This is a genomic window from Psychrobacter sp. CAM01 (genome assembly GCF_032842965.1).
In the GTDB taxonomy this organism is placed as follows: Bacteria; Pseudomonadota; Gammaproteobacteria; order Pseudomonadales; family Moraxellaceae; genus Psychrobacter; species Psychrobacter celer.
Genome location: NZ_JAWJBL010000011.1, coordinates 1 through 47,457 on the forward strand (window position 1 = coordinate 1; position 47,457 = coordinate 47,457).

Annotated in this window: 42 protein-coding genes and 1 pseudogene; 27 read left to right on the plus strand and 16 right to left on the minus strand. The window is 49.0% G+C overall.

Features of this window, described 5'->3' with window-relative positions:
- A pseudogene (locus R0I52_RS07910) lies at nucleotides 1-124 on the plus strand (IS5/IS1182 family transposase); the annotation flags it as partial.
- Nucleotides 125-128: 4 nt separating this feature from the next.
- On the opposite strand, the gene R0I52_RS07915 reads toward R0I52_RS07910, so the two are convergent.
- Genes R0I52_RS07915 through R0I52_RS07925 form a run of 3 tightly spaced genes read right to left on the minus strand, consistent with a single transcriptional unit; the run spans nucleotide 129 to nucleotide 2,350 of the window.
- Entirely contained in the window at nucleotides 129-395 is a 267-nt protein-coding gene (locus tag R0I52_RS07915; RefSeq protein WP_317053885.1) for a PIN domain-containing protein, read from the minus strand.
- 34 nt (nucleotides 396-429) lie between these two features.
- Nucleotides 430-1,248 (minus strand): DUF72 domain-containing protein, encoded by an 819-nt coding sequence (locus R0I52_RS07920; protein ID WP_317053886.1) that lies wholly within the window; start codon nucleotides 1,246-1,248, stop codon nucleotides 430-432.
- 40 nt (nucleotides 1,249-1,288) lie between these two features.
- The gene (locus R0I52_RS07925; RefSeq protein WP_410524049.1) at nucleotides 1,289-2,350 is read right to left on the minus strand and encodes a polyprenyl synthetase family protein; all 1,062 of its coding nucleotides are present in this window, start codon (nucleotides 2,348-2,350) and stop codon (nucleotides 1,289-1,291) included.
- A 749-nt stretch (nucleotides 2,351-3,099) separates the two neighbouring features.
- On the opposite strand from R0I52_RS07925, the gene fadB reads away from it, so the two are divergent.
- The 5 genes from fadB (at nucleotide 3,100) to R0I52_RS07950 (ending at nucleotide 8,466) form a co-directional block, all read left to right on the plus strand.
- Entirely contained in the window at nucleotides 3,100-5,259 is a 2,160-nt protein-coding gene (fadB, locus tag R0I52_RS07930; protein WP_317053888.1) for a fatty acid oxidation complex subunit alpha FadB, read from the plus strand.
- Between the two features lie 218 nt (nucleotides 5,260-5,477).
- Complete coding sequence (gene fadA / locus R0I52_RS07935; RefSeq protein WP_192993331.1) at nucleotides 5,478-6,650, plus strand: acetyl-CoA C-acyltransferase FadA; 1,173 nt, start codon at nucleotides 5,478-5,480, stop codon at nucleotides 6,648-6,650.
- Nucleotides 6,651-6,927: 277 nt separating this feature from the next.
- Nucleotides 6,928-7,503: an isochorismatase family protein gene (locus R0I52_RS07940; RefSeq protein WP_317053889.1), complete on the plus strand. Its 576-nt coding sequence runs from the start codon at nucleotides 6,928-6,930 to the stop codon at nucleotides 7,501-7,503.
- Nucleotides 7,504-7,654: 151 nt separating this feature from the next.
- Nucleotides 7,655-8,308, plus strand: coding sequence for an HD domain-containing protein (locus R0I52_RS07945; protein ID WP_317053890.1), 654 nt, complete (start codon nucleotides 7,655-7,657; stop codon nucleotides 8,306-8,308).
- Nucleotides 8,305-8,466, plus strand: coding sequence for a hypothetical protein (locus R0I52_RS07950; RefSeq protein WP_317053891.1), 162 nt, complete (start codon nucleotides 8,305-8,307; stop codon nucleotides 8,464-8,466). Before R0I52_RS07945 ends, R0I52_RS07950 begins: the two co-directional genes overlap by 4 nt.
- A gap of 91 nt (nucleotides 8,467-8,557) precedes the next feature.
- Here the strand turns inward: R0I52_RS07950 and asd are convergent, their stop codons facing one another.
- Nucleotides 8,558-9,394, minus strand: coding sequence for an archaetidylserine decarboxylase (asd, locus tag R0I52_RS07955; RefSeq protein ID WP_317053892.1), 837 nt, complete (start codon nucleotides 9,392-9,394; stop codon nucleotides 8,558-8,560).
- A 110-nt stretch (nucleotides 9,395-9,504) separates the two neighbouring features.
- Between asd and dtd the strand changes: the two genes are divergently transcribed.
- From dtd to phoR, 3 genes are all read left to right on the plus strand, one after another.
- Complete coding sequence (gene dtd, locus R0I52_RS07960) at nucleotides 9,505-9,960, plus strand: D-aminoacyl-tRNA deacylase (protein ID WP_317053893.1); 456 nt, start codon at nucleotides 9,505-9,507, stop codon at nucleotides 9,958-9,960.
- Between the two features lie 187 nt (nucleotides 9,961-10,147).
- Nucleotides 10,148-10,852 (plus strand): phosphate regulon transcriptional regulator PhoB, encoded by a 705-nt coding sequence (phoB, locus tag R0I52_RS07965; protein WP_317053894.1) that lies wholly within the window; start codon nucleotides 10,148-10,150, stop codon nucleotides 10,850-10,852.
- A 166-nt stretch (nucleotides 10,853-11,018) separates the two neighbouring features.
- Entirely contained in the window at nucleotides 11,019-12,098 is a 1,080-nt protein-coding gene (phoR, locus tag R0I52_RS07970; protein ID WP_317053895.1) for a phosphate regulon sensor histidine kinase PhoR, read from the plus strand.
- A 104-nt stretch (nucleotides 12,099-12,202) separates the two neighbouring features.
- Here the strand turns inward: phoR and R0I52_RS07975 are convergent, their stop codons facing one another.
- A complete protein-coding gene (locus R0I52_RS07975; RefSeq protein WP_317053896.1) occupies nucleotides 12,203-12,823 on the minus strand; it encodes a M23 family metallopeptidase in 621 nt (206 codons plus the stop codon).
- Between the two features lie 201 nt (nucleotides 12,824-13,024).
- Here R0I52_RS07975 and R0I52_RS07980 point away from each other — a divergent pair, with 201 nt between their 5' ends.
- On the plus strand, nucleotides 13,025-13,732 hold the full coding sequence (locus R0I52_RS07980) for a putative quorum-sensing-regulated virulence factor (RefSeq protein ID WP_317053897.1): 708 nt from the start codon (nucleotides 13,025-13,027) through the stop codon (nucleotides 13,730-13,732).
- Between the two features lie 55 nt (nucleotides 13,733-13,787).
- On the opposite strand, the gene R0I52_RS07985 is transcribed toward R0I52_RS07980, so the two are convergent.
- Entirely contained in the window at nucleotides 13,788-14,699 is a 912-nt protein-coding gene (locus tag R0I52_RS07985; RefSeq protein WP_317053898.1) for an alpha/beta fold hydrolase, read from the minus strand.
- Nucleotides 14,700-15,015: 316 nt separating this feature from the next.
- Here R0I52_RS07985 and R0I52_RS07990 point away from each other — a divergent pair, with 316 nt between their 5' ends.
- The gene (locus R0I52_RS07990; protein ID WP_100749016.1) at nucleotides 15,016-15,699 is read left to right on the plus strand and encodes a TIGR00730 family Rossman fold protein; all 684 of its coding nucleotides are present in this window, start codon (nucleotides 15,016-15,018) and stop codon (nucleotides 15,697-15,699) included.
- Nucleotides 15,700-15,894: 195 nt separating this feature from the next.
- Here the strand turns inward: R0I52_RS07990 and R0I52_RS07995 are convergent, their stop codons facing one another.
- A complete protein-coding gene (locus R0I52_RS07995; protein WP_410524050.1) occupies nucleotides 15,895-17,418 on the minus strand; it encodes an FAD-dependent oxidoreductase in 1,524 nt (507 codons plus the stop codon).
- An 841-nt stretch (nucleotides 17,419-18,259) separates the two neighbouring features.
- Nucleotides 18,260-19,348, minus strand: a complete 1,089-nt coding sequence (locus R0I52_RS08000) for a GNAT family N-acetyltransferase (RefSeq protein ID WP_317053900.1) — start codon at nucleotides 19,346-19,348, stop codon at nucleotides 18,260-18,262.
- A 430-nt stretch (nucleotides 19,349-19,778) separates the two neighbouring features.
- Between R0I52_RS08000 and R0I52_RS08005 the strand changes: the two genes are divergently transcribed.
- On the plus strand, nucleotides 19,779-20,057 hold the full coding sequence (locus R0I52_RS08005; RefSeq protein WP_075102544.1) for a type B 50S ribosomal protein L31: 279 nt from the start codon (nucleotides 19,779-19,781) through the stop codon (nucleotides 20,055-20,057).
- Nucleotides 20,058-20,147: 90 nt separating this feature from the next.
- Here R0I52_RS08005 and R0I52_RS08010 read toward each other — a convergent pair whose 3' ends face one another.
- The 4 genes from R0I52_RS08010 to R0I52_RS08025 form a co-directional block, all read right to left on the minus strand.
- Nucleotides 20,148-20,963 (minus strand): SGNH/GDSL hydrolase family protein, encoded by an 816-nt coding sequence (locus R0I52_RS08010; protein ID WP_317053901.1) that lies wholly within the window; start codon nucleotides 20,961-20,963, stop codon nucleotides 20,148-20,150.
- Nucleotides 20,957-22,351, minus strand: coding sequence for a nicotinate phosphoribosyltransferase (locus tag R0I52_RS08015; protein ID WP_317053902.1), 1,395 nt, complete (start codon nucleotides 22,349-22,351; stop codon nucleotides 20,957-20,959). Before R0I52_RS08015 ends, R0I52_RS08010 begins: the two co-directional genes overlap by 7 nt.
- 152 nt (nucleotides 22,352-22,503) lie before the next feature.
- Nucleotides 22,504-23,550 (minus strand): bifunctional nicotinamide-nucleotide adenylyltransferase/Nudix hydroxylase, encoded by a 1,047-nt coding sequence (locus tag R0I52_RS08020; RefSeq protein ID WP_075102547.1) that lies wholly within the window; start codon nucleotides 23,548-23,550, stop codon nucleotides 22,504-22,506.
- 217 nt (nucleotides 23,551-23,767) lie between these two features.
- Nucleotides 23,768-24,745, minus strand: a complete 978-nt coding sequence (locus R0I52_RS08025) for an alpha/beta fold hydrolase (RefSeq protein WP_317053903.1) — start codon at nucleotides 24,743-24,745, stop codon at nucleotides 23,768-23,770.
- 556 nt (nucleotides 24,746-25,301) lie between these two features.
- Here R0I52_RS08025 and nfuA point away from each other — a divergent pair.
- Both nfuA and R0I52_RS08035 read left to right on the plus strand, forming a co-directional pair.
- Nucleotides 25,302-25,985, plus strand: coding sequence for a Fe-S biogenesis protein NfuA (gene nfuA / locus R0I52_RS08030; protein ID WP_317053904.1), 684 nt, complete (start codon nucleotides 25,302-25,304; stop codon nucleotides 25,983-25,985).
- A 278-nt stretch (nucleotides 25,986-26,263) separates the two neighbouring features.
- Nucleotides 26,264-27,574 (plus strand): O-acetylhomoserine aminocarboxypropyltransferase/cysteine synthase family protein, encoded by a 1,311-nt coding sequence (locus tag R0I52_RS08035; protein WP_317053905.1) that lies wholly within the window; start codon nucleotides 26,264-26,266, stop codon nucleotides 27,572-27,574.
- Nucleotides 27,575-27,695: 121 nt separating this feature from the next.
- Here the strand turns inward: R0I52_RS08035 and R0I52_RS08040 are convergent, their stop codons facing one another.
- Entirely contained in the window at nucleotides 27,696-28,715 is a 1,020-nt protein-coding gene (locus R0I52_RS08040; RefSeq protein WP_317053906.1) for an adenosine kinase, read from the minus strand.
- A 58-nt stretch (nucleotides 28,716-28,773) separates the two neighbouring features.
- Nucleotides 28,774-29,673 carry a 16S rRNA (cytidine(1402)-2'-O)-methyltransferase gene (gene rsmI / locus R0I52_RS08045; RefSeq protein ID WP_317053907.1) on the minus strand — a complete coding sequence of 300 codons (900 nt, stop codon included), beginning with the start codon at nucleotides 29,671-29,673 and terminating at the stop codon, nucleotides 28,774-28,776.
- 171 nt (nucleotides 29,674-29,844) lie between these two features.
- Between rsmI and R0I52_RS08050 the strand changes: the two genes are divergently transcribed.
- The 8 genes from R0I52_RS08050 to hisC all read left to right on the plus strand — a co-directional run bounded on the left by R0I52_RS08050 (nucleotide 29,845) and on the right by hisC (nucleotide 38,365).
- Nucleotides 29,845-30,330, plus strand: coding sequence for a YraN family protein (locus R0I52_RS08050; RefSeq protein ID WP_317053908.1), 486 nt, complete (start codon nucleotides 29,845-29,847; stop codon nucleotides 30,328-30,330).
- A 221-nt stretch (nucleotides 30,331-30,551) separates the two neighbouring features.
- Nucleotides 30,552-31,412 (plus strand): BON domain-containing protein, encoded by an 861-nt coding sequence (locus R0I52_RS08055; RefSeq protein WP_317053909.1) that lies wholly within the window; start codon nucleotides 30,552-30,554, stop codon nucleotides 31,410-31,412.
- 373 nt (nucleotides 31,413-31,785) lie between these two features.
- Nucleotides 31,786-32,799, plus strand: coding sequence for an alpha/beta hydrolase (locus R0I52_RS08060; protein WP_317053910.1), 1,014 nt, complete (start codon nucleotides 31,786-31,788; stop codon nucleotides 32,797-32,799).
- A 157-nt stretch (nucleotides 32,800-32,956) separates the two neighbouring features.
- Nucleotides 32,957-33,208 (plus strand): BolA family protein, encoded by a 252-nt coding sequence (locus R0I52_RS08065; protein ID WP_100749029.1) that lies wholly within the window; start codon nucleotides 32,957-32,959, stop codon nucleotides 33,206-33,208.
- 153 nt (nucleotides 33,209-33,361) lie between these two features.
- Nucleotides 33,362-34,639 (plus strand): UDP-N-acetylglucosamine 1-carboxyvinyltransferase, encoded by a 1,278-nt coding sequence (gene murA, locus R0I52_RS08070; RefSeq protein WP_317053911.1) that lies wholly within the window; start codon nucleotides 33,362-33,364, stop codon nucleotides 34,637-34,639.
- A 199-nt stretch (nucleotides 34,640-34,838) separates the two neighbouring features.
- Nucleotides 34,839-35,531 carry an ATP phosphoribosyltransferase gene (gene hisG / locus R0I52_RS08075; RefSeq protein WP_075102594.1) on the plus strand — a complete coding sequence of 231 codons (693 nt, stop codon included), beginning with the start codon at nucleotides 34,839-34,841 and terminating at the stop codon, nucleotides 35,529-35,531.
- A gap of 284 nt (nucleotides 35,532-35,815) precedes the next feature.
- The gene (hisD, locus tag R0I52_RS08080; RefSeq protein ID WP_317053912.1) at nucleotides 35,816-37,111 is read left to right on the plus strand and encodes a histidinol dehydrogenase; all 1,296 of its coding nucleotides are present in this window, start codon (nucleotides 35,816-35,818) and stop codon (nucleotides 37,109-37,111) included.
- 111 nt (nucleotides 37,112-37,222) lie between these two features.
- The gene (gene hisC, locus R0I52_RS08085; RefSeq protein WP_317053913.1) at nucleotides 37,223-38,365 is read left to right on the plus strand and encodes a histidinol-phosphate transaminase; all 1,143 of its coding nucleotides are present in this window, start codon (nucleotides 37,223-37,225) and stop codon (nucleotides 38,363-38,365) included.
- 74 nt (nucleotides 38,366-38,439) lie between these two features.
- Here hisC and R0I52_RS08090 read toward each other — a convergent pair whose 3' ends face one another.
- Nucleotides 38,440-40,083 carry an anthranilate synthase component I family protein gene (locus R0I52_RS08090; protein WP_317053914.1) on the minus strand — a complete coding sequence of 548 codons (1,644 nt, stop codon included), beginning with the start codon at nucleotides 40,081-40,083 and terminating at the stop codon, nucleotides 38,440-38,442.
- Between the two features lie 3 nt (nucleotides 40,084-40,086).
- Nucleotides 40,087-41,322 carry a beta-ketoacyl synthase N-terminal-like domain-containing protein gene (locus tag R0I52_RS08095; RefSeq protein WP_317053915.1) on the minus strand — a complete coding sequence of 412 codons (1,236 nt, stop codon included), beginning with the start codon at nucleotides 41,320-41,322 and terminating at the stop codon, nucleotides 40,087-40,089.
- A gap of 632 nt (nucleotides 41,323-41,954) precedes the next feature.
- Between R0I52_RS08095 and R0I52_RS08100 the strand changes: the two genes are divergently transcribed.
- From R0I52_RS08100 to R0I52_RS08120, 5 genes are all read left to right on the plus strand, one after another.
- Entirely contained in the window at nucleotides 41,955-43,070 is a 1,116-nt protein-coding gene (locus R0I52_RS08100; RefSeq protein ID WP_317053916.1) for an EcsC family protein, read from the plus strand.
- 470 nt (nucleotides 43,071-43,540) lie between these two features.
- The gene (gene rpsL, locus R0I52_RS08105) at nucleotides 43,541-43,915 is read left to right on the plus strand and encodes a 30S ribosomal protein S12 (RefSeq protein ID WP_201573638.1); all 375 of its coding nucleotides are present in this window, start codon (nucleotides 43,541-43,543) and stop codon (nucleotides 43,913-43,915) included.
- A gap of 195 nt (nucleotides 43,916-44,110) precedes the next feature.
- Nucleotides 44,111-44,584, plus strand: coding sequence for a 30S ribosomal protein S7 (gene rpsG, locus R0I52_RS08110; protein ID WP_075102601.1), 474 nt, complete (start codon nucleotides 44,111-44,113; stop codon nucleotides 44,582-44,584).
- A 390-nt stretch (nucleotides 44,585-44,974) separates the two neighbouring features.
- Nucleotides 44,975-47,101, plus strand: coding sequence for an elongation factor G (fusA, locus tag R0I52_RS08115; RefSeq protein WP_317053917.1), 2,127 nt, complete (start codon nucleotides 44,975-44,977; stop codon nucleotides 47,099-47,101).
- A gap of 236 nt (nucleotides 47,102-47,337) precedes the next feature.
- A partial coding sequence (locus R0I52_RS08120) for a GTP-binding protein (protein ID WP_317053877.1) occupies nucleotides 47,338-47,457 on the plus strand: 120 nt, incomplete at its 3' end.

The window sequence follows — 47,457 nt, forward strand, 5'->3', positions numbered from 1 at the left end:
AGTAGAAAATGCTTTCGCTAAGCTAAAACAGTATAGGGCGGTTGCCACCAGATTTGATAAACTCAAGCAGAGTTATGAGAATACGGTCGCGCTCGCTTGTGCTTATATCTGGCTCAAATTATGAATGTTCAACACGCCCTACTATCATCAAAAAATAGATGGTCTTCAGCATCGTTAAGAGCTTTCTCCAAAGATGCACGAGAACTTTTAACTTTCTTTTCTAAGTGACTTTTAATTTCACCTTTTATGACATCAGGCAAAAGGTAATCTATATCACTATCTTTAAACTGTTTTAATTTCCCTAGTAGACCTTTTTCCAATCTCAAACCATATCTATCAAAAATAGACGTATCTACTAGGATTGCATCGTACTCCTTATCTTCATCAGAACTCATTTTTTGACCTCAAATTTGTTTAATATATTCAATGTTAAAGAACCTCAAACCCAAGCTTACCCAATGCCTCACGCAACATCGCAATATTATAATACGCATGCGCATTGACGGTGTTTTGAAAAAAGATATAGAGCGTGTCAAAGTGCTGACGCTGATTGGCAATCGCTTGCGCCCAGTCCTGCATCTCCGCCTCAGAGTAGCGATAATCATGACGGTCGCTGGCGCTCATCGCATCCCACCAGTTCAGATTATTGCCATGCATGCGCAGGTAGCCGGTGCGCTCGGTGAATATCAATCGTGACGGTGGCAGCCCGCTGACTTTGGGATAATCGACGCTACCCCAGATCAGACCTTGTTTGATAAAGCTATCGACCACTTGCGGGGTGTGCCAGCCATTATGACGAAACTCAACCGCTAACGGATAGTCTTTAAACCAACTGACCAGATTGGCCAGATACAGCCGATGCTCGCGAGTACGATCAAAGCCGTGCGGGAATTGCAGCAGTAATGGCGCGAGCGCATCGGCTTCGATGAGTGGGGATAGGGCGTTTAAAAACGCTTGTGCGTGCTCGCTTGTGCCTTTACGTGCATGGGTAAAGTCTTGATGCAGCTTTACCGCAAACTTCAATTTACTGTCGGCTTGTACGTAGGCTTTATCGATCATCCCAGCAAAGGCTTTTTGGCCGATAGGTGCGTAAAAGGTGCTATTGATCTCGACCGCGCCGTATTGACGAGCATATTCGCGCAAAAAGTCTGTCTTTTTGGTGCCGACTGGGTACAGCGTACCAAGCAAGTCGGTATCGCTATAGCCGCCGGTGCCAAGATAGATACGCGGTGTTGGGGTACCATCCATGTTGACCACCTCTTATCGTTTTCAATGTTTATTGCTCGGCTTATTTTTTACGTGACCATAGCCATTCGATGAGTGCCAATAAGGCGTTGGTGTCCTTATTGCCGCTCAACTCACGCAAGATAGCGGCGCGTCCGTCATTAAATAGCGACTGCGCATAGCTGGTCGCCTGCTCAACCCCCATCAGTTTGACATAAGTGGATTTATCCAGTTTTTCATCGCTACCAGCAGGTTTACCAAGGGTGTCGGTGCTGGTGGTGACATCCAAGATATCGTCTTGGACTTGAAAAGCCAGACCAATATGCTGGGCGCATTCTTGTAGCGCCATGCGCGCTTGTGCGGTCGCGCCAGCACAAATCCCGCCCATCAGCATCGCCGCTTCGATGAGCGCGCCGGTTTTATCACGGTGGACGGCCTCTAATTGGCTTTGGGTAATGTCGGGGTTGGCTTCGGCATTGAGATCCAGCGTTTGCCCTGAGACCATACGGCGAGCGCGCGGCGCAAATACCGCGAGCAACTGACTGGCAATCGCGGCATCAAATGGCGCAAAAGTCGGCAGCTCTGCGGTCAGTACCTCAAAGGCGAGGGTCTGGAGCACGTCCCCTGCCAGTAGGGCAGTTGCCTCGGTAAAGACAATATGTGCGGTTGGCTGCCCACGGCGCAGCGCGTCATCGTCCATACAGGGCAAGTCATCATGCACCAATGAATAGGTATGCAATAGCTCGACGGCCAATGCCGCTCGGCGCGCCATATCATAATCGGAGTCGTTTTCTAACAGGCTTTCTAATAGAGGGTTTGCCGTGCGGCCTTGCGTCATGCTCTCAGAGATATCTGGGCTGATAGGCTGCGCCTCATTTTGCCAGCGATTATCATTCACGCTGGCAAAGGCGCTGGCGACCAGTAGCGGACGCACCAGCTTACCTTGCCCCGTCATCACATATTGGCAGGCATCCAGCAGCGGGCTTGGCAGCTTGGCATACGCAAATAATACCTCGATATCTTTGGCGATCTGCGTGCGCACAATCTGATGAAACTGCTTGGTTTTATTATTGATATGGTAATCAGCATTATCATGCGCGCCGTCATTTATACGCAAAAAAGACATAAAGCCAGAAGTAGGAGAGACAGTCATAATCCAACCATTTATAAGAGAGACAAGAAAAATAGCGATAGTGTAGCATGATAGCTGGCCCTGCTTATGAAGCGCGTATCATCCGCGCCGCGTTTTTGGCAGTTTTTTATCAAAAAACACGCTAAAAAACACAAAAGGTAATGCCGTCTGTACTGCAGTACGCTTTGCAACCAGCCCTCGTTACGTATTGCCCGTGTTATTTAGTGATTGAATGTGTTGTGATGAGGCGGCTGTCCACTGAGTATACAACTGGTCACTTAAAGCACGTTAGTCACTAGGTAAAGGCGAGTCTCGACTTAAGAGTGACTTGTGAGTATGGTATTAGCTTGTGACAGTGAGGGGCATAATCCCCTACACTAATTGCCGTGGAAATGGGCTGATAAAGGCAGTCGCCGGCGTGAGTGAGCCGGACTGCCCAAACCGTCATCGCTGCGTCTACATGCGATGGCGCTCCCCAATCAGCACCGACAGCCGTAGTAGATACCTGTAATATATAAACAAAGCGCCAAACGATGTTGTACAAGCGACGTAAAAATAAGTACATTACTATGAGCGCTGGATAATAAAGATATCTTCACTGTGCGCCCGCTAGTGGTTTGTCGTCATGACGATGTTTGTCTTGATGGCGGCGGCGCACAGTGCTATTACCCATTTTACTAACAGTAACTGGCTATTGATTGTAACCCAAAACGTAGCTTTCGTTATATAGCAAGGAGTTTCAAATGGTATACCAAGGAAATCGCATCACGGTGACAATGCTAGAAGATGGCATCGCCAACATGCAATACAACGCCGAAAATGAGAGCGTGAACAAGTTTGATGCCGAGACCAACAAGCAGTTTGGTGAAGCGGTGAGCGCACTAGAAAAAGCCGACGATGTCAAAGGCCTTATCGTCACCTCAAGCAAAGGCGTATTTATCGCGGGCGCTGATATCACAGAGTTTGTTGGCTCATTTAAAAACCCAGAAAACGAGATCAAAGACTGGGTGGTGAGTATCAATGAGACCTTTAACCGTTTTGAAGATTTGCCATTCCCTAAAGTAGCGGCTATCAATGGCGCAGCGCTAGGCGGTGGTTGTGAGATGACCTTGGTGTGTGAATATCGCGTCATGAGCGACAAAGCCATCATCGGGCTGCCAGAGACTCAGTTAGGTATCTTCCCAGGCTTCGGCGGTACAGTGCGTAGTACGCGTGTCATCGGTATCGACAATGCGCTTGAGCTAATCGCTACTGGTAAACCAAAAAAACCACTAGAAGCGCTAAATCTTGGTCTGGTAGATGCGACCGTCCCTGCTGATGATCTGCAAGACGCCGCCATTGACCTAGTGAAAAAATGTATCTCAGGTGAGCTTGACTGGCAAGCCAAGCGTGAAGAGAAGCTAAATCCTGTAAAGCTAAACCAGCTTGAGCAAGCAATGGCGTTTAACAGTGCCAAAGGCATGATCTTCTCTAAAGCCAATCCGAAGCAGTACCCAGCGCCTGCGATCGCGATCGAAGCGATCGAAAAGCATGTCAATCTGCCACGTGACAAAGCGATCGAAGTCGAAGCGGCAGGTTTTGCCAAAGCGGCAAAAACCCCGCAAGCTGAGAGCTTGGTCGGTCTGTTCTTAAACGATCAGTTGGTCAAAAAACTGGCCAAAAAGCACAGCAAAAAAGCACATGAAATCTCTGAAGCGGCCGTACTTGGCGCAGGTATCATGGGCGGCGGTATCGCGTATCAGGCAGCCAGCAAAGGCTTGCTAATCATCATGAAAGATATCAAGTCTGAGCAATTGGATTTGGGGATGGGCGAGGCCAGCAAGCTACTTGGCAAAATGGTTGAGCGCGGTAAGATGACCCCAGCCAAAATGGGCGAAACGCTCAGCCGTATCCGTCCGACTCTGAACTATGGCGATTTTGCTGAGACTGATATCGTTATCGAAGCGGTGGTCGAAAATCCAAACGTCAAACGTGCGGTACTCAAAGAAGTCGAAGGTCTAGTAAAAGACGATGCGATTTTGGCATCTAATACCTCAACGATTTCGATCACGTATCTGGCCGAAGCCCTCGAGCGCCCAGAAAACTTCGTCGGTATGCACTTCTTTAACCCAGTACACCGTATGCCACTCGTTGAAGTTATCCGCGGTGAGAAGTCATCAGAAGAAGCGATTGCGACTACTGTGGCATTGGCCTCCAAGATGGGCAAGGTGCCAGTGGTGGTCAACGACTGCCCAGGTTTCTTGGTAAACCGTGTCCTCTTCCCATACTTTGGTGCGTTTGACTTGCTGCTCAAAGAAGGCGCTGATTTTGTCCATGTCGATAAAGTCATGGAAAAATTCGGCTGGCCGATGGGTCCTGCTTACCTAATCGACGTCGTCGGTCTAGACACGGGTGTACATGGCGCAGAAGTGATGGCAGAAGGATTCCCTGACCGCATGAAGCCTGATTATAAAGGGGCGATCGAGCATCTATATGAAAACGAGCGCTTAGGTCAGAAAAACGGCGTTGGTTTCTATAAGTACGAAACCGACAAGCGCGGTAAGCCAAAGAAAGTCGCTGATGACGCCACTTACGAGCTACTCAAAACCACGACAGATAGCGACAAAAAAGAGTTTGATGATCAAACCATCATCGACCGCACCATGCTGGCTTTCTGTAATGAGACCGTACGCTGCCTAGAAGACAACATCGTTAGCACGCCAAGTGAGGCGGATATGGCGATGATTATGGGCGTTGGTTTCCCGCCGTTCCGCGGTGGCCCTTGCCGTTATATCGACCAAATGGGTCTCGATAACTACTTGGCACTATGCGAAAAATACGCACACCTTGGCAAAGCCTATGAAGCGCCGCAAAAGATTCGCGATATGGCAGCCGCTGGCGAGACTTTTTACGCCACAGCGTAACGAGCATACCGTATTAGGATAAGTGGGGTGCGTTTGCTGACATCGTTATCGGTGATAAAAAAATAGCAGACGCACCGTTTTGGTCGGTTTCATCAGGTCTGGCCTGCCGCGACAGCATTCAGATAGTTATTGTACTGATGTACGGATCGCGTGATAGATGGCTATAGAGCCCGATTAAATCGACAACACTGACAATAAAAATTGAAAAGGAAGATAGTATGACAACTTTAAGTCCAAAAGATGTGGTCATCGTAGATGGCGTACGCTCGGCGATGGGAAGATCTAAAAACGGTATGTTCCGCCATGTTCGTGCTGATAATCTCTCAGCAGAATTGGTGCGTGCTTTGGTAGAGCGCAACGATTTTGACACCAACGATGTCGAAGACATCATCTGGGGCTGTGTCAACCAAACCCTAGAGCAAGGTCTAAACATCGGTCGTAACATCGGCCTGCTGGCTGGTATTCCAAAGACTGCTGGCGGCCAAACGGTCAACCGTTTATGCGGCTCTTCTATGCAGGCACTACACACCGCTGCCGCGCAAATCATGACCGGTCAAGGTGATGTCTTTATCATCGGCGGTGTCGAGCACATGGGTCATGTTGGTATGATGCATGGCGTGGATCTCAACCCAGCAGCCTCTAAGCACTATGCTAAAGCCTCAAACATGATGGGCTTGACCGCTGAAATGCTGGGCCGTATGAACAACATCACCCGCGAAGAGCAAGACGCCTTTGGTCTTGAGTCACATCGCCGTGCGTGGGCTGCGACGACTGAGGGCCGCTTTGACAATGAAATCATCGGCATCGAAGGCCATGATGCAGATGGCCGTCTGCAGCTATGTACCGTCGATGAAGTGATTCGCCCAGATGCGACGATGGAGCAAATGCAAAAACTGCGCCCAGCCTTTGACCCTAAAGGCGGTACAGTGACTGCCGCGACGTCATCTGCACTCTCTGACGGTGCGTCAGCGATGCTGGTCATGAGCGCGCAAAAAGCCAAAGACTTAGGCCTAAAGCCTCGCGCTCGTATTCGTAGCATGGCTGTCGCTGGCTGTGATGCCGCTATCATGGGTTATGGTCCGGTACCTGCGACCAACAAAGCCTTAAAGCGCGCTGGCATGAGCATCGATGACATGCAGACCATCGAGCTAAACGAAGCCTTTGCCGCCCAAGGTTTATCTGTACTCAAGGCATTGAACCTGACGGACAAGCAAGACATCGTCAACATCAATGGTGGCGCGATTGCTCTGGGTCATCCACTAGGTTGTTCTGGTGCTCGTATCACGGTCACCTTGCTAAACGCTATGGAGCAGTCTGACACCGAGCTTGGTCTTGCAACCATGTGTATCGGCCTTGGCCAAGGTATCGCGACTGTGATTGAGCGTGTATAAGCCTTTTAACAAGCAATATTAGTCTGGTTTATTTAACAAAAACTCCAATCTCTATGATTGGAGTTTTTTATGACTGTATGCTAAAAATTGTATGACAAACACGTGTTCATAACGTGTGCATAAGTTGTTAATAAAAATTATCTCCATTGACGCCTCTACAAATCTATGACTAAATAACAGTGAAGCGAACAAGCGCATTAAATGAATAAAACCTATAAGTCAGCACTATAATATAGCTATCATTGTTTATCATTGTCAGTCGTACAAGGAGTGTACTATGTCTACCATGATTACCGACCGCACGTATCGTATCGCCCGCGAAAACACCCAAGCGATGCTGATCGATGTCCAAGAGCGCCTTACCCCGCATATCTATGATCACGAAAATATCGTCAAAAAAACCGTGACACTGATTAAGGGATTGCAGGCACTTGATATCCCTATCATGCTCAACGAGCAGTATAAAAAAGGCCTTGGCGATACCCTGCCTGAGATTCGTGAGGTGCTTGCAGATCACAATACCAAAAGCTTTGAAAAAGTGACCTTTAGCGCGTGTGATAACGATGAGTCATGGCACCATTTGGCGCAGCAAAACCGCAGTATTGTGTTGCTGTTTGGGGCAGAGGCGCATGTATGTGTCATGCAAACGGCGCTTGATTTATTAGACAACGGTATGCAGCCGGTCATCATCGGGGACGCTGTTGGTTCGAGATTTCCGTATGACAAAAAACAAGCCATTCGCCGTATTCGCCGCGCAGGTGGAGTGATTAGCACGGTTGAGTCTATCTTGTTTGAGTTGTGCCGCAGTAGTCAAGACCCGGCGTTTAAAACCATCAGCAAATTGATCAAATAACCTTTTGTTCAAATTGCTTTGTTTGTGCTGTCGCAAGTGTGTGAGTCAGATAGAAAAATAGCGCTTGAGGCTATCAGCGCTATTTTTACGTTTAGGGTCTGGTTTTGTACTAAAATGAGCGCTACATTTACTGATTGCTTAAGAGAGAGACATGCCATCCAACCATTCAATTCACCCGACACCTTCAAATGACAACCCCTTAACGGACACGGCGCCTTTTGATAATATCAATATGGATGATGTGACGCATTTTTTATTAGAGTTAGATGCGCTAAAGCGTGTCAATCGGCGCAGCTATGTCACCCAGACCACTCGCCGCGAAAACTCAGCTGAGCACTCTTGGCATTTGGCGATGGCGTGTTGGTCGATTGCTGACTTGTTTGCGCTAGACGTCAATCACGAGCAGCTGCTCAAGATGGCGCTGGTTCATGATTTGGGTGAGATTGATGCTGGTGATACTTTTTTATACGACAATACGCGTCATACGGCGCATATCGAGGAGCGTCAGGGCATGGCGCGCTTGCAAGCGGAGCGTGGTAACGGCATTGCTAACTTAGCAGCGGTCTGGGAAGCGCAGGAGACAGGTGACAGCAAAGAAGCGCAGCTGCTACGGGTGGTGGATCGCTTATTGCCGTTTTTGCTCAACCTCAATACCAACGGACAGACGTGGATTGAGCTGGGGGTGACGCGCTCGCAGGTGGCTGGCGCGCATGCTTTTATCAAAGACAGCTTTCCGCCTATCCATGATTGGCTGTCACAGCGTATCGATTATGCGACCAAGCAAGGCTGGCTAATCGATGCATGACCAATAAAATCGCTAGCTTGGTACGGCTAACGCTGGCCGCGGCACCTATCGGCAGCGGCGCAAAACTGGCACAGGATGCCAAAAAACAAATAGGCGTGCTGCGACCCTTCGATGCTGCCCAAAATCATCCCAGTAGCACTGTGCTTATTTTAGAGTAATCAACTATGGCCATATAAATAGCCATTAAAAAACCCAGCCAAGCGTGATTATCCGCGCTTGACTGGGTTTTGTCTTAAAAAAACAGACAGATTATCTAGCGTTAACCATGCCCAGTAACTGTCCCATTTTTACCACACTATTGGCTTGCAGGCTGTCTTGCCAGTCGGCTTTGGCGCCTTTTGGCAACACTACTATTGCTGTTGAACCTAAATAAAAACGTCCAAGTTCATCGCCTTTTTCAAGCTCCATGTCGTGTTCGGCTTCTTGAATATCGTCGGTACGGCTGATTTTGCCAGTGGCGACTGTCTCGATACCAGCGACGATCATCGCGCCGACCATCACGACCGCAGCTTTGCCGTAGGCGGTATCAAACAGACACACCAAACGCTCATTTCGCGCAAACAAATCAGGTATGTTGGCAGCCGTGGTGTTGTTGACAGAAAACAGCGTGCCTGGCACATAGCGGGTTTTGATCAAGGTACCAGTAAACGGCATATGAACGCGGTGATAATTGCTGGGTGCCAGATAGACTGTGGCAAAACTGCCATCGGCAAAATAATGCCCGTCTTCGCTATCGGCCAGCAGTTGGCCGATATCATAGTAGCGCCCTTTGGCTTGCAAAAGCTTATGATCGTCAATCTGACCGAGCTGCGAGATGACGCCGTCAGCTGGGCTGACAATCCCCTGCGGCGTGGCGTCGATAGGGCGCGCGTCTGCTTTTAACTCGCGAGTAAAAAAGTCATTAAAGCTCTCATAAGCACCTAAGTTTTGGCGCTCATACTCATCCAAGCTGATATGATAGGCTTTTGCAAAGCTACGAATAAAGGTGCGCTTGACATAGGGGTGGCGACTGGCAGCCAAACGGCCAGCGACTTTACTGAGCTTTTGTTGCGGGACAAGCTGCTGCAAGGTGGTGAATACATTCATAATATGGCGACCAAAATAAAGGTGAGAGAGTAATAAATAGGCAAATAAATGATGATATTTTATCATGGACGGCCTAAGTTTGTATGAGCATAATTGGTAAGGGAGCATAAATGAAAGCATTGATACAGCGGGTACATAGTGCGAGCGTCAGCGTCGATGGGGATTGTGTCGGGCGTATCGAGCGTGGCGTACTGGCATATATCGGCTTGGGGCCTGAAGACGACCTACAAACGGCCAAGCGGATGATTGATAAAATTCTTGGCTATCGTATTTTTGAAAACGACGATGACCCTGCCAAATATGGCAAACTGGACAAAAATGTCCAGCAAGCCGGTGGTGGGCTGCTGCTAGTATCACAGTTCACCCTGATGGCGAAGACGGACAAAGGCCGGCGTCCTGATTTTGGCGGTGCCATGCCACCAGAGGCGGCGCGCGTGCTGTTTGCTCAGCTAGTCGACTATGCCAACAGTCAGCACCCTCAGGTAGCGACGGGTCAGTTTGGCGCAAACATGCAGGTTATGAGTATCAATGATGGGCCACTGAATTTTATATTAGACGTGAGCTAAAGCGTCAAATGTGAAGCATAACGGTGAGTACCGTCTGTTTGAGGGAAGTGGCTTGGCTTATAGCAGCCGCTTAAATGACAAATGTCATCAAACTGTCACAATTACCGCGTTTAATAGGCAAGCAGTGGCGAGCGATTATCGCCCTTTTTTATACGTCTGTTTTGTCCCTTATCACTGAGAATACCCTATGTATAATGAGCAAATTTTGATTGTTGAAGACGAACCTGCCATCCGCGAGATGGTCGTCATGACGCTAGAGATGGCCGGTTTTGATAGCTTGCAGGCAACGGACGTATCAGAGGCGCACCAACAAGTGGTCGACCATCGGCCAGCGCTGATTTTGCTAGATTGGATGCTGCCTGGGGACAAAAGCGGCATTGATTTTTGTCGTATACTCAAAAGTGATGAGCTACTCGCTGAGATACCCGTCATCATGCTGACAGCCAAAAGCGAAGAGGACAGCAAGGTGCACGGTCTGGATGCGGGCGCAGATGATTATATGACCAAGCCTTTTTCGACGCGCGAGCTGATCTCAAGGATCAAAGCCGTATTGCGCCGCAGCAATGCTTTGAGCGCCGACAAGACCATTGAGATAGGTAAGTTAAGCCTCGACCCCAAAAGTCAGCGAGTTATGGCGTCTGGGCAAATTATCGATGTCGGACCGACCGAATATCGATTGTTGGCGTTTTTTATGAGCCATCCTGAGCGTGCCTATACGCGCACCCAGCTGCTTGATCAAGTGTGGGGCGGCAATGTCTATATCGAAGACAGAACCATCGATGTGCATATCAAACGCCTACGCAAACTGCTGCGCCCTCATGACTGCGATAAGCTGATACAAACGGTGCGCGGTACTGGTTATCGCTTCTCAAGCTTTGTTGAGGCCAAATGATCGCGCTCATACTGCCAAAATAGCCGCCGCCATTCTGTTGCAGTCCAGCTATAACCATCATAATTATCAGTAAGTGTCACTTAGCAGATAAGGATAATCCTCATTATGATAACGAGAGAACAAGTAGGGCAAAAAAATAGGTCACGAAAAATGGATGAGTAACATAATGTCAAAGCAATGTACCGAACAAGATATCTCAGAGCCGATAGCGCTACAAAACACCACCGATCAATTAAAAAAAATAAGAAGTGCGCTGCGGGCGCTGCGCGATGCGGTGATTTTACTCAATGATAATGATGGTCTGGAGTGGTGGAATCAGGCCGCTGAAGATTTACTATTATTGCAGGCCGCAGATAAAGGCCGATGTATTTTTGACTTTATTGGCGCATCTGAGTTTCGTCAGTACTATCAAGCGCCGACGCTGGCTGACGAAGGTGTACATATAAAGTCATGGCGCGCGCCTGAGCGCTATTTAAAGTGTGAGCTGACCCCATTTGCCGACGAAAAGCTATTGATCATCTACGATGTGACGCGTCTGCATCATCTAGAGGAGATGCGCCGCGATTTTGTGGCCAACGTCTCGCATGAGCTGCGTACGCCGCTGACCGTGATGATGGGGTATTTAGAAAACTTTTCGGATCAGCCAGACATGCCGCCGCACTGGAAGCGCGGTTTTGAGCTGATGACCCAGCAGACAGCGCGCATGAATAGAATCGTCAATGATTTATTGCTGCTATCGCGTATCGAGATCGAAGAGACTCAGGAGCTGCATTATATCGATATGACCAAGCTGCTGACCCATATCTATGATGATGCACAGGCCTACAATCAAGAGTACGGTCATAGCATCCATCTACAGATAGACACCTATGATGGACTGTACGGCTCAGAGATGTATCTAACCAGCGCCTTATCCAATCTGGTGATCAATGCGATTAAATACACGCCAAAAGGTGGCGATATCACCGTCAGCTGGACCAAAACAGCAGAGGGTTGCCGTTTCGCTGTCGAGGACAATGGCATCGGTATTGCGCCGCAGCACATCGCCCGCCTGACAGAGCGTTTTTATCGTATCGACAAGGGTCGTAGCCGTGCCACAGGCGGCACAGGCTTAGGGCTGGCTATCGTCAAACATGTCTTATACCAGCATGAAGCCAACCTGCAAATCGAGTCGGTAGAAGGCGGCGGCTCGACATTTAGTGCGGTGTTTCCGCCAAATTACGTGCGCTCTGCTGCCATTAGCTGAGGTTTGATGGCTGTTAATATTTTAGGGCTATTAATATAATATTTGATGGCTATTAGCCAATGTCAGATGGATGCGCAAGCAATCGTTGAGCTTATCATGACAGGCTACCGAGCAGGCTCGGATTTTTGTAAAAGCGGGTAGGGATTGACCGCATTGCCTTGGATATAAACCCCATAATGCACGTGCGGCGGTGTGCCCTTGGCGTTGCCGCTGTCGCCGACATAGCCGATGACATCACCCGCATCGACCCAGTCATTGGGGGCGATATCGGCATAATCCTCTAAGTGTGCATAGTAGTGCCCAGCGCCACCAGGACCGACGATGACCACCACACGCCCGCCTAGGGTGTTTTCGCCGACCTTACTGACGATGCCTGCTGTCGTCGCTTGTATCGGTGTGCCCCGCGCGGCAAATATATCGATCCCTTCGTGTGTGCGGCCTTGACTGCGCGCGGCGCCCCACGTATCGCTTAGGTTTTGCTGAGGCAGTGGCGAGGGCAGGCTGTTTTCTGTTGGCAAATCTTGCTGCAATAAGCTGAGCTGTTGCCATTTGGCGACGACAAAGGATTGGGTTTGTTGGCTGATGCTGGGCCATAATCTGTCTAATACAAACAATAACATCAACAATACTGCTGCTTTGATCAGCAGCTTGAGCAGGCGGCGAAAAAACCTAGGCCGCGGTGGTTGGTTGGGCCTTGGTGGTGGCTTGTTGCCATCGGCGATCATAGCGATCCTTTGTCAGTATGGTCATAGATATTATAAGAGACCTGCGCTAGCAGGTTTGTATCGCAATGTTATATCTGCTTGTTATCTTTGGATTTTAGCCCCATAAACAACAAGGCAGTCTATGGGGTATCGTGCGTTTTTTGCGCTGGATAAAACAGACTGTTATCGATTATGGATACCCAACGTGCTACAGCGAGCTTTATGACTGATTGCCTTAATATGCCAAGTCTGACTGATACTGCTTTGGTTATCGATACCGAAACCGATCAAGGCCGTGACCCAAGACCGATTCAGGTTGCTACCATCAACGTAGCGACGGGGTTTGAGTGGATGAAGTACTTTAATAGTGGCCGCGCCATCTCACCGGTGGTCATCAAAGTACATGGTATCACCGACGATGATGTGGCGGGCCTTGAGCGTTTTGATCTACAAGCGTTTGATTTGCCCACCTACCTTATCGGCCATAATGTGCGCTTTGATTGGCGCGTGATAGGCCGTCCGACTACCAAGCTGATCTGTACGGTGCGGCTCGCCCGTGTGGCCTTTCCAGAATGGCGCTACTACGGTCAGTCTAAATGTATCGAGCAGCTGCTGGGCAAGTCTGCAGCGAGTGAGCTGACCTGCGCCGCCCATGACGCGCTGGGTGACGCCCGTATGTGTTACTTGCTGTATCAAGCCTGCTGCACGCGTCTACAAATCGCGCCGACAGACTTTGCTGCGGCTCATGCCATCGCCAATCGAGCCAATCCTGCCAGTAGGATGCCATTTGGCAAATATAAAGGCCGACTTATCACCGAAGTGCCCATTGGCTATATCAAGTGGATGCTAGGTAATATCCATAATTTGCAGCCGTCGCTGTACTCTGCTCTACGCCAACGCGTCAAAGCAGAAGACGTGCAAAAAGATTGACGCATGTCTTAAAAAAACATGTCTTAAAAAGCCATGTCTTAAGATAAGAGATGCCCTAACACTGCTGCTCCAACCAGTCCACCGCCATTTGCCATAGTGCTGGGGCTTTTGCCTGGGTGCGGCGACTAAAGTAGCGCATATGACCGATATGACTTAAACCAAAATCTTGCGGGGTATAAAAACGCTTTTTGACAGGCATCTTGGTAAACACACGTATCATGTCGTCTATATTGTCGCTGTTGGCGATATCATCGTCGCTAAACCCTAGCCACAAAGCAGGCATGCTAAGCTCATCGTAAAAATGAGTATTTACGCTGTGACCAAAGGCGGTTTTGATATAGCCTGCGCCATTGCACCACTTGCGCCACTGCCGAGCAACGCCGCGCGGTAATGGCTCGCCCATACCGATTTTATCCGCTGGTGTATAGCCTAATACCAAGTTACTAAGCGGAATAAAAGCATCCATAAAACCCATGGCCTTGAGCTTATAGGGCATGTCCATGTTTTTGATTTGCCCTGACGAGCAGGCGACATTGAATACAGACTGTACGGTCTGATAGTTTGGCATCAAGCCAATCAGCTGACCGCCGGCACTGTGGCCGATGATGTGATATGTGGTATCGGCAAACTCATCTTGCAGGGCATCGAGCACGGCTGGCAGGTCATGACGCCCCCAGCTGATCAACGAGGCGTCACATTTGGGCAGCTCGGTGCTTAACGACTCGCCGATACCTTCGTTGTCAAAGGTCACTACACCAAAACCGCAGGTAGCCAAGTAAGTGGCAAAGTGGTGATAAAACTGACGTTTAATACCAGTGGCAGGCGCTATCATGACCGCCGCTTTTATCGTATCTTGCGGGCGATATACTGTCGCGGCTAGCGGCTGATTGCGTTCAGTCATGATACTCAGGGCATCGGTTTTTATGACATGGCTGTCTGTTGGCAGGGAGTTTTGCGGTTCTTCCATGAGTTGGCCTTAGGGTCTGATCTATAGGGTGGGGGCTGGCGTTTTGTGGTTGTGGCGGCTACAAGGTTTGGGAAGCTCGGCTGGCTTTAACGGCGTGATGTCAGTCCGTTATGAGACTTTGATGCGCGGCTTTGATGATATCAAGCTCATGTAACAGCACCGCTTATGTTAAGATAAATGAGGGTAGGTGAGGCGGGCAATGATGACTTGTAAGTTCTATACGCTATGACTGGAGCGGCGCTTTGTCACTTTTTTATCGTCATCAGTCAACTGAGCACTCACCTAAAAACAATAATATAAAAATTAAGGAAGCACTATGCAAATGAAAATCAATAACGACACTTATGAAGTAATCACCAGTCAAGATATCACCAATATCGAAAAAGCCGTCGATAAATCCTCACTGACCATGCCGCTGGTTGCGGTGTATTGCGGCTCGCGCCTAGGTAATCATGAGGTGTATGAGCAAGCCGCTCGCGAGCTGGGTCTTGCGCTGGCAAAAAATGGCATGGGTCTGGTCTATGGCGGTGCTAGCATCGGGCTGATGGGGGCGGTGGCAGATGAGGTCGTCAACGGCGGCGCTCAAGCGGTCGGTGTGATTCCAACCTTTATGCTCAAACACGAAATCGCTCACAATCAGTTGACGCGCCTACATTTGACCGACACCATGCACACGCGAAAAACCGTCATGGCAGAGTATGCCGATGCTTTTATCACCTTACCAGGTGGGCTTGGTACGCTCGAGGAGATTATGGAGATTGCCACGTGGCGTCAGCTTTATCAGCACGAAAAACCCATGATTATTCTGAATATCAATGGGTTTTATGACCGAATGATAGAGCACTTGGCCTATACCGCTGAGCAAGGATTTATGAAGCAAGAAGATTTGGCGCGTCTGGTGGTGTGTAATACCATCGGTGAAGCGATTGAGATGCTAAAGACTGTGGTCACCATCGACGATGCTGTCGATACCGAAAAAATGGCGGGCAGCGAAAGCTAAAATGTGCAAAGTCTCACAGACTGCCAAACTCAGAGATTAAAGCTCTCAGAGAGCAAGACGCTCAGAGGCCAAAAAGCGCAGACCATCTAATAGCGGTGGTCTGCGCTTTTTCTTATTGAATTATTGAGTAGGGGTTTTGCCTCGTCTGCGCTGTGAGCGGGATAGAAGCAAAAATAAGCCAAGATAAGCGATGCCTCATGAGCTAGACAGTATGGCCTCACGGATACCATGGTTTACTCCCGCCATGGCCACTGGAAAACCGCGCTGCTCAGCCAGCTCGCGAGCCACACTATCGATGGTCAAGTTATCGTTGTGCGTCAGATATGGCCATTTATGAGCATAGCGGTGACGGTTTGCGGGCGTATCTGTTGTCACCAAACCCAGCTCAGCCAGCTCATTGACGATTTGATCCGCTGCAATCAGGGTCGAGGAGGCTTTGACGTTTTCTGCACGGGCATAGCGAATATCGGCGTACAAGCTGACGTCAGCGACGCGCAAAGTATCGTCTTCTCCAGGAATTTGCTGCCCACCATACAGGGCATTGCCAACGCTACGAGCACTATGAAAGGTGGGTACAAACTGCGCCACATACTCGATGGCTTGTTGGCTACGCGCTTGTAGCGGCGCTTTGTCCCAGCCATCCTCGATGTAGTGTACGTACTGCTGCGGTAGCTTGGGCTGGGCGCTGTCAGTATTCGACGCCACCAACCCATCATCAAACAAAGTAATGGCATGACTCATGCCATGAATCTGAAAATAACCATCAGGATAAGGCGTCAGCTGCGCCATCCCCTCAGGGGTGCCGCGATTGCCATAGACGATGATCTCGGGTATCTGACCGCCAGCTTCGCCCCAGTGGGTGATATAGGAGGACTTAAATTCGACCATACGGGTGACGGCGACACCGACCATATCATCGATGATGCCCGTACGAAATCCGCACGCATTGATCAGGTAGTCGACCTCGATAGCGTCTTCTTGCACCGCCTCTGTCGAGCTGCTTGCTGATTGGTAGTCGATGCGCCATTTGGTCACATGGTGATCGGCGTTTGTACAGTTTTCACAATCGACAGGCATGACCTGTGTCACCGTCGTATCGGTAAACACATGAGCGTGCTCATACTCTGCCAATGCCAGCTGTGCTGACGCGGCGAGGCGAAAGATATTCCAGCCGTACTCTTGGACGACGATAAGCGGGAACTTGACTTTGTTTAAATCCAGATACTTGGCAACTGGTATCATCCACTCATCGACGGTGCGAGGAATGGCGACTTGCTCACGCTCGGCCAGCGCCAGCAACTGCTCATGGCTGTAGAGCTGATAGTAGTCCTCAGGCTCGCCCAAGACTTTATTGTTTGGGTCCTGCGCGATCAGCTCGCGATAGGCGTCTGTCAAAATATCAAGGCGTGGTAACAAATCCTCAGGCAAGCCCTCATCGCGTGTCGGGACGGCAAACACGGTGGGGCGCACATCGATGGTATAAGGGTATAAGCGCAAAATATCGATACACTGCTTGAGTAAGGCGACGCAGTCTTCGTCAGGGATTTCGCGATACAAGTTGCCGCCGGCATGCAAGTGGCACATTGGTGGGCCGTCGATGAGAGATTGTTTTTTTTCAAACACATACGTCTCAAGCCCCAATGCAGCCAGGCGAATGGCAATCGTCGCGCCTGCCGTGCCGCCGCCTAAGATACCCACACGCTTTGCCGGTCGCGGCATGTCCACCGTCTTCGCCGATGCTGCATCAGTGGCTGTATTGGCTGGTATGCCGCTATGGCTAGAATTGGTGTTGTGATAAACGGATTGCGTCATTGTCGTTGTCATATCCTTGATAGCCTGAGCCGCGCTTAGGCTTCACTTATTGATTATAGGGTCGGTCGCTTTTGATATGCGTGCGCCTATCGCTAACTTCAACATCTTATCGTCATTGTTAGGGTGTGTCCTCATTTTAAAAATGGTGATCAAAATGAGATAAATCGCCGTCAAACAAGGAAAATAGCGCAGATAATATTGAGGTATTAGTCAGCTATTTGACACCGTTTGGCCAGATTTAGCCATTTTTAGCCCATTTAGATGGCTATCGATTGAATTGAGGACGCGCCCTACTCAATGCTAATCATTTATATAAAGCTGTTGTAATATAGGGGGCATTTTACGAAAGTTGAGGCGAGCATAAGATGACAAATACGTAAGTACATGCATGAGTTTTGTCAGTAGCGCCGATAGCATGACAACCCATATTGTGTATCAAGCGATGAAAAGGTAGGCAGTCTGGTAATCTTAGAATAAACATTGGCTAAAAACGATCAGGGGTGACAGCTGCCACCGTGTTTTTAGCCTGCGCTATATAATCAACAAACCTTAAACCAGAGATAGCGCTACTGGTATTCATTTTTTTATTTGACAGCAATGTGTCTTATCTTTATCCACATTTTTAAAATAAAGATACGCCCTAGTCAAGAACAGCCATGGTTTTGGCTGCTTTTCGTATTGGCTTATGACGGTTAGAGGGATGGTGGTTAAGATGATGGTCGTATAAAAGACGAATGTGAAGGGCGCTCTATATATCTGCGAGCGCTTCAGCTGGTGCGGTTTTTGCCGCAGGCACGGTGGTGGTAGGTTTTCTATATAAGGGGAAAAAGTCTGAATGTGACTCGTCTGGGGTCAGCCTACGCTCGGCCACCAGCTTGGCATACTTGTCTGGGTTGATGATGAGCCTATAGGTCTTAAACAGCAACTCTTGTGAGCTAAAGCCTTTTTTGTACTCGTATAAAGAATCCAGCGCCCCGCCCACACCGCCGCCTAGGTGGAGAATGTGATAGTTGTTTTCTCTACCCCAACTGCGGGCGGTATGGGTAATTAGCTTGGAGGGCTGCAGATGAGAGTAGGCACCGCACGTGCCGCCGAGGTGAAACTGCATGATGCCAGACTCTCGGCAGAGGGTATAAATAGCCGATGCAATCGGCGTATCGTCTTGATAGGCGGTGATGAGTAGTATCCGGTCTTGTAGGTTTTCTAGCAGATTAAAAAAGTAATCGTCATCAAAAAAGTAGTATTGATCGGCCTGCACATGCGCCATGGTTTCTTTATAAATGGTAGAAAACACCAGCGCACTGGCTTTGGTCAACCGCTCAATTTTGGTCACGACATTATGCTTGATGGCTTTTTTGATGCCTCGGCGATGACGGTTTTGCGTCTCGCTCCAGTGTGCAGCCTCAGACTGACTCAGATCAGACATCAGCGTAAGGCCATGAGTCAAAGCCTTACCAACCGTCGGTATCCAGTCTTTATTGATAATAGGGTGCAGGCGCATAAATAACGACACGCAGCCTTTAGCAAAAAGCCGCTCTTTTACTGCCTGCAGCATATAGTCTGCCTCCGTATCACTAAGCGACTTGTCCATCAGTGGGCCACCATAGCCGTAACTGGTGGTTGCATCCCAGTATGCCGAGTCTATTTCACGGATGATAATGGGCAAAAAAAGCTGTTTGTTTTTATAGGTGGCCATCAGTCCCATCGGCGTACCTTTATCGACTATCGCCGACGCCGCCACCCAGCCCGATAAATGATATATATCAAAATGACAGTGTTTTATCTTTTTGTCCCACTGTTGATCGATATTAAGAAAATCTATCTGTACGGTATCCATCCTTCTGCTCCTTCAGAGGTTTGTCTTTATATTTATAAATCCGTATATACGAATATACCAACAAACCAAGGGGTAAACAAGAAGAGAAAGGCTTTTATGTAATATATTGAATATAAAAGGCTGAGCATAGGTTTTTAATTTAGCAGGGAGCGGCGTAGAAGCGCCAGCACGGCTCTAGTATGGGTAAAAGATGCCGCGCAAAGTTGGGACATGCTCTTGCATCAAATGCCAAAAACCGTTAAAATCGCGGTTTGATTTTCCCGCTGGGGAAAGGCTAAGTGAACAGAGGCGTGGTGTTGGGTGCTGGAATAAGCCAGTGATGCAGTTGCCACTCTTAGACATGTCCTTAGTGCCTCAGTTACGTATGCCAGCATGTGTTTGATTGCTCATCAAGCCGCCTGATACATACATCGGACATAGAGAGATTATTATGCGTAAAGATATCCATCCTAACTACCAAGAAGTTTTGTTTCACGACACCAACGCTGATGTGTTTTTCTTGACTCGCTCAACGGTCAGCACAAAAGCCACTCGTGAGTACGAAGGTAAAGAATACCCATACTTCCCACTTGATATCTCAAGTGCATCGCACCCATTCTATACAGGTGAGCAGCGTAAAACCTCTACTGAAGGCCGTGTTGCTAGCTTTAACAAACGCTTTGGTGCATTCGGTGGCCGTAGCAAAAAAGCGGCTGACTCTGCTGAGTAATATGCGCTTATCGCGTCATGTTATATGGCGCAGTATAAAAAAACCGCTGATCATTCAGCGGTTTTTTTATGTCAAATCAGCCAGCATCTGTTAGCGCTCAAGGAGCTGTGCGATTAGCGCTGCCAGCTGCTGCGCCCACAAGCCATAAGTTAAGCTGCTGGGATGAAAGCCATCACTGGCAAACATCGCTGCGCTATCAATGGGGCCGCTGCCGCTGTGCATTTCGGCCATCATCGCAAAGTCAGCGGCCATGTAATGTACACCGTCCTGAGCCTGACACACGTTTTGTAATACCTTGTCGAGCGCCATGGCTTTGGTACCGATAAAGGCGTTGAGCGGCGCGGGTAGTGCTGGCATTTGCGCCATCGGCGGTAGACTTGAGAAGACAATCTTGCGCGCGCCAAACTTGCGCTGAGCAATGGCGATGATCTGCTCGAGTTGCTGTTGCCACTGGTCAGGTGAGACATTCGCTGTGGTGTCATTGACCCCGACGCTCAAAACCATGATATCAACAGGTTGGCTGGGCGCAGACAGCACATACAATCGCCGCAAAATATCAAAGCTGGTGTGCCCCGTCGTCGCCTGCAACGACCAGACAATCTCAGCAAACTGGCTATGAATAACTGGCTGCTGCTGCAAAATGGGGATCAGCTTGCCTGCCAGCGCCTCTTGCTGCGTCAACGTCCCGACCCCTGCTGCTGCGGAGTCGCCGACGATCATCAGCTGTAGCCCAGGCTTCGATGCTTGGGCGGGCGTCTTAGTCGCTGACACTAGAGTGACCCGGCCGCATCTCTCACCGGTAGGCTCAGGGAGGCGTACCGTATCTCGTTTGACCTTGATACCTTGATACAGATAAATTGGCGCAAGCAGCATATCTTTTTTGGATAAATTTAGAGAAGCTACCATCCTGCACGCTCCCGAATGGTGGTCAGGCTGTCGTCGATCAACAGCTTACCGTCGACATACACATCCCGTAGTAGGTTGTTAGCAGTCGATAAGTCGTCTAGTTTGATGGTTTTTGGTTGGCCATGGGTCTGATCGATCAACGCCAAGCGGCCTTTTTTTGAGCGTTTTGAGCGGCTGGTCACAGGATCCTTATAGATATCCTTCCAAACGCCATCGATACAAATGGCGCTGGCTTTCATCGCCCAGCTCATGGTGTCGCGGTTGACTTGCTGCAATAATCCGCCGCCCATCCCAAAGGTGATGTTATCCGCGCTAAACCCAGCCTTTAGCACCACATCGATGATGCTGCCTAAAGTGTTTGGGCTGATGCCATCACCTTGAATGATACGCACATAATCTGGCAATACCTTATAGCCTTTACTATTGATGGTGGTGCCAAACTTCACAGCCAAGCGCTCTAAAGCTTCGCGTACCACTTTGGCAGGCTCGCCGCTGTCTGGTCTGATGACCAGCGTGCCGCCCATGTTTTTGACCTCGTCTTTGAGGCGGCCGCCCCAGATATTATCTATGGCGTTCCATAAATCATAGCTGTCAGAGACCACAGAGACACTTTTGCCCGCGCCGCCAAACTGCGTAAGCATATTGGCAAAGGCAGCTGTCTCGCCGTCGCGGCCCCAAGCGGTCATGGTACTGTGCTCGGCGGCCGGAATCGAAAACGCTGACATGTCTTTATCCATCCGATACCAACGGCTGGCGGCGACCAGCGCCGTCATCGAGTCGGTCCCTGCAAAGTTTACTAAATGCGCCAAACTGCCTAAAGCGACTGATTCTTGGCTAGAGGCACCGCGCGCGCCAAAATCATGCAGCCGAAACGTAAGCGAGTCGCTATTGTCGGCAGACTTTTCTAGGGCCTGACGAATGATGCCTTTACAGTAATGCGAGACGCTAGCGACGGTGGAGGGGTACCAAATAGCACGTAGCAGTGCGGTCTCGATATAGCTTGGTAGCCAGTAAAACTCAGGATCGGTATTGATGACTTGGCAGACGACGTTTGAGACAGGGACGACGCTGCCTTCAGGGACGGCCTCGATACGTAGTGGCAGGTAGCCACCGTGTTTATCGACCAAACGCTCCCAGCCTGCACGGTTAAACGTCAAGCCATGCGCTTGAATGACCATTTCGGCTTCATCGATATCTTGATGGGTGATAGGGGTGCTGAGGTACTCTTTGATAAAAGCTTGCAGACCAAAAAACACCACGTCGTAGTCGCCTTTACGCGCCTCAATGTAGCTTGACAGATACTCACTACCGCTTGGGTATTGCACCCAATGTGAGGTCTTGTAGCTGTCGCTATTTAAGATTAAGTTACTCAGATTGCCAGTGTACATCACAGAACTCCTCTGCGTTGAGATGCTGCGGCTGCCTTGTCATATGACAGCTGCGGCGGTGAGCCGTTACCGTCTATCGGTGCCGGCATAAAAACGTTACTTATCCTGTTTTTAACGCAATAATCATAAAAACTCAGTGCGCTGATTGCCAATTATAGCCCTACCATTTTGGTAATGATCGCATAGTGGTCTTCAAACATCATGGTGGCGTCCAGCTCAGCCAGCGGTAGCCAAAAAGCCTTGGCCGCATCGTCGCCGCCTTTGACTTTGGGCAAGCCTTTTGGGTCGTTTTTTAGCTGAAAATAAAACGCTTGGGTAATCGTACGACCGCGCGCGGAGCGGTACGGATCGTCAAAGGTATGCTGACTATGACAAGAGCCGCGTAATACTGGCTCAGGGACTTTGAGGCGTGTCTCCTCGCGCAGCTCACGGATACAGGCATCAAACAAGGTCTCTTTTGGGTTCACAAACCCACCAGGCAACGCCCAAAGCCCACGTCCTGGCATGCTGCGGCGCTCTACCAATAAGATATGGCCTGATTGTACAATCAGCGCATCAGCAGTCATAAAGGTGGGCGGATAGGGCGCAGCCTGCCATTGTCTTTTATATTTATCGATAAAATCGGCTTCTTCGTGCAGCTGTTGATAGTCTTCGGTTTTTTTGAAATCATCGAGCACGTGACGGGTGGACTCAGGCGTACGCTCAGGTGTTGGCGTCGCCCCCATCAGATAGCTGTCGCGGATAGGCGTGGCTGATAGGTTGTGATAATTGGGAACAGAGACAGAATCCCAGTTGGGAAACAATGATAGATAATACGACGAGCTGTCTTTTGAGTGTCCTATCAGGCCGATATCACTTTGCAAATCACCGGTGACAGATTTGACACCGGCTTGTACGTATTGGAGCCAGCGCGTGTCATTATATAGTGCATCATCTAACCCCACGCAGTGGATGCGCGCGGCATCAGCAGATGAGTACGCGCCCTTAATCATCGCGGCACGCTCAGCGACGCTAAAAGGATTGCGTAGGCTGCGTGGTAGGTTGGCTGAGCCAATCAGCATAATCACTTCATCAGCGCGCTGTAGCGCCTCGTCGACGACTGCTTTATGCCCTCGATGAAAAGGCTGAAAACGTCCGATAAAGACCAGATAACGATAGTGTCTGCGCTTATCTGTTTGCTGCTCTACTGAATCACCCATATGTGCCACTGTCCTGCCATTGATATGTCGTTAATAAAAATAAAGGCTAAAAACCATGCTGCCAATACTGACACAGCAGCAGCGCCACTGACAAGTGCAAAGATGTTTTATACCGTGTATGGGTTTGCTGATTATGGGTTTGCTGGTTTACCAAAAAAGGAGCGAGCAGGCGCTAACGCCTTTACGATGGTGATCATCTGGCGGCATAAAGATCAAGTCATCTGGCGTGCTGTTCGATCCAAGCGGCGACCGTTGGCCAAATCTCTGTTGCCGCATGACGGCTAATCATAATGCGGCTATGGGTATAATCGTCCAAATCACCACGGCTGCGCGCATACTCTCGAAAGACATTGGTAGCGTTATTATTAGTAGGAGTAGGGGCAGAAGAAGGGCTGTTATTAGTAGCGTGGTTAAAGGCATCAAAAAACCGCCGACAGTCAGCAGTTGGGGAGATGAAATTATCGCCTTTGGCACTGATGGCATAGATAGGTATCGTAACCATCGGCATGTGCTGTCGATAATCAAAATGGGTATTGTCGGCAGTCTGTTTGCGGCTGCTATTAAAGTTTTGTTGTAAGTTCCAATCAAACCACTGGTTCATGGTGTGATAGCTTTCGTTGATCGGCCCCAGTTTGAGCTTTTTGGCAGGGATATAACCGACCGCTTTTGTCAAAAGCTTAGCGGCAAGTATTTTGGCGTAGCTGATAGGGCTGGCGGCCGCCCCAAATGCTTGACAGGCAAACATAGTGGCGCTGTTGATTTTATCGATATAATTTGGATATTGAATCAAAAACATCGTTAGGCCCACGCCGCCGCCGCTATGGGTGACGCAGTGCAGATTATTGAGTTGTAATTCATCAAAAAAGTAGCGAAAAGTCGCCTCATAATCATAGGTTGCGACGGTCTCAAAATCAAACGCTTCTTTAGGCGCTGGGCTGTCGCCATGGCCGCGCCACTCCATGATGTAGCACTGATGGCCTAGACCGGCCAGATGCTCGGCGATTTTTAGACAGGTTTGTTTGTCTGAAAAGGTGCCATGGGTCAAAAATATATTTTGTGCCTTGACGCTTGTGTCAGGGGCGCAAGGTGCGCCAGCCGTTGCGTCTGCGTGTTGTTTGATACTGTTTGCTACCCGCCAAACGGCTATTTTCTCGCCGTCCTTGGTCGTCACTAGATGCCGCGTCCGTGTCATCATAAAGCGCTCTTTTACCCTCAGTTTTTATCACAATATCCCTATAGCTGCCGCTTAGTTATACCATAATTGATGAGTCTGTGATGGCCGCTTTGCGACCAACCTAGCCAAATGAGTATATGAATGAAGCAGATTGAGCGATAAATAATAAAGGTATCAGAAATAAGGCGCTAGGAATTAAGGCATCAGGAATTTCAGGAATTAGAGCTTCAGAGGTTAAAACGTCAAGCGTTGAGAAACAACCACGGAGGTGCTGCTTGATAAATATGAGAGTCGTCTTTATATAAAGGAGAGCATATCAACGATCAGACACAGGGCAAGGCTATCTGCAAGCGGTGTTAATTCACAGTGGGGCAGTCGGAATTGTCGCCTGAATACGCTATAATAATGAGTATAGATGCCACAAAGCCTTGGTAGGCGTGAGCAACCCGTGACAGACACGCCCATCAGATGATAAATCGGTGCAGTTGGTACCCCCTTATATCGTTACACACTCTACATTCACGACACAGTAGCCACGACAGGTATCGCGTTTGTGTCATAACACATAGGAAACATTATGAGTGAGCACAATCAAGCTGCTAATCAGTTGGATCAGTCAGCAGACTATGAGTCAGCGCTAGATACTGAGCAAGCGGACGTAAAAAGTAACATCACTATCACAGAGTCGGCGCAAGGTTATTTGGCCGACTTGTTGGCCAAGCAAGACACCGACGGTATCGGTGTCCGTATTTTTGTTGAGCATCCAGGTACGCCGCGCGCCGAGTGCTGCATGGCGTACAATCAGCCAGGCGAAGAAGACAGCGCGGATTTGGTGCTTACGTATGACGATTTTTCGGCGTTTATCGAGGCGGCTTCAGTGCCGTACTTAGAAGATGCGGTGATTGATTATAATAAAGACCGTTTTGGTGGGCAGCTCACCTTCCGTGCGCCAAACTCAAAAGTACCAAAGGTCGGTGCTGACGCCAGTGTCGAAGAGCGTATCAACTATATCTTGCAATCAGAGATTAACCCAGGCTTGGCCGCGCACGGCGGTATGGTGGACTTGCTAGAGCTGATCGACGAAGAAGGCGTTGGTCTGACAGCTGTGCTAAAGTTCGGTGGTGGCTGTCAGGGCTGCTCAGCGGTAGATATGACCTTGCGCCAAGGTGTCGAAGTCCAGCTTAAGCAGCAGATTCCTGAGCTGACGCAAGTGGTTGACGACACCGACCACAGCCGTACTGAAAATGCGTATTATAAATAATCGGTACGGCAAAGTCGCTCAGACCATTCAGCTTAGACAACGCTACTTAAACGAAGCTACTTAGATCAAATGGTATGGTCGCTTATGAATTTTTGTCATTAAGAGATGAATGATTTGCTATTCTTTTCATAAAGAAGTTGAGTTATGATTAACTCAGCTTTTTTTATGCCTATCGTTTTTGTAGATGGCGTTTAGCGACAGCGGCGTAAAGATAACGATTTGACATTCTTTATCATGATATCCTTATTGAATCATAAATACCTAAACAGGAGCACAGTATGAGTGACGGACAACCAGACCAGCAAAACCAGAGTACACCGCGTCTTGAAACCTTGGCCATCCACGCCGGATACCAAGTTGAGCCAACGACCAAAGCGGTCGCCGTACCCATTTATCACACCAGCTCATACGCGTTTGACAATACCCAGCACGGTGCTGACTTGTTTGATCTCAAGGTCGCAGGCAATATCTATACCCGTATCATGAACCCAACCAATGCGGTACTAGAAGAGCGGGTGGCTGCATTAGAAGGCGGTATCGGGGCGCTGGCGGTGGCGTCAGGCATGGCGGCCATCACGTATGCCATTCAGACGATTTGTGAAGCGGGTGATAATATCGTTGCGGTATCGACGCTATATGGCGGTACTTATAATTTGTTTGCTCATGCGCTACCGCGTCAAGGCATCGAAGTACGCTTTTTTGACCACAAAGAGCCAGAAGCGATTCGCGATCTTATCGATGATAAGACCAAGATGGTGTTTGCTGAAAGTATCGGTAATCCGCTGGGCAATATCGTAGATATCCAAGCGCTAAGTGATATCGCTCACGAGTATGGCGTGCCTGTGGTAATCGATAGTACGGTGGCGACGCCTGCGCTCTGCCGCCCGTTTGAGTTTGGCGCGGATATTGTCATTCATTCATTGACCAAGTACATGAGCGGTACAGGCACCTCGATCGGCGGCGCGATTGTCGATAGTGGTACGTTCCCTTGGGGCGACTATCCTGAGCGTTTCCCGCTGCTCAATACCCCAGATGAGAGCTATCACGGTGTCAATTTTGTCAAAGACGTCGGCGCTGCGGCGTTTATTGCCCGCGCCCGTGTGGCACCGCTACGCAATACTGGAGCGGCAATCAGCCCGTTAAATGCTTTTGGTATTTTGCAAGGCATGGAGACGCTCAGCCTACGTATGGAGCGCCATGTACAAAATGCCAAAGCCGTCGCTGAGTATCTGCGCGACCATGACAAAGTCGCTTGGGTTAAATACGCAGGTCTATCGGACCACCCTGAGCATGAGCTGGCCAAAAAATACATGAAAGGCACGCCTTCAGCTATTTTAACCTTTGGGGTAAAAGGCGGGCTGGAGGCTGGCGCCCGCTTTATCGATGCGCTGCAGATGATCACGCGCTTGGTCAATATCGGTGATGCCAAATCGTTGGCGTGTCACCCAGCGACCACCACCCATCGCCAGCTCAATGAGCAAGAGCTTGCCAACGCTGGGGTCAGTGCTGACATGGTGCGTCTCTCTATCGGTATCGAGCATATCGACGACATCAAAGCCGATCTGGCACAAGCATTGGCTGCGGCTTAATATCGTCATACTAGCCATGTCCGTACACTAGTTATACTTTTCTTATACTTCACAAAAAAGCCCATATCGATAAGATATGGGCTTTTATTTGGCAAGAAATATCGCTTAGACTACATGCTTATTAAGCGGATAATACGCGCTGCGCAATCTCTTTATAGTCTTGGGAGGCAAGGCGCGGGCCAAATTGCTGAATAACTTGGGCAGCGACAGCGCTTGCCAGACGACCACACTCAGGCAGGCTATAGTGCTGCGATAGCGCATATAAAAAAGCGCCCGCGTAGTTATCACCTGCGCCATTGGTGTCGATGACATTGGCCACCGCTGGCGTGGCGACTTCATAAATCTTCAGCTCTGAGTGGTCGTCTGACTTGTGGGCGATGATTGCGCCATTCGCGCCATCGGTGACGACTGCGGTCTGGCAATGCTCAAGGAGCGCGCGGGCGGCGGCTTTGATTTGTTTTTTGTCAGTAAATAGCTTGGCCTCTTCGCTATTACAGAATATCACTGCCACTTTATTGCCGAGCATATTGAGTAGGCCGTCTTTGGCAAACTTCACCACCGCAGGGTCAGCGAAGCTCACCGCGATTTTGGCGTTATGAATACCTGCTTGCTGGCGCAGCTTGGTCATCGCAGGTTGGATGCTCTCAGTCATCGCCAGATAGCCTTCTAGATACAGCCAGTCGGCTTGCGTCAGCGCGTCAAAATCGACGTTTTCTGCTGTGATGTCGCTTGAGGTTCCAAGATAAGTTTGCATGGTACGCTCGCCATCTTCGGTCACCGCCACCACACAAGAGCCTGTGACGCCGCCTGTATGTACGGATTTTTTTGAAGTAGCGACGCCTGCAGTGTGCAAGTCTTTTAGATAAAACTCACCTTGAGCATCATCACCGACGCGGCAAGCATAAAACGGCTTGCCACCGAGGCTGGCAAAGGTGTACATGGTATTGGCCGCTGAGCCGCCACCAGCTTGTTTTGAGGGTGCGATTTCTGCCAGTTTAAAATACGCCAGTAGCTGCTGTTGCTCTTCGATAGCCGCCAGTGTCATATTGCCTTTGGTCAGATCCGTCTCTTCTAGGGCAGCGTCGGACAGTAGGTATTCGTGGTCCACCAAGGCGTTGCCTATTGCCATTACATCGTACATTTGCTCTCTCCTCACTCAATGATTAATTTGTTGGCATAGTATTTTTTATAACCACAAGCTATTTTGCTTGTAGTTCAAGCAGGCGCTGATAGAGCGCGTTCTTCTTCACGCCAGTGATATCAGCGGCCAAGGCGGCGGCTTTTTTGACCGACAAATCCTCCAGTAGGCGTTGTAGTAACGCATCGTGCGCACTGATGTCGTCGGCGTCTTGTGCGGTATTGGCACCTGCGACTACCAAGACGATTTCGCCGCGCTGCTGATTGTCATCGGCTTTGACAAACTCAATTAAGTTGCCAAGCGTGCTTTTGTACACGGTCTCAAAGGTTTTGGTCAGCTCACGGCAAAACGTCACTTCACGATCAGCGCCAAATATCGCCGCCATGTCCGCTAAGCTTGCTAGAATGCGGTGCGGCGCTTCATAAAATATCAAGGTTTCGGTGCGTGTCGTTAAGGCGGTCAGTTGTTTTTGGCGACCGTGAGTTTTGGCAGGCAAAAACCCAATAAAGCTGAAGCGATCTGATGGCAGCCCTGCGACCGATAGCGCACCAATGGCAGCCGATGCACCCACCACAGGTGATACTCTCACGCCAGCGGCATGCGCCGCTTGTACCAACTGATAGCCTGGGTCACTGACCAGTGGCGTGCCAGCATCACTGATCAAAGCGACGGAATGACCTTGCTGGATCATCTCGATAATCTTTGGCGTTTGGATGGCGCTGTTGTGCTCATGATAGGCCCACAGCTTATTATGCGTTTTGGGCGCGTCAGCCTCGCTACTGTTGTCTTTGGTATGGATACCAAAGTGCGATAGCAGTTTGCCGGAGGTGCGGGTGTCTTCACAGGCAATGATGGCCACTTGTTTTAAGACATCGATGGCATACGGCGTCATGTCGCTCAGATTACCAATTGGCGTGGCAACGATATATAAACAAGCTGGCATCGCGGTAGGGATGGACATGAAAACCTCTGTTATAAAAGTCGGGCATACAATATAGCGCCATGCTCTATCTTGGCGTTTGATGTGTGGTCTTTAGCACAACATCGAGATAAAGACCGTAACAGAACCATGACTGCAGGCCATGGTGACAGACCAAATATATAGACAAAGCGCAAAAGTGGTTAGTTTATCATGTTGTGCTATGATAATTCTGAAATGTTCAGCAGGTATCTTGCTCTTATGACTCATCACAAACCCTTACGCCTTAGCTCGCCCAAGCAGCGTCAAGGCAGCTTGTTTGAGCAGCGCGCTTGTGCGTTTTTGCAGGCGCAAGGCTTGACGCTGATTGCACAAAACTGGCAACAGCCCAAAATCGGCGAGCTTGACTTGGTCATGCTAGAGACGGGCGCGGCATGGTCGACCCTAGTATTTGTCGAAGTGCGTCAACGGCGACAATCAGGGTTTGGCGATGCGCTGCTGAGCGTCACCAAATCCAAGCAAAACAAACTTATCAAGGCGGCGCGCTATTTTTTGCAGCAGCATCCTGAGTATAGAGATTTTGATTGCCGGTTTGATGTCATTGCTTATGATACTGCTGGCAAGCACAAACCCGCAGAAGCCCGCACGGCTGAGTCGCCGCAGTGGCTGATAGGCGCGTTTATGGCAAATGCGTGGTAATACTTGATAAGGCACGCTTGGTGTTGATTCTTATTATATTAATGAGCCTGAGCGTGAGCGAGCGATGCTAAGGTGTTTGTCGGTTGAGTTATCGTTACCAAAAGCCTAAGCGTTCACCTAAAAAATTGAGTAAAGTAGCTCAATAAAAAAGCGATGGCATGTCTTGCGTATTAATCATCGCCAATATTTTACTTATTTCATCAGGCTCTAAGAGGTAAATCATGACACGGATGCACTTGCGCACTGCTATTTTTGGCTCATCATACCGCATGACGATAGGTGCTGTGCTGCTGGCAAGCGTCATTAGTACGGGTTGTACCACCAATTATCTGACCAACAGTACACAAGGGACGTATGGTGTGCCCATGACTGAGCGTACCATTCCGCAGCGCCTGCTGGATCGTAGCATCGAACACACTGCCAAAATCAATGTTTATGGCCTAAAAGAAGACTTGCAGCAGACCAGCCGCATGAGTATCGATAGCTTTAATAGTGAAGTACTGCTGAGCGGTGAGGTGCCAAGTGCTGCGATCAAGACGGAGATAGAAAACGTCGTCAGCTCCATGCCAGATGTGCGCCGTGTCTATAATGAGCTGACCGTCAGTGCCTCAAAGGGCTATAGCTCGACTGTCCATGATGGTTATATCACCTCAAAAATGCTGGCCAAAGTCGCGACAAGTAACGGCGTCAAAGCCTCTCAAATCAAGGTGGTGAGCAACAACGGCGTGGTCTATGTCATGGGGCGTGTGACACCGACGCAGCAAAGCCACTTAATCGATATCGCCAACAACACCGTAGGAGTGACCGAGCTTGTGCTATTGACGACCGTTGTCGACGATAGAGGGGTAAAGATTGGTGAAGACGATATTATGTATGAGGACAATCTGGCCAATCCGGCGTTAGCGCCAGTTGTGCAGCGCTCGGCTGCCGCGCGCGTTGCTGATGAGCCGAGCAGTGCAGTCGCGCCCAGCCATGCCCGCTCCACTACGCCTATAGTGGTGACCGAGGCGGGTGCGCCTATTGATTCCTCTGCTAGTGAGGCTTCTGCTAGTGAGAGTGTCGATATTTATCAAAATCAATAATACCTTATTTTATCGTGAGCCAGTGTCTCGATTGTATTTGGCGCTGATATAGCCGCCGCTGATGACAAGAAGCCTAAACACGAGTAACAGGAAAAGCACGAGAAAACTTTTGGCAGCCAGTAAACTGATCACTCTGTAAATGAATGGCTATAAATAATCCGCAGTAAGTGACTGATGATATAGTCGATTCTCAATAAAACAGATACATTATATGTCAACGTGGAACTGGTATAAATTTTCCTTGCGTGCTGTGCCTGCGCCGACAGAGGCTGCGTAAAATTTACCCCAGTCCCACTGTATCGTTTTTATACTGAACTCACTATACGTGGTTAGCGATAAATGATTGGTGATAAATGAATAAAGGACACTGGCGATGAAGGATCTTAAAGCACGCAAGCGGCATCATGACTATGATGATGGTCACAAGCACCAGCACCGTCGCAAGACAAATGCAAAAAGCGCTGACACTCAAGCAGCAAGTAAGAAGGTGCTAAAAGTGACGGGCGCGGCGCTGTTGGCAATTGGCGGCGCGGTGCTGGCAAGCCAAAGCGCGCAGGCGTTATCACCTTTGACTCTCGTCAATGGGATTACCTCAGGCGGCGGTGTTGGGGTCAGCAAAGACATCTTGTACGGCGATCAGCCCTTACAGGATTTAGATATTTATTATCCCAAGCCGTTGGCCCGTGCCATGACGGCACAAAGCGCAATCAGTGATCGTTATCCGATGGTGGTGTTTGTCCATGGCGGATCATGGGAGAGTGGGAGTAAAGAGCAATACGCCTTTGTCGGCCAGAGTTTGGCTCAGGCAGGCTATGTCACAGCGGTGATCAATTATCGTAAGGCGCCTGAGCATGTTTATCCCGCTTATGTCAAAGACACCGCACAGGCGATCGCTTGGAGCCTAAACAATGCGGCCAGCTTGCATGCCGATCCTGCTCGTGTGGCGGTAATTGGGCACTCTGCTGGAGCGTTCAACGCCGTGGCAGCGGTCGTCAACGAGGATTTTTTGGCACCTTATCATATCAAGCCAAGCGATGTAGGGGCAGTCGTCGGAATCGCGGGCCCATACAGTTATGACTTTCGTAAGTTTGATAGCGCATCGGCCTTTGCTGCCACTGCTACGCCAGATGAGGTGATGCCCGATCGTCATATCAAAGGAAAGCAGCCGCCTTATTTATTATTGACGGCCGAAAAAGACGACATCGTCCACGACAGCAATACCATCAAAATGACGCACGCACTAAAAGCCGCTGGCGTCTCTGTCAAAAACGGTGAAATAGCAAGTGCCAGCCATGCGACCAGTATTGGGGCGATGGCACCGCCGCTACGCTGGGTCAATGATGTGCGCGCGCAGGTGCTTAGCTACCTAGATGATGTCCTCAAATAACGATAAAGGGTGAGATGCATTGTAGGCATGACTGACTGGTCGCTACTGCGTCATAAAACACGGTAAAGCAAGACAATACTGTAAGATAGCCAAACTCTTGTTATAATGTCTTCACTTTATATTCATACCCTATTTTATATTTAAGGCAGAGAGATTTATGAGCATGAACGCTGACGACTTGATTGCATTTTTACAGACTCATTTCCCAGACGCTTTTATTCAAGCGGCCAATCAAGGCAACAAGTTTGATGTGCGCGTGGTCGATGCCAGCTTTGAAGGCAAACGCAGCGTTCAGCGTCAGCAAGCGGTATATGCGCTGGTCAATGACAAGATCGCCAGCGGAGATATTCATGCGCTCAATATTCAAGCATTGACGCCCGCTGAGTGGGACGCTCAATCAAAAGGCTAAACGTCACTCTTTATGACGAGACGTTATGCTTAAGCCTGTTAATTAGACGCCTCAAGCCTATGGCTTCATTTATTGTCTAAATCGCAGGTTTTGGTGGTTTGGTTTTTGTTTTTTATATTCATTTTTTATACTCATCGCTAGGTTGCCACTTTTATGGATCAATTTTTAATCACGGGTAGTAGTCGTATTGCAGGGGAAGTTACGATTTCAGGCGCCAAAAATGCCGCGCTGCCGTTACTTGCGGCCATGATATTGGCTGAGACCCCAACGACATTGCATAATGTGCCATCGCTACAAGATGTGCGTACCCTGATTGCATTGATCGGTGGCATGGGCATCAATATTCAAAAACAAGGCGATACGGTCACGTGTGATACCAAAACCATCGATAATTTTTATGCGCCCTATAATCTGGTCAAGACCATGCGCGCATCGATTTTGGTATTGGGGCCGTTGCTGGCACGTTTTGGCGAAGCAGAAGTCTCATTGCCAGGTGGCTGCGCGATCGGCTCGCGTCCTGTCGATCAGCACCTCAAAGCCTTTGAGGCCATGGGCGCTACTATCAGCGTCGAAAACGGCTATGTCAAAGCGCAAGCGCCAAAAGGCGGCAAACTAATCGGCTGTAACTTTTCGTTTGACATGATCACGGTCGGCGGCACTGAAAACGTCATCATGGCGGCCGCCCTTGCTAAAGGTACCACAGTGCTTGGCAACTGCGCGCTGGAGCCAGAAGTGGTGGATTTGGCCAACATGCTGGTCGCGATGGGTGCCAAGATAAGCGGCATCGGTACCTCAACCATGACCATCGAAGGCGTTGAGCGTCTGCATGGTTGTGAGTATTCAGTAGTGGCGGATCGTATCGAGACAGGCTCGTATCTGGCAGGCGCGCTGATGACTCGTGGTGATGTATTGGCCAAAAACACCTCTGCGCTGTTATTGACCCCTGTGTTAGAGAAATTTGAAGATATGGGCGCAGTGATTACCACAGGTGATGACTGGGTGCGCGCGCAAATGACGGGTCGACCAAGACCTGTCAATATCCGCACTCAGCCGCATCCTGGCTTTCCAACAGATATGCAGGCGCAGCTCATGGCGATTAGCTGTCTGGCCGATGGCACCAGTACCTTTATCGAAAATATCTTTGAAAACCGCTATATGCACGTGCCAGAGCTCAATCGTTTGGGCGCATCCATTCAGGTGGATGGCCATGCCGCCTTAGTTAAGGGCGTTGAAAACTTTACCGCCGCGCCTGTGATGGCGACCGATTTACGCGCATCGATGTCATTGGTGATGGCCGCGGCGACCGCCGAAGGTGAGAGCTTGATCGACCGTATTTATCATATCGATCGCGGCTATGAAAATGTAGAAAGCAAACTGCGTGCGCTCGGCGTCAATATCGAACGTATCAATAGCAACAATAGCAACGACTAAGCGGCAGTTTTTTACTGGTTTTTGTCAGCAATTACATAAAACCATGCCTTAAGTCAGTCAGACACTGAACGACTCAGTCAACCCTTATGCGCCATGTCCTTTAGAGGCTAGTGCATGAAGGTTTACCCCCATCGTTTAGCACTGATAAACTCACGCCCCGCTATCGGGGATGCCAACTGTACATGGACACGATGTCATTATGACCGAAGCAAGCACCCGCCAATCAAATGATGGTTTATTAAACCAAGTCAATGAGGAATTTTCAGGCTTAACACTGGCCTTATCTAAAGGCCGTATTTTGGAAGAAACCATGCCTTTGCTGCGCGCAGCGGGCGTTGAGTTGTTAGAAGACCCTGAAGCCTCGCGTAAGCTTATTTTTCCAACCTCAAACCCCAATGTACGCGTCTTAATCTTGCGTGCCAGTGATGTGCCGACCTACGTCGAGCATGGCGCTGCGGATTTTGGTGTGGCGGGTAAAGATGTATTGCTTGAGCACGGTGCCAACCATGTGTATGAGCTGCTGGATTTGCAGATTGCCCAGTGCAAATTGATGACCGCAGGCGTAAAAGACGCGCCATTGCCCAATCGTCGTCTGCGCATCGCCACCAAGTACGTCAATGTGGCTCGGGCGTATTTTGCCAGCCAAGGCCAGCAGGTCGATGTGATTAAACTCTACGGCTCGATGGAGCTGGCACCGCTGGTCGGACTCGGAGACCTCATCGTCGATGTGGTCGATACAGGGAACACCCTGCGTGCCAATGGCCTTGAAGCCCGTGACCATATCTGCGATGTATCGTCGCGCCTCATTGTCAATCAAGTCAGTTACAAGCGTAAGTTCGCCTTGCTTGAGCCAATTTTGGACAGCTTTAAAGACAGCATTGCGAGTGCTTAACAGCTCAGTGTTTGATGCCTTAGTGTGTCATTTATCCATACTTGCAAAGACAATGTGCTTCATTGGTAATATTAAGTACAGTGATGCAAATTTTTAAACCAGTTTGGCGCTCTATGATAGGCATAGCGTGCTAAACTGGTTTTGTTGTATGGGTTTGTCAAAACATAAAAGCCCAGTATAATCTAAACCAGACCCTAGCCACAGATACGTATCACAGTATCAGACTCGCTTGTTTTTACTCGTTAATGTTCAGTAGTATACATGCTCAGATATAGGATTAGCTCATGCGCCAGTTAAGTACCCAAGATGCCGATTTCGATAGCCAGTTGACCAAGCTGCTTGCTTTTGAGACGGTCAATGACGCCGATTTGTTAACGACCGTTGATGATATCATCGCGCAAGTGCGTCATCAGGGTGATAGCGTGGTACTGGCACTGACTCAGCAGTTTGACCAGCATCCAGCGACTACCATGCAAGAGTTAGAGCTATCTAAGGACGCACTTGAAGAGGCCTTTGAGCAATTAGACGACACGGTAAAAACCGCTCTAAGCACGGCTGCTGCGCGCATACAGAGCTTCCATGAGCGCCAAGTCCAAGACAGCTGGCAGTATGAAGATGCGCTGGGCAACCGCTTAGGGCAAAAAATCACCCCGCTAGATCGCGTCGGAATCTATGTGCCAGGCGGTCTGGCCTCGTATCCCTCATCGGTTCTGATGAATGCCATCCCAGCCAAAGTCGCTGGCGTGAGTGATGTTATCATGGTGGTGCCAGCGCCTAATGGAGTGCTCAATCCACTGGTGTTGGCCGCGGCGCACTTGGCACAAGTAGACCGAGTCTTTACCATCGGCGGCGCCCAAGCGGTTGCTGCGTTGGCATATGGTACCGAGACGATACCAGCCGTGGACAAAATCACCGGCCCTGGTAATAAATACGTCGCTGCGGCCAAGCGTGCGGTATTTGGTCAAGTGGGCATCGATATGATTGCTGGCCCCTCTGAGGTGCTGGTGTACGCAGAAGGGCAGGCGCAAGATCGCGCAGACTGGTTGGCGATGGATTTGTTGTCACAAGCAGAGCACGACCGTATCGCCCAAGCCATCTTTGTGACGACCAGTCGCGAGCAGCTCGACGCGGTGGCAGCTGAAATCGAAAAAGCCTTAAGCGAGCTACCAAAAGCGGATATCGCGCGCGACTCATTACAAAACCGCGGCGCGCTGATTTTGGTCAAAGACCGTGCGGAGGGCATGGCAGTGATCAACCGCGTGGCGCCTGAGCATTTAGAGTTGTCGGTCGATGAGCCTGATGCCTTACTCGCTGATATTCGTCATGCTGGGGCGATTTTTATGGGACGTCATACCCCTGAAGCCATCGGTGATTACTGTGCAGGCCCCAACCATGTATTGCCGACATCGGGGACGGCGCGTTTTTCTTCACCGCTTGGTGTTTATGATTTTCAAAAAAAATCCTCTATCATCTATTGTAGCGCAGCGGGCAGTAAGCCATTGGCCGAAACGGCAGATATTTTAGCGCAGCGTGAGGACTTAGAGGCCCACGCGCGCTCAGCCCGTTATCGTTATCAATAATCGGCGTGTCAATGAGTGGCGTATGCTTTTACGCCAACGAGCAAGCGTTAGTTTTTTAAATATTAAGTCTGTAAACTTTGATAGTCTTTGTGGCTAATAGTAGGATAACTTATGAATGAGTTAAAGATAGATACCAGACTTTGGTCATCCAAAGCACGTAACTTGTCACCTTATGTACCAGGTGAGCAGCCGCAACACGACAATTTATGTAAATTAAACACCAACGAAAACCCGTTTCCACCCTCACCTAAAGTTGGTGAGGCCATCGCTCAGGTCTTAGCGCAGCAAGCGGATGATTTGCGCTTATATCCAGCACCTGAGTCTGATGAGCTGCGCGCCGCTTTGGCTCAGCTGTATGACCTTGATATTAATCAAGTGTTTGTCGGCAATGGTTCAGATGAAGTGCTGGCGCTGGTATTTGCCAGTTTTTTCTTAAAAGAGCGCCCTGTGCTCTCGCCTGACATTGGCTATAGTTTTTATCCTGTGTATGCCCATACTTTTGGTATAGAGCTGGTGCAAATTGCGCTAGAAGACGACTTTAGTATCGATCCGGATGCTTATCGTCAGCCTTGTAGTGGCATCATTATCGCCAACCCTAATGCGCCGACAGGACTGCTGTTATCGCTTGCGGATATTCGTAAGCTGGCAAGTGAGCACTCAAACTCGGTGATTGTGATTGATGAGGCATATATCGACTTTGCGCAAGTAGAAGAGGGCAGCTTGGAGACTGAGGTTTCAGCTGTGAGTCTTATCAACGAGTGCGATAATATTTTGGTCACCCAAACGTTTTCCAAATCGCGCTCACTGGCAGGTTTGCGCGTTGGGATGGCTTTTGGTAATGCCTCATTAATCGAAGCCTTAACACGCATGAAAAACAGCTTTAACAGCTATCCGCTCGATAAGTTGGCACAAGCTGGGGCGACGGCGAGTGTGTTAGATGTAGAGTATTTTGAGCAAACGCGTCAGCAAGTGATCGATTTGCGTGAGTCGTTGACAGCGAGCCTACAGTCATTGGGCTATCAAGTGCTGCCTTCGCATACCAACTTTGTGTTTGCGCGTCCTAAAGAGGGTAATGCCAGCGAAGTCGCCGCTGCTCTACGTGAGCAAGGCATCATCGTGCGTCACTTTGACAAGCCGCGTATCAGTGAGTATATGCGTATCACGGTCGGTACCGCCGAGCAGCACCAAAGATTGATAGCGGCGCTGACGGTATTGCATGCAGATAGCAACACGATAGATAGCGCTGCTGAGTAGGTAGCGCTAATCCCTATCCTATCAGTATCATAACGCAACGCCTGTCAGTATCATACTGTGCAGGCTTTTTTATGTCAGGGTTTTTGCGCCAGCACGTCCAATAGATTGCCCACTTTATCTAGACACTCTTGATATTCAGCAGCGCAGTCAGAGGCCACCGTGATACCGCCGCCCGCCCATAAATTGACAAGCGTGTTTTGCTGTGGCGCATGGCGTGCTTGTAGCGTGCGTATCAGTACATTCCACTGTCCACTTCCATCAAAATTCATATAGCCCATGGTACCGCAGTATGCGCCGCGCGGTGCTTGTTCCAACTCAGAGATGATTTCGACAGCGCGTTTTTTGGGCGTGCCAGTGATAGAGCCTGCTGGCAAGCTGCCAAACAACACTGTAAGCGGATGGGCGTCGTCTTTTAGCTCGGCGCGAATGGTGCTGACCATATGATGGACATTACTAAAGCTCTCGATAGCAAACAGCTTGGGTACTTTGACGCTACCGATTTTGGCATACTTACCCAAGTCGTTACGCAATAAGTCGACGATCATGACGTTTTCGGCGCGATCCTTTTCACTATCGATCAGCTGCTGCTTATAGGCATTATCTTGTGTGGGATTGGTACTGCGCGGCATGGTGCCTTTGATGGGTTTGGTGATGATATGATGTTTGCCGCTATTAGGTTCTTTGGTAAAGGTAAAAAACAGCTCAGGCGAGCAGCTTAATAGCTCAAATTGAGCGTTAACGCGATGAGAGCCACGAGCATCACGGCTATTGTCGCTAGTATCAAACCTATCGTCATCAAGCGGCTGGGTTTGTAAGTACCCGGCAAAGGGCGCTTGGGTGTTTTGATGGAGCGCTGGCAAATAATCGATCAGACTTGTGGCCTGAGTGGATGTACTCTCGCTCGTCAGCTGTCCTGTCCATTCTTGGGTCAGGTTGATCTGATAGCAGTCGCCTTGCTCTAGGTAGTATTGGGTTTTATCAAAAGCGGCTTGATAGTCATGTTGGTGCCAGCGCGGCTGTAGGTATAATGGTGCAGGCGTTTTTGCAATGCTAGTAGTTGCTTTAGATAGCTGTTGTTCTAGTGAGTCTAGGCAGGATATCAGCGAGTCAAGCGCTGGGTCTGCCTCAGCTGCTACTGTATGTTGCCCTATAGTACGCAGTGCCCAGCCATGACCGCTATCGCAGGGCGTCAGATATATGTCGTAATGCCCCAATACCGCACAGGGCTGCGCCGCCAGCTCGATAGCGTCCGCTGGGCTCAGCTCGTGAGACGCGATGTCATAGCCGATAAACCCTATCAGCCCGTGGTGATAGTGCGGTGGATCGCTAGGATCTGCTTGGCTATTTGTCTCGGTCTGATGGGTTTGACCATAGGCAATGAGCACTTCTTGCCAAGCTTCATAGCTCATGGTGCGATAAGTGGCCGCGTGCTTGTCGTCACGGTGGCGGCCAACGACGGTATAAGCGGCAGGCTGTCTGGGCCCAGGCGTGGTCACATAGACAGACCAAGCCATTTTGGGTAGCAAGCCAATCACTGACCGTCCAGCATTGTTTAGCCAAACCAGTTGCCAGTTGGCCTGAGCGTCTTGCTTGAGTAAGTGGCGCTGCAGTTTTGGCAACAGCTCAGCTGCACCCAGCGCACCAAAACGCCAGCTAGGGTGAGTAGCTGGCGATGGGGTAGGAGTTACGTGATTGGTAGAATGAGTGTTTACAGACATTATTTAGGCGTCAAACTTTTTGATGATTAGTGTGGCATTGGTACCGCCAAAGCCAAAGCTATTGCTCATGATGGTTTCAAGTGATGCGTCACGCTTGTCAGTGACGATATCAAAGCCTTTAGCAGCAGGGTCTAGTTCTTTGACATTAATGCTAGGGGCGATAAAGCCTTCTTGTAGCATAAGCAGGCAATAAATCAGCTCTTGCGCGCCGACAGCGCCGAGACTATGACCAGTCATCGACTTGGTAGAGCTGATCGCAGGTACTTTGCTGATATCACCATCAAACACCTGCGCGATGGCTTTGAGCTCGGTAATATCGCCCAGTGGCGTACTGGTGCCGTGGGTATTGATATAGTCGACCCTCTCTAGCCCTGCGTCTGCTAAGGCTTGTTGCATACAGCGCACTGCACCTTCGCCGCTAGGGGCGACCATCTCAGCGCCATCAGAGCTGGCACCATAGCCGACGATTTCTGCTAAGATATTGGCGCCGCGTGCCTTTGCATGTTCGAGGCTTTCGACCACCACCATCGCGCCGCCTGCCGCGATGACAAAACCGTCACGGTCTTTGTCATAAGCTCTAGAGGCAAGGGTTGGTGTGTCATTATATTGAGTACTGACCGCGCCCATGGCATCAAACATACAAGACTGGGTCCAGTGCTCAGCCTCACTACCACCAGCGAGTACCACATCGGCCTTGCCAAGTTGAATCAGCTCGGCGGCATGACCGATACAATGTGTCGAGGTGGCACAAGCTGAGCTAAGAGAATAAGACACCCCTTGGATTTTGAGACCTGTGGCCAGTGCGGCCGATACCGAGCTGCCCATAGTTTTTGGGACTGCCATCGCGCCGACGCCGCGCAGACCTTTGGCGCGCATCGCATCGATGGCACTGACGATGTTCTCTGTCGATGCGCCGCCCGAGCTTGCCACCACCCCAACTCGCGGGTTGCTATTGATGGTCTCAAGTGACAAGCCTGCATGCTCGATAGCGCTCAACGCACTGACATAAGCATAAAGGCTGGCGTCACTAAAAAAACGTTTTAGTTTACGGTCGATGCCACTGGTATCTAGCGTCGACTGATCAATACTACCGCTGACCTGAGATTTAAAGTCATGCTCAGCATAAGACTCGTTAAAGGTAATACCTGACTGTCCTTGTTTGAGTGCAGTAGCGACAGTGGCCAAATCATGTCCGATACAAGAGACTATCCCTGCTCCAGTGATAACAACGCGGCGCATATTCTATTCCTTCTGAGTAATAATTTTTAGTAATTGCTGTCCCTATATTTTACTTATAGGTCGTCTAGAGTGGGTTTTTATTAAACCTCATCTTTGAGATGAGCAGGCTCTAGATAATGGTGCTGATAATAATAGTAAGCAAGTGAGATAAGCTTGAGATTATAGCACTTGAGGGCAGCGCATATGATACCGTATCAGTGCCTCAAAATCTTTGTACAAGTGCAAAATAACCACAAAACTGCCCAAGTACCAAATAGCACCACAGCTATAGCCAAAAGCGGCTAACAGCACATGCTTATCAAACCCATGCTCATCTGTCAGCATAAAGAATAAAAAATAGTTATAAACACGTTATACTTTCAGATACAAAACTGGTGACGGCAATAACATTGTTGGCACTGACAGGCAGACAGATAATTGACTAAGATGACACATCTTAAAATACTATTTGTCATGTATGACGAGTTGTCATGTATCACGAGCTTGGCGCATGACAAATAGCAATAACAAAACGACTAGCAATGAAAAAACGACAAAATACCAAACTCAGCATAAAGCTGATTGGCGTTGATTGTTAAATAAATTGATTGTTAAATAATACAATAACCATTCATCATATTAAGGACAACCAGATGGCAAAGCGTAGCACTCTCTCGAAGGGCGTCAGCAGTATCGGCGCATTTACCCGCAATAATTTAGAGCGTATGGGCGCTGTGATTGATGGCATGAATGCCAAAATCAGCAAGCCGCGTCAATACAAAGCCGTAAACTTAGGGGACGACGATTATCAGCAAGACCTGTTTCGTGAGCAGACGCTAAAGGCCACTCAGCAGCTGCTTGGTCCACGTTTTGCTACTTATGGTAAATACGCCAAAAAAGTGGTGCCCAATAGCTTGTTTCAATCGACTCTTGATGGCGCATTTGCCCAAGTGGCTAAGCTCGCCTTCAATTGGAGTCAGATTGATTTGCCTCATGAGCATCGCTTTGCCAATATCGAGAGCTTAGATGACGAGCAGCGTTATGCCTTAGCGACAGATATCGCCAACCAAAACCGTGCACTTGCAACCATGGGCGGCCTGACAGGCTTGGCAGGATTGCCAGGACTGCTTGCCGACACTTTATGGCTGCTGCTGGTTTCTCTACGTACCGTTTATCAGCTGGCGGCTGTATACAACAAACCGCTGACCGGCACGCAAGGCATCAAGATGGCTTATGAGCTGCTTGCCAATGCCGATCTAAGTAAAATGCAAGAAAAACAAGCGCTGCTGGCGGGCATAGGCATTGGTAAAGGGCTGCTAGACAATGCACAAAACAACGGCTTGCATAATGAGCTAAAAAACCTCGGCTTAAAAAATAAAAACGTCAATTTTTATGCCGAGCAAGTAGACCGCGTCGCCAGTCAAGTGGGTATTGATTTAGACCAGATTAATTTGTCATGGGTGCGCCGCTTACTGCCCGCCACCGCTGTTATTATCGGTATGCGTTACAATAGCCAGCTGATTGATGAGGTCATCGGCGTGGCGCAAGCAACCTTTGCTCCAGAAGCCAAATTGGCAAACCGTGCTATCACTGATGACAGCAGTAGTGAAGTGGAGGTCAATAAAGCCGCCGATAATGCGCAAAAAACAGATGAGCAGGCTGAGCAAACAGACGCAAAAAACACAGACACAGCAGATAAAAACGCAAAAAATAGCGACAAGGCAAAGGCTGATAAAAAGTCTGCAGAGCAATCGTCCGCTGACAAGTAAGCGCAGCAGCGATAATTAGAGGACGCATTAGAAAGGTTACAGGTTGGCCTTGGGGCCTAGATGGGTCTAAGCGAAGTCTAAGCCCAGCGCAGACGGCTTCGCACGCACTTGAAAAACGCGCCGATGTCGCCATTTATTTCATACCAAGTTTTGTTTGCTTGCTTTGTTTATTTTTTGCTTATTTACCGGTGTGCATACAACTATTTTATGATAAGCGTATAGCCAACACCTTAGCGGTTTTCACTGCATGATAGTTAGCGAAAAACAGATAAAGTGGTATAGTAAGCAGCTGCATGCATATCTACCACAGGTTGTAAAGTGCAACCATTCATAAGTGGTTGAAATAGCAGCAACAACTCTTTATAATACACTGTCCTAAAAATGGGTGCGTCAAAATCTGGCATTTATGTCAGATAGTTGGCGTGTTTCCCCATTTTTTTGTTTTATACCAAACGGGAGAAGGATGCCTTATGGCAACAACTAACCAATTGATTCGTAAAGGCCGCAAGTCCATCAAGGAAAAGTCAAAAGTTCCTGCGTTGGAAGCGTGCCCACAGCGCCGCGGTGTATGTACTCGCGTATATACTACCACGCCAAAAAAACCAAACTCTGCCATGCGTAAAGTATGTCGTGTACGTTTGACTTCAGGCTATGAAGTATCAAGTTACATCGGCGGTGAAGGCCATAACCTACAAGAGCACAGTGTTGTTCTTATCCGTGGTGGTCGTGTTAAAGATCTACCAGGTGTACGTTATCACACCGTCCGCGGTGCACTTGACTGCGCAGGCGTTAAAGACCGTAAGCAAGGTCGCTCTAAGTACGGTGCTAAGAAGCCTAAAGCATAATATTTGCTTAGCTTTTAGTACTACCCAATAACTGTGCATGGGTTCGGTGTCGACGGTAGTTAGATTGATAAGATGTAACTTACCCTTAAACATACCACCATGCAGTAAGGCTAACTGACAACTCATTACTATGCTCTATGATGACAAGTATGATGTTGTGAATGTTGGACACTCCTGAAGACAAGGAAATTTATTATGCCAAGACGTCGCGTCGTTGCTGCCCGTGAGATCCTACCGGATCCTAAGTTTGGTAGCCAAACTGTTGCAAAATTCATCAACCATGTAATGAGTCATGGTAAAAAATCTACTGCTGAGCGTATCGTTTATGGTGCACTTGAGACAGTTAGTGCAAAACGTAATATCGAAGATCCAGTAGCTTTCTTTGAAGAAGTCTTAGAAAACGTACGCCCAATGGTCGAAGTAAAAGCTCGCCGTGTGGGTGGTGCTACCTATCAAGTACCAATGGAAGTACGCCCCTCCCGTCGTACTGCCTTGGCAATGCGTTGGTTAGCCGAAGCTGCTGCTAAGCGTTCTGAAAAATCAATGTCTCTACGTTTGGCAGGCGAGTTAAACGACGCTGCTGACGGTAAAGGCAATGCCATGAAAAAGCGTGACGAAGTTCACCGTATGGCAGATGCTAACAAAGCATTCTCTCATTACCGCTTCTAAGCTACTAAAGATAAGGCTACTAATAATTAGTGGCTTTTGATAAATGTGATGAATTGATGGCTGATGTCGATTGATTCTGTATTTTTTCCGTTCTATGGATTGCCGCCATCATTGCTGCAGCTAAAAAGATTTGAAAGTTTGATTGTTTTTAGCTGCGATGGCGGACATCTCTCAAGATGTTTTTTGAACAGTAACACTTTTGTTAAAAAGTTTGCTTAACAGGAAATGTCCCAAATTTTATGCTGCAATATTCTTAGTATTTGCTCTTTTGTTGTCCGTATTAGGCCCAATAATCAGTAAGTAATATCACGAAGCTCACCGCTTTGTCATAGAGTATTAGGCAGAGACACAACACATTATTATATACACGAATTTCCCTAGGAAAACACTATGGCTCGTAAAACTCCCCTAAAGCGCTATCGCAATATCGGTATTTCAGCGCACATTGATGCTGGTAAGACGACTACTACTGAGCGTGTTTTATTCTATACTGGTGTAAACCATAAGCTAGGCGAGAGCCATGACGGCGCAGCCACTATGGACTGGATGGAGCAAGAACAAGAGCGCGGTATTACTATTACCTCGGCTGCAACGACTTGCTTCTGGAAAGGCATGGCGAACCAGTTTGACGAACACCGTATCAATATCATTGACACCCCAGGTCACGTTGACTTCACTATCGAAGTTGAGCGTTCTATGCGTGTTCTTGATGGCGCTTGCATGGTTTACTGTGCAGTAGGCGGCGTTCAGCCACAGTCTGAGACCGTATGGCGTCAGGCAAACAAATACAAAGTGCCACGTTTGGCATTTGTCAACAAAATGGACCGCGTTGGTGCTGATTTTTATCGCGTTATCGATCAAATCAAAACGCGTCTAGGCGGCAAGCCAGTACCATTAGTTATCCCAATTGGTAAAGAAGACGACTTTGAAGGCGTTGTGGATCTTGTGTCTATGAAAGCCATCTATTGGGACGAAGCGTCTCAAGGCATGAAGTATGAAGAGCGTGAGATTCCAGCTGAGCTACAGGACAAAGCAGAAGAATACCGTGAGTATCTCGTAGAAAACGCTGCTGAAGCTTCAGAAGAGTTGATGAATGAGTATCTTGAAAATGGCGAATTGACTGAAGAGCAAATCCACAGCGCACTTCGTCAGTTGACTATCGACAACGAAATCATTCCACTTCTTTGTGGTACTGCCTTTAAAAACAAAGGCGTACAGAAGATGCTAGACGCGGTTATTCAGTATCTACCTGCACCAATCGACGTACCTGCTATCAAAGGTATCCTCGATGACAAAGACGAAACTGAAGGCAGCCGTGAAGCGTCAGACGAAGCACCTTTCTCTGCTCTAGCATTTAAGATTATGAACGATAAGTTCGTTGGTAACCTAACCTTCGTTCGTGTCTACTCAGGCGTGATCAAGCAAGGCGCTAGCGTTTATAACCCAGTAAAAATGAAGCGTGAGCGTGTTGGCCGTATCGTACAGATGATGGCAGACTCTCAAGAAGAGCTAGAAGAAATCCGTACTGGTGATATCGCTGCATTGGTGGGTATGAAAGACGTAACCACGGGTGACACGCTATGTGACGAAAACAATGTCATCACACTTGAGCGTATGGAATTCCCAGATCCAGTTATCTCTCTAGCAGTTGAGCCAAAGACCAAAGCTGACCAAGAAAAAATGTCAATCGCTCTAGGTCGTTTGGCCAAAGAAGATCCATCATTCCGCGTTCGTACAGACGAAGAGTCTGGTCAGACCATCATCAGTGGTATGGGTGAGCTGCATCTTGAGATCTTGGTTGACCGTATGAAGCGTGAGTTTAACGTAGAAGCAAACATCGGTGCGCCGCAGGTTGCTTATCGTGAGACCATTCGTACCTCAGTTGAACAAGAAGGCAAGTTTGTACGTCAGACAGGTGGTCGTGGTAAATTCGGTCACGTTTGGCTACGTCTTGAGCCACTTGATCCAGCGGGCGACGTATTGTATGAATTCGCTGAAGAAGTTGTTGGCGGTGTGGTACCAAAAGAGTATCACGGTGCAGTCGACAAAGGTATCCAAGAGCGCATGAAAAACGGCGTACTTGCAGGCTACCCAGTGGTTGGCGTAAAAGCGACCTTGTATGACGGTTCTTACCACGACGTTGACTCGGATGAGCTATCGTTTAAAATGGCTGGTTCAATCGCGTTCCGTAAAGGCTTCTTGGCAGCAGACCCAGCACTACTTGAGCCTGTGATGAAAGTAGAAGTTGAAACGCCAGAAGACTATATGGGCGATATCATGGGCGATCTAAACCGCCGCCGTGGTATGGTTCAGGGCATGGAAGACTTGCCTGGTGGCACCAAACAGATTCGTGCTGAAGTACCATTAGCGGAAATGTTTGGCTATGCTACACAAATGCGCTCAATGTCACAGGGCCGTGCAACTTACTCAATGGAATTCCAGAAGTATGCTGAGATTCCAAAATCAGTTGCAGAATCTATCATCTCTAAGTACAACTCTAAAGATGATGACGAGTAAATAACGCTCATAAAATGATAATATAAAGCACATCTTTATATTGTCGGTGAAGAATCCGCCAATAACTTGTTAAAAGACTTGTTATTGGCCGTGATTTTCTTATAATATCTGCACATTAGTATGTGCAACCTTTTAACAATTATTTTAATGTGGTCACTACTGCTTTAGCTTTTATCTATATGAAATTTAGTATTTATATCAGTTAAGCGCCGACCCCAAAAAAAGAGGAATTACCCATGGCAAAGGCCAAGTTTGAACGCAACAAGCCACACGTCAACGTCGGCACCATCGGACACGTTGACCACGGTAAAACAACCCTAACTGCCGCTATCGCAACCGTAGCAGCAAAAACCTCA

Bases quoted from the DNA above. Each gene is read 5' to 3' on its own strand.
- R0I52_RS07915 (WP_317053885.1), bottom strand. From the start codon at position 395: ATGAGTTCTGATGAAGATAAGGAGTACGATGCAATCCTAGTAGATACG.
- R0I52_RS07920 (WP_317053886.1), bottom strand. From the start codon at position 1,248: ATGGATGGTACCCCAACACCGCGTATCTATCTTGGCACCGGCGGCTAT.
- R0I52_RS07925 (WP_410524049.1), bottom strand. From the start codon at position 2,350: ATGTCTTTTTTGCGTATAAATGACGGCGCGCATGATAATGCTGATTAC.
- fadB (WP_317053888.1), top strand. From the start codon at position 3,100: ATGGTATACCAAGGAAATCGCATCACGGTGACAATGCTAGAAGATGGC.
- fadA (WP_192993331.1), top strand. From the start codon at position 5,478: ATGACAACTTTAAGTCCAAAAGATGTGGTCATCGTAGATGGCGTACGC.
- R0I52_RS07940 (WP_317053889.1), top strand. From the start codon at position 6,928: ATGTCTACCATGATTACCGACCGCACGTATCGTATCGCCCGCGAAAAC.
- R0I52_RS07945 (WP_317053890.1), top strand. From the start codon at position 7,655: ATGCCATCCAACCATTCAATTCACCCGACACCTTCAAATGACAACCCC.
- R0I52_RS07950 (WP_317053891.1), top strand. From the start codon at position 8,305: ATGACCAATAAAATCGCTAGCTTGGTACGGCTAACGCTGGCCGCGGCA.
- asd (WP_317053892.1), bottom strand. From the start codon at position 9,394: ATGAATGTATTCACCACCTTGCAGCAGCTTGTCCCGCAACAAAAGCTC.
- dtd (WP_317053893.1), top strand. From the start codon at position 9,505: ATGAAAGCATTGATACAGCGGGTACATAGTGCGAGCGTCAGCGTCGAT.
- phoB (WP_317053894.1), top strand. From the start codon at position 10,148: ATGTATAATGAGCAAATTTTGATTGTTGAAGACGAACCTGCCATCCGC.
- phoR (WP_317053895.1), top strand. From the start codon at position 11,019: ATGTCAAAGCAATGTACCGAACAAGATATCTCAGAGCCGATAGCGCTA.
- R0I52_RS07975 (WP_317053896.1), bottom strand. From the start codon at position 12,823: ATGATCGCCGATGGCAACAAGCCACCACCAAGGCCCAACCAACCACCG.
- R0I52_RS07980 (WP_317053897.1), top strand. From the start codon at position 13,025: ATGACTGATTGCCTTAATATGCCAAGTCTGACTGATACTGCTTTGGTT.
- R0I52_RS07985 (WP_317053898.1), bottom strand. From the start codon at position 14,699: ATGGAAGAACCGCAAAACTCCCTGCCAACAGACAGCCATGTCATAAAA.
- R0I52_RS07990 (WP_100749016.1), top strand. From the start codon at position 15,016: ATGCAAATGAAAATCAATAACGACACTTATGAAGTAATCACCAGTCAA.
- R0I52_RS07995 (WP_410524050.1), bottom strand. From the start codon at position 17,418: ATGCCGCGACCGGCAAAGCGTGTGGGTATCTTAGGCGGCGGCACGGCA.
- R0I52_RS08000 (WP_317053900.1), bottom strand. From the start codon at position 19,348: ATGGATACCGTACAGATAGATTTTCTTAATATCGATCAACAGTGGGAC.
- R0I52_RS08005 (WP_075102544.1), top strand. From the start codon at position 19,779: ATGCGTAAAGATATCCATCCTAACTACCAAGAAGTTTTGTTTCACGAC.
- R0I52_RS08010 (WP_317053901.1), bottom strand. From the start codon at position 20,963: ATGGTAGCTTCTCTAAATTTATCCAAAAAAGATATGCTGCTTGCGCCA.
- R0I52_RS08015 (WP_317053902.1), bottom strand. From the start codon at position 22,351: ATGTACACTGGCAATCTGAGTAACTTAATCTTAAATAGCGACAGCTAC.
- R0I52_RS08020 (WP_075102547.1), bottom strand. From the start codon at position 23,550: ATGGGTGATTCAGTAGAGCAGCAAACAGATAAGCGCAGACACTATCGT.
- R0I52_RS08025 (WP_317053903.1), bottom strand. From the start codon at position 24,745: ATGATGACACGGACGCGGCATCTAGTGACGACCAAGGACGGCGAGAAA.
- nfuA (WP_317053904.1), top strand. From the start codon at position 25,302: ATGAGTGAGCACAATCAAGCTGCTAATCAGTTGGATCAGTCAGCAGAC.
- R0I52_RS08035 (WP_317053905.1), top strand. From the start codon at position 26,264: ATGAGTGACGGACAACCAGACCAGCAAAACCAGAGTACACCGCGTCTT.
- R0I52_RS08040 (WP_317053906.1), bottom strand. From the start codon at position 28,715: ATGTACGATGTAATGGCAATAGGCAACGCCTTGGTGGACCACGAATAC.
- rsmI (WP_317053907.1), bottom strand. From the start codon at position 29,673: ATGTCCATCCCTACCGCGATGCCAGCTTGTTTATATATCGTTGCCACG.
- R0I52_RS08050 (WP_317053908.1), top strand. From the start codon at position 29,845: ATGTTGTGCTATGATAATTCTGAAATGTTCAGCAGGTATCTTGCTCTT.
- R0I52_RS08055 (WP_317053909.1), top strand. From the start codon at position 30,552: ATGACACGGATGCACTTGCGCACTGCTATTTTTGGCTCATCATACCGC.
- R0I52_RS08060 (WP_317053910.1), top strand. From the start codon at position 31,786: ATGAAGGATCTTAAAGCACGCAAGCGGCATCATGACTATGATGATGGT.
- R0I52_RS08065 (WP_100749029.1), top strand. From the start codon at position 32,957: ATGAGCATGAACGCTGACGACTTGATTGCATTTTTACAGACTCATTTC.
- murA (WP_317053911.1), top strand. From the start codon at position 33,362: ATGGATCAATTTTTAATCACGGGTAGTAGTCGTATTGCAGGGGAAGTT.
- hisG (WP_075102594.1), top strand. From the start codon at position 34,839: ATGACCGAAGCAAGCACCCGCCAATCAAATGATGGTTTATTAAACCAA.
- hisD (WP_317053912.1), top strand. From the start codon at position 35,816: ATGCGCCAGTTAAGTACCCAAGATGCCGATTTCGATAGCCAGTTGACC.
- hisC (WP_317053913.1), top strand. From the start codon at position 37,223: ATGAATGAGTTAAAGATAGATACCAGACTTTGGTCATCCAAAGCACGT.
- R0I52_RS08090 (WP_317053914.1), bottom strand. From the start codon at position 40,083: ATGTCTGTAAACACTCATTCTACCAATCACGTAACTCCTACCCCATCG.
- R0I52_RS08095 (WP_317053915.1), bottom strand. From the start codon at position 41,322: ATGCGCCGCGTTGTTATCACTGGAGCAGGGATAGTCTCTTGTATCGGA.
- R0I52_RS08100 (WP_317053916.1), top strand. From the start codon at position 41,955: ATGGCAAAGCGTAGCACTCTCTCGAAGGGCGTCAGCAGTATCGGCGCA.
- rpsL (WP_201573638.1), top strand. From the start codon at position 43,541: ATGGCAACAACTAACCAATTGATTCGTAAAGGCCGCAAGTCCATCAAG.
- rpsG (WP_075102601.1), top strand. From the start codon at position 44,111: ATGCCAAGACGTCGCGTCGTTGCTGCCCGTGAGATCCTACCGGATCCT.
- fusA (WP_317053917.1), top strand. From the start codon at position 44,975: ATGGCTCGTAAAACTCCCCTAAAGCGCTATCGCAATATCGGTATTTCA.